53 protein-coding genes (2 of these 53 only partly in view) are annotated in these 57312 nt (G+C 72.7%); 16 read left to right on the top strand and 37 right to left on the bottom strand.

What is annotated here, in order from left to right:
* Positions 1-1118 carry the 3' portion of a type IV secretory system conjugative DNA transfer family protein gene (locus C1I92_RS03775; protein ID WP_111253335.1) on the top strand. The gene continues 484 nt to the left of window position 1, outside the view, so the window shows 1118 of its 1602 coding nt (coding positions 485-1602); its start codon lies off the left edge, out of view; it ends in the stop codon at positions 1116-1118.
* A 902-nt stretch (positions 1119-2020) separates the two neighbouring features.
* Complete coding sequence (locus C1I92_RS03780) at positions 2021-3085, top strand: 3-deoxy-7-phosphoheptulonate synthase (protein WP_111253336.1); 1065 nt, start codon at positions 2021-2023, stop codon at positions 3083-3085.
* Here C1I92_RS03780 and C1I92_RS03785 read toward each other — a convergent pair.
* The 3 genes from C1I92_RS03785 to C1I92_RS03795 are packed head-to-tail and all read right to left on the bottom strand — an operon-like array spanning position 3042 to position 5736.
* A complete protein-coding gene (locus tag C1I92_RS03785; protein WP_111253337.1) occupies positions 3042-3650 on the bottom strand; it encodes a DUF624 domain-containing protein in 609 nt (202 codons plus the stop codon). The two genes, C1I92_RS03780 and C1I92_RS03785, sit on opposite strands and share 44 nt — an antisense overlap.
* A gap of 14 nt (positions 3651-3664) precedes the next feature.
* On the bottom strand, positions 3665-4570 hold the full coding sequence (locus tag C1I92_RS03790; protein WP_111253338.1) for a dihydrodipicolinate synthase family protein: 906 nt from the start codon (positions 4568-4570) through the stop codon (positions 3665-3667).
* Positions 4567-5736: a mandelate racemase/muconate lactonizing enzyme family protein gene (locus C1I92_RS03795; RefSeq protein WP_199520927.1), complete on the bottom strand. Its 1170-nt coding sequence runs from the start codon at positions 5734-5736 to the stop codon at positions 4567-4569. Before C1I92_RS03795 ends, C1I92_RS03790 begins: the two co-directional genes overlap by 4 nt.
* Positions 5737-5822: 86 nt before the next feature.
* Between C1I92_RS03795 and C1I92_RS03800 the strand changes: the two genes are divergently transcribed.
* The 6 genes from C1I92_RS03800 to C1I92_RS03825 are packed head-to-tail and all read left to right on the top strand — an operon-like array spanning position 5823 to position 15946.
* A complete protein-coding gene (locus C1I92_RS03800; protein ID WP_111253340.1) occupies positions 5823-6614 on the top strand; it encodes an IclR family transcriptional regulator in 792 nt (263 codons plus the stop codon).
* A 37-nt stretch (positions 6615-6651) separates the two neighbouring features.
* Positions 6652-8109: an ABC transporter substrate-binding protein gene (locus tag C1I92_RS03805; RefSeq protein WP_111253341.1), complete on the top strand. Its 1458-nt coding sequence runs from the start codon at positions 6652-6654 to the stop codon at positions 8107-8109.
* 3 nt (positions 8110-8112) lie between these two features.
* A complete protein-coding gene (locus C1I92_RS03810) occupies positions 8113-9069 on the top strand; it encodes a carbohydrate ABC transporter permease (RefSeq protein WP_111253342.1) in 957 nt (318 codons plus the stop codon).
* Entirely contained in the window at positions 9066-9962 is an 897-nt protein-coding gene (locus C1I92_RS03815) for a carbohydrate ABC transporter permease (protein ID WP_111253343.1), read from the top strand. Before C1I92_RS03810 ends, C1I92_RS03815 begins: the two co-directional genes overlap by 4 nt.
* A 25-nt stretch (positions 9963-9987) precedes the next feature.
* Positions 9988-14793, top strand: coding sequence for a golvesin C-terminal-like domain-containing protein (locus C1I92_RS03820; protein ID WP_111253344.1), 4806 nt, complete (start codon positions 9988-9990; stop codon positions 14791-14793).
* A gap of 22 nt (positions 14794-14815) precedes the next feature.
* Positions 14816-15946 carry a mandelate racemase/muconate lactonizing enzyme family protein gene (locus C1I92_RS03825; RefSeq protein ID WP_111253345.1) on the top strand — a complete coding sequence of 377 codons (1131 nt, stop codon included), beginning with the start codon at positions 14816-14818 and terminating at the stop codon, positions 15944-15946.
* Positions 15947-16014: 68 nt separating this feature from the next.
* On the opposite strand, the gene map is transcribed toward C1I92_RS03825, so the two are convergent.
* Positions 16015-16782, bottom strand: a complete 768-nt coding sequence (gene map, locus C1I92_RS03830; RefSeq protein WP_111253346.1) for a type I methionyl aminopeptidase — start codon at positions 16780-16782, stop codon at positions 16015-16017.
* Between the two features lie 19 nt (positions 16783-16801).
* A complete protein-coding gene (locus tag C1I92_RS03835) occupies positions 16802-17539 on the bottom strand; it encodes an SDR family NAD(P)-dependent oxidoreductase (RefSeq protein ID WP_199520929.1) in 738 nt (245 codons plus the stop codon).
* Between the two features lie 69 nt (positions 17540-17608).
* Here C1I92_RS03835 and C1I92_RS03840 point away from each other — a divergent pair, with 69 nt between their 5' ends.
* A complete protein-coding gene (locus C1I92_RS03840) occupies positions 17609-18745 on the top strand; it encodes a mandelate racemase/muconate lactonizing enzyme family protein (protein WP_158563962.1) in 1137 nt (378 codons plus the stop codon).
* 7 nt (positions 18746-18752) lie between these two features.
* Positions 18753-19535 (top strand): NAD-dependent epimerase/dehydratase family protein, encoded by a 783-nt coding sequence (locus C1I92_RS03845; protein ID WP_111253349.1) that lies wholly within the window; start codon positions 18753-18755, stop codon positions 19533-19535.
* A gap of 7 nt (positions 19536-19542) precedes the next feature.
* On the opposite strand, the gene C1I92_RS03850 is transcribed toward C1I92_RS03845, so the two are convergent.
* From C1I92_RS03850 to C1I92_RS33635, 4 genes are all read right to left on the bottom strand, one after another.
* Positions 19543-19971: a type II toxin-antitoxin system VapC family toxin gene (locus C1I92_RS03850; protein ID WP_158563964.1), complete on the bottom strand. Its 429-nt coding sequence runs from the start codon at positions 19969-19971 to the stop codon at positions 19543-19545.
* Entirely contained in the window at positions 19968-20201 is a 234-nt protein-coding gene (locus C1I92_RS03855) for a ribbon-helix-helix domain-containing protein (protein ID WP_111253351.1), read from the bottom strand. Before C1I92_RS03855 ends, C1I92_RS03850 begins: the two co-directional genes overlap by 4 nt.
* Before the next feature lie 66 nt (positions 20202-20267).
* Positions 20268-23327 carry a helix-turn-helix transcriptional regulator gene (locus C1I92_RS35545; protein ID WP_158563966.1) on the bottom strand — a complete coding sequence of 1020 codons (3060 nt, stop codon included), beginning with the start codon at positions 23325-23327 and terminating at the stop codon, positions 20268-20270.
* An 86-nt stretch (positions 23328-23413) separates the two neighbouring features.
* Positions 23414-23581, bottom strand: a complete 168-nt coding sequence (locus C1I92_RS33635) for a hypothetical protein (protein ID WP_158563968.1) — start codon at positions 23579-23581, stop codon at positions 23414-23416.
* 219 nt (positions 23582-23800) lie between these two features.
* On the opposite strand from C1I92_RS33635, the gene C1I92_RS03865 reads away from it, so the two are divergent.
* Genes C1I92_RS03865 through C1I92_RS03875 form a run of 3 tightly spaced genes read left to right on the top strand, consistent with a single transcriptional unit; the run spans position 23801 to position 26726 of the window.
* Positions 23801-24670, top strand: coding sequence for an ABC transporter ATP-binding protein (locus C1I92_RS03865; protein ID WP_146605012.1), 870 nt, complete (start codon positions 23801-23803; stop codon positions 24668-24670).
* Complete coding sequence (locus tag C1I92_RS03870) at positions 24667-25491, top strand: ABC transporter permease (protein WP_199520930.1); 825 nt, start codon at positions 24667-24669, stop codon at positions 25489-25491. Before C1I92_RS03865 ends, C1I92_RS03870 begins: the two co-directional genes overlap by 4 nt.
* Entirely contained in the window at positions 25467-26726 is a 1260-nt protein-coding gene (locus C1I92_RS03875) for a sensor histidine kinase (RefSeq protein WP_158563970.1), read from the top strand. The genes C1I92_RS03870 and C1I92_RS03875 overlap by 25 nt, the downstream gene beginning before the upstream one ends.
* Here C1I92_RS03875 and C1I92_RS03880 read toward each other — a convergent pair.
* Positions 26717-27367 carry an alpha/beta hydrolase gene (locus tag C1I92_RS03880; protein ID WP_111253355.1) on the bottom strand — a complete coding sequence of 217 codons (651 nt, stop codon included), beginning with the start codon at positions 27365-27367 and terminating at the stop codon, positions 26717-26719. The genes C1I92_RS03875 and C1I92_RS03880 overlap by 10 nt on opposite strands.
* 21 nt (positions 27368-27388) lie before the next feature.
* Here C1I92_RS03880 and C1I92_RS03885 point away from each other — a divergent pair, with 21 nt between their 5' ends.
* Together C1I92_RS03885 and C1I92_RS03890 are read left to right on the top strand one after the other, a co-directional pair.
* The gene (locus tag C1I92_RS03885; RefSeq protein WP_233506842.1) at positions 27389-28039 is read left to right on the top strand and encodes a response regulator; all 651 of its coding nucleotides are present in this window, start codon (positions 27389-27391) and stop codon (positions 28037-28039) included.
* Positions 28040-28062: 23 nt separating this feature from the next.
* Positions 28063-29211, top strand: a complete 1149-nt coding sequence (locus C1I92_RS03890; protein WP_111253356.1) for an ROK family glucokinase — start codon at positions 28063-28065, stop codon at positions 29209-29211.
* A 455-nt stretch (positions 29212-29666) separates the two neighbouring features.
* On the opposite strand, the gene C1I92_RS03895 is transcribed toward C1I92_RS03890, so the two are convergent.
* The 23 genes from C1I92_RS03895 to C1I92_RS04010 all read right to left on the bottom strand — a co-directional run bounded on the left by C1I92_RS03895 (position 29667) and on the right by C1I92_RS04010 (position 52422).
* Complete coding sequence (locus C1I92_RS03895) at positions 29667-30515, bottom strand: 3-hydroxyacyl-CoA dehydrogenase family protein (protein ID WP_111253357.1); 849 nt, start codon at positions 30513-30515, stop codon at positions 29667-29669.
* 3 nt (positions 30516-30518) lie between these two features.
* Positions 30519-31550 carry a phosphatase PAP2 family protein gene (locus C1I92_RS03900; protein ID WP_111253358.1) on the bottom strand — a complete coding sequence of 344 codons (1032 nt, stop codon included), beginning with the start codon at positions 31548-31550 and terminating at the stop codon, positions 30519-30521.
* The gene (murA, locus tag C1I92_RS03905) at positions 31543-32817 is read right to left on the bottom strand and encodes a UDP-N-acetylglucosamine 1-carboxyvinyltransferase (protein ID WP_111253359.1); all 1275 of its coding nucleotides are present in this window, start codon (positions 32815-32817) and stop codon (positions 31543-31545) included. Before murA ends, C1I92_RS03900 begins: the two co-directional genes overlap by 8 nt.
* Before the next feature lie 49 nt (positions 32818-32866).
* On the bottom strand, positions 32867-33307 hold the full coding sequence (locus C1I92_RS03910) for a DUF2550 domain-containing protein (protein WP_199520932.1): 441 nt from the start codon (positions 33305-33307) through the stop codon (positions 32867-32869).
* A 39-nt stretch (positions 33308-33346) separates the two neighbouring features.
* Positions 33347-33718 carry a F0F1 ATP synthase subunit epsilon gene (locus C1I92_RS03915; protein WP_111253360.1) on the bottom strand — a complete coding sequence of 124 codons (372 nt, stop codon included), beginning with the start codon at positions 33716-33718 and terminating at the stop codon, positions 33347-33349.
* Between the two features lie 86 nt (positions 33719-33804).
* Complete coding sequence (atpD, locus tag C1I92_RS03920; protein ID WP_111253361.1) at positions 33805-35247, bottom strand: F0F1 ATP synthase subunit beta; 1443 nt, start codon at positions 35245-35247, stop codon at positions 33805-33807.
* Positions 35248-35249: 2 nt separating this feature from the next.
* Positions 35250-36221 carry a F0F1 ATP synthase subunit gamma gene (locus C1I92_RS03925; protein WP_111253362.1) on the bottom strand — a complete coding sequence of 324 codons (972 nt, stop codon included), beginning with the start codon at positions 36219-36221 and terminating at the stop codon, positions 35250-35252.
* Positions 36222-36268: 47 nt separating this feature from the next.
* On the bottom strand, positions 36269-37948 hold the full coding sequence (gene atpA / locus C1I92_RS03930) for a F0F1 ATP synthase subunit alpha (protein WP_111253363.1): 1680 nt from the start codon (positions 37946-37948) through the stop codon (positions 36269-36271).
* A 55-nt stretch (positions 37949-38003) separates the two neighbouring features.
* Positions 38004-38810: a F0F1 ATP synthase subunit delta gene (locus C1I92_RS03935; protein ID WP_111253364.1), complete on the bottom strand. Its 807-nt coding sequence runs from the start codon at positions 38808-38810 to the stop codon at positions 38004-38006.
* A gap of 2 nt (positions 38811-38812) precedes the next feature.
* Entirely contained in the window at positions 38813-39376 is a 564-nt protein-coding gene (locus tag C1I92_RS03940; RefSeq protein ID WP_111253396.1) for a F0F1 ATP synthase subunit B, read from the bottom strand.
* Positions 39377-39390: 14 nt separating this feature from the next.
* A complete protein-coding gene (atpE, locus tag C1I92_RS03945) occupies positions 39391-39594 on the bottom strand; it encodes an ATP synthase F0 subunit C (protein ID WP_046771352.1) in 204 nt (67 codons plus the stop codon).
* A gap of 27 nt (positions 39595-39621) precedes the next feature.
* Entirely contained in the window at positions 39622-40407 is a 786-nt protein-coding gene (gene atpB, locus C1I92_RS03950; RefSeq protein ID WP_111253365.1) for a F0F1 ATP synthase subunit A, read from the bottom strand.
* A gap of 345 nt (positions 40408-40752) precedes the next feature.
* Complete coding sequence (locus C1I92_RS03960; protein WP_111253367.1) at positions 40753-41202, bottom strand: hypothetical protein; 450 nt, start codon at positions 41200-41202, stop codon at positions 40753-40755.
* Between the two features lie 40 nt (positions 41203-41242).
* Positions 41243-42364, bottom strand: a complete 1122-nt coding sequence (locus C1I92_RS03965) for a glycosyltransferase family 4 protein (protein ID WP_111253368.1) — start codon at positions 42362-42364, stop codon at positions 41243-41245.
* Positions 42365-42379: 15 nt separating this feature from the next.
* The gene (locus C1I92_RS03970; protein WP_111253369.1) at positions 42380-43027 is read right to left on the bottom strand and encodes an L-threonylcarbamoyladenylate synthase; all 648 of its coding nucleotides are present in this window, start codon (positions 43025-43027) and stop codon (positions 42380-42382) included.
* A 7-nt stretch (positions 43028-43034) separates the two neighbouring features.
* A complete protein-coding gene (gene prmC / locus C1I92_RS03975; protein WP_111253370.1) occupies positions 43035-43895 on the bottom strand; it encodes a peptide chain release factor N(5)-glutamine methyltransferase in 861 nt (286 codons plus the stop codon).
* Positions 43892-44980 (bottom strand): peptide chain release factor 1, encoded by a 1089-nt coding sequence (gene prfA, locus C1I92_RS03980; RefSeq protein WP_111253371.1) that lies wholly within the window; start codon positions 44978-44980, stop codon positions 43892-43894. The genes prmC and prfA overlap by 4 nt, the downstream gene beginning before the upstream one ends.
* A gap of 78 nt (positions 44981-45058) precedes the next feature.
* On the bottom strand, positions 45059-45280 hold the full coding sequence (gene rpmE, locus C1I92_RS03985) for a 50S ribosomal protein L31 (protein WP_046771345.1): 222 nt from the start codon (positions 45278-45280) through the stop codon (positions 45059-45061).
* A 953-nt stretch (positions 45281-46233) separates the two neighbouring features.
* Positions 46234-48372: a transcription termination factor Rho gene (gene rho, locus C1I92_RS03990; RefSeq protein ID WP_111253372.1), complete on the bottom strand. Its 2139-nt coding sequence runs from the start codon at positions 48370-48372 to the stop codon at positions 46234-46236.
* A 260-nt stretch (positions 48373-48632) separates the two neighbouring features.
* Positions 48633-49544: a homoserine kinase gene (thrB, locus tag C1I92_RS03995; protein WP_111253373.1), complete on the bottom strand. Its 912-nt coding sequence runs from the start codon at positions 49542-49544 to the stop codon at positions 48633-48635.
* Positions 49541-50611: a threonine synthase gene (gene thrC, locus C1I92_RS04000; RefSeq protein ID WP_233506843.1), complete on the bottom strand. Its 1071-nt coding sequence runs from the start codon at positions 50609-50611 to the stop codon at positions 49541-49543. Before thrC ends, thrB begins: the two co-directional genes overlap by 4 nt.
* An 11-nt stretch (positions 50612-50622) precedes the next feature.
* A complete protein-coding gene (locus C1I92_RS04005; RefSeq protein ID WP_111253375.1) occupies positions 50623-51915 on the bottom strand; it encodes a homoserine dehydrogenase in 1293 nt (430 codons plus the stop codon).
* A gap of 132 nt (positions 51916-52047) precedes the next feature.
* Positions 52048-52422 carry a VOC family protein gene (locus C1I92_RS04010; protein WP_111253397.1) on the bottom strand — a complete coding sequence of 125 codons (375 nt, stop codon included), beginning with the start codon at positions 52420-52422 and terminating at the stop codon, positions 52048-52050.
* A 35-nt stretch (positions 52423-52457) separates the two neighbouring features.
* Here C1I92_RS04010 and C1I92_RS04015 point away from each other — a divergent pair, with 35 nt between their 5' ends.
* Positions 52458-54725, top strand: a complete 2268-nt coding sequence (locus C1I92_RS04015; RefSeq protein WP_158563972.1) for an ATP-binding cassette domain-containing protein — start codon at positions 52458-52460, stop codon at positions 54723-54725.
* Positions 54726-54730: 5 nt separating this feature from the next.
* Here C1I92_RS04015 and C1I92_RS04020 read toward each other — a convergent pair whose 3' ends face one another.
* The 4 genes in view from C1I92_RS04020 to C1I92_RS04035 are tightly spaced (at most 23 nt apart) and all read right to left on the bottom strand, a layout consistent with a single transcriptional unit that may run on beyond the window.
* Entirely contained in the window at positions 54731-55336 is a 606-nt protein-coding gene (locus tag C1I92_RS04020) for a response regulator transcription factor (protein ID WP_111253377.1), read from the bottom strand.
* The gene (locus C1I92_RS04025) at positions 55333-56460 is read right to left on the bottom strand and encodes a sensor histidine kinase (protein WP_158563974.1); all 1128 of its coding nucleotides are present in this window, start codon (positions 56458-56460) and stop codon (positions 55333-55335) included. Before C1I92_RS04025 ends, C1I92_RS04020 begins: the two co-directional genes overlap by 4 nt.
* 23 nt (positions 56461-56483) lie before the next feature.
* Entirely contained in the window at positions 56484-57197 is a 714-nt protein-coding gene (locus C1I92_RS04030; RefSeq protein WP_111253379.1) for an ABC transporter permease, read from the bottom strand.
* Positions 57194-57312, bottom strand: partial view of an ABC transporter ATP-binding protein gene (locus tag C1I92_RS04035; RefSeq protein ID WP_111253380.1) — the 3' portion only. It continues 781 nt past the right edge of the window; the window shows 119 of its 900 coding nt (coding positions 782-900); its start codon lies off the right edge, out of view; the stop codon is at positions 57194-57196. The genes C1I92_RS04030 and C1I92_RS04035 overlap by 4 nt, the downstream gene beginning before the upstream one ends.

Genomic DNA, 57312 nt, shown 5'->3' on the forward strand with positions numbered 1-57312 from the left:
TCGTCGACCCCAAGGGCAACGACTTCGCGCACGAGGGCTGGTTCGACGTCACCATCGACCCGCTGAACCCGACCACCGGGTTCGACCTCTACGGCGGCACCCAGCACCCCGACACCGCCGCCGACCGGCTGGCCAGCGCGATGCTGCCGCCGTACGTCACCGACGACATGGCCTACTTCATGGACGGCTCGCGCAACGCGCTGTACGCGTGCCTGGCGCCGTTCCACCTGGCCTTCGGCCGGTGGCCGAAGATCCGCGAGATGCTGGCGCTGCTGCGCTCCGAGCAGGGCATGACCGACCAGGTGAAGGGCAACCTACGCGGGCCGGAGGGCAAGGAGGCCAAGGCGCTGCTCGACAGCCGCCGCGACCAGCTGGCCCGCAACGCCGACCCGGCCGCGTCGCTGGTCGAACGGTTCCAGCTGCTGGCCCGGCCGCGGCTGATGGACCTGTTCGACCGCGACAACACGTTCCGCATGCACGACATCAACCGGCCGACGCGGGTGCGGGTGTCGCTGCCCGAGGCGGAGTTCCCCGACGCGACGCGCATCCTGGCCCGGCTGGTGGTGTCGCAGTTCGTGCAGGTCACGTCCGCCCCGGACACCAACCGCGGCATCTTCAAGGCGCTGGCCATCGACGAGGCCGGCCGCTTCGTCGACGACTACGTGGCCCGCGGCGTGCAGAAGCTGCGCTCCAACAACGCCGGGCTGATCCTGCTGGCGCAGACCATCAGCGACTTCCCGCTGCAGGTCCGGGCCACGGTGTTCGGCTCGGTCGGCTGCAAGGCGGTGTTCGGCGGCATCGACCCGGTCGACGCGAAGGTGTTCTCCGAGTGGTTCGGAGACCACTGGGTGTCCGAGATCAGCTACAGCCAGGGCGAGGCCACCGGGCTGGCCCGCACCACCGGCAGCTCCCGCGACAACCGCGGCGGCTGGAACCGGACCGAGGGCGAGACCCGCAACTGGGGCGTCAACAAGGGCACCAACCTGCGTCGGGTCGAGCGGCCGCGGTGGACGGTGTCCGACATCGTCACCCGCATCCCGGCCGGCCACTGCGTCGTCGCGCTGTCCCGCTCCGACGGCACCCGCACCGGCCCGACGCTGGTCAACCTGCGCGCCTGAGCGACGCCACGGCCCTGCGCCGCTCGGGCGGAGTGGCACTCCGGCACGGCACGGCCCGCGGCCCATCGCGCACGCGGCGGACCGCCGGACACCCGCGGAACCGGCGAATGCCCGGGGTTCCGGCCGAGACCCGCGGTTCCGGCGGACACCCGGGGTTCCGGCGAACACCCGCGGAACCGACGCATGCCCGGGGCTCCGGCGAACACCCGCGGAACCGACGCATGCCCGGGGTTCCCGCGGACACCCGCGGAACCGGCGGATACCCGGGGATCCGGCGGACACCAGCTCTGGCGTCCCGGCATTCGCCGGTCTCGCGGGCATCCGCCGATCTCGCGGGCATCCGCCCGCCTCGGGGGCATCCGGGGCCCCGGGGGCATCCGCCGCCCTCGCGGGTATCCGCCGGCCTCGGGGGCATCCGGGGCCCCGGGGGCATCCGCCGCCCTCGGGGGCATCCGCCGGCCTCGCGGGCATCCGCCGGCCTCGCGGGCATCCGCCGGCCTCGCGGGCATCCGCCGATCTCGCGGGCATCCGCCGGCCTCCCAGGCATCCGCCGGCCTCCCAGGCATCCGCCGATCTCGCGGGCATCCGCCGGCCTCCCAGGCATCCGCCGGCCTCGCGGGCATCCGCCGGTCTCGCGGTTGGGCGGGTAGCGCGGGCAGCCGTCGCGGGCGGCGCCAAGGGGCGGGCGGCGGTCGGCTATAGTTCGATCCGTGATCGCGGTCCGTCGGTATCGGTATTTTGCGCAGGCTCCGGGTGGAGCCGGGCGCTCGATGCGCTGACCGACGAACCACCCGGAGCCAGCTGGGCAGAGACGTCTCGTCTCTGCCCTTCGTCATGAGACGGGCCGGCTCGCTGGCGATCCGACGGGACGTCCCGCTCGTTGCAGAGGAGACGTAGCACCCATGTCCGAGCCCCAGTCCCCCACCGGCGACCTGCGCGTCACCGGGTTCCAGCCGCTCATCCCGCCGGCGCGGATGCTGGCCGAGCTGCCGATGGACGAGGAGCACGCCGCGCTGGTCCGCGACAGCCGGGCCGACGTCCGCCGCATCATGGCCGGCGAGGACGACCGCCTGCTGGTCGTCGTCGGACCGTGCTCGGTGCACGACCCGGTGGCGGCGCTCGACTACGCCCGGCGCCTGAAGCCGGTCGCCGACGAGCTGCGCGACGACCTCGCCATCGTCATGCGGGTGTACTTCGAGAAGCCGCGGACGACGGTCGGCTGGAAGGGCCTGATCAACGACCCCGGGCTGGACGGGACGTTCGACGTGCAGCGGGGGCTGCGGATCGCCCGCGAGCTGCTGTTCGAGGTGCTCGGCGCCGGGCTGCCGGTCGGCTGCGAGTTCCTCGAGCCGATCAGCCCGCAGTACATCGCCGACACGGTGTCGTGGGGCGCCATCGGGGCGCGCACGCCGGAGAGCCAGGTGCACCGTCAGCTGGCCTCCGGCCTGTCGATGCCGGTCGGCTTCAAGAACGCCACCAGCGGCGACGTCCAGGCGGCCATCGACGGCTGCACGGCGGCCGCGCACGGGCACGTGTTCTTCGGCGTCGACCACGACGGCCGCGCGGCCGCCGTCAGCACCGCCGGCAACCCCGACTGCCACGTCATCCTGCGCGGCGGCAGCGCCGGCCCGAACTACGGCCCGGACCACGTCGGCGACGCACTCGCGCTGCTGCACAAGGCGCAGCTGCCCGAGCGGCTGGTCATCGACGCCAGCCACGGCAACAGCGGCAAGGACCACGAGCGGCAGGCCGTCGTCACCCGCGAGATCGCGGCGCAGATCGCGGCCGGTCAGCGCGGCATCGCCGGCGTCATGCTGGAGAGCTTCCTGGTCGCCGGCCGGCAGGACATCGGCGCGACGCCGCTGGTCTACGGCCAGAGCGTCACCGACGCCTGCATGAGCTGGGACACGACGGCAGACCTGCTCAGCGAGCTGGCGGCGGCGGTTCGAGCGCGCGCTGGACGGTGATCGTCGCCAGCAGCGCGGGCAGGGCGGGAAAGAAGAGCGGGACGGCGGCCGGCGTCGTGAGCCAGCCGCCCACCGCCAACCCCATCACCAGGGCCGCGACGGCGACCGTCACCAGCGGCCGCCGCCACGCCACCTCGGCCGTGACCTGCCACGACCGCAGCACCGGCAGGTCCACGTGCGCCACGACGGCGGGCAGCTGCAGCAGCGTCGCCAGGTACCCCGCGGCCAGCACCGCCATCCCGGCCACGAACGGCGTCGACCGGGCCAGCAGCAGGTAGAAGACCACGACCCACACGGTGAGGATCGGCACGCCGAGCACGACCTGCGACGACCGCAGCGACGAACGCCAGGCGGCCCAGAAGTCGCGCCACAGCCGCGGCGACCGGTCCAGCAGGTACGCCCGCAGGACGCTGTACAGCGCGGCCGTGGCCGGCGCCAGCCCGAACAGCACCAGCCCGGCCAGCACGCCGAGCAGCCACAGCAGGTTGAGGGCGGCCAGCCGCACGGGCCAGTCGAGATACCCGTACAGCCGGCCGAACCGCCCGCCGACCTCGATGTCCGCCATGGTCCTCCCGAGCGTCACAGGTCCAACGCGGCCAGGATGTCATCCAGCAGCGCCCGGCCGCCCGCGTCCAGCGGTTTGGCCGGCAGCCGGACGGTCGCGTGCTCGATGATGCCGCGGCGCACCAGCACCTCCTTGTGCACCGCCCACGCGATGCCCTGCTGCAGCCCGTGCACGATCAGCGGCAACAGCCGGGTGAACGCCGCCCGCGCACCCACCCGGTCGCCGCCCTGCCACGCCGCCAGGACCGGCGCGAGCAGGTCGGGGAACTCGCAGGCAGGCATCGTGCCGATCGACCCGCGGGCGTACTCGTCCAGCACGAACTGCGCGTTCGCCCCGCCCAGCACGGCGAACCGGTCGCCCTCGTCGGCGACGGCGTCCGCGACGGCGCCGACCTTGGGCACCGTCGGCGCCGCCTCGACCTTGACCGACGTGACGCCGTCGAGCTTGCTCAGCTCGACGATCAGCGCCGGCGACATCGCGACTCCGGTGACGCCGGGCGCGTCCTGCACCATCACCTCGGTGCCGGCGTCGACAGCGAACTCGCCGATCAGGCCGTAGAACTCGACCAGCTGGTCCGGTCCCGGCTTCACCATGAACGGCGGCAGCACCATGAGCGCGTCGGCGCCGCCGGTCGCCGCCTCGCGGGCCTGCTCCAGCGCCGTCACCGACGACGTCCCGTTCACGCCGGCGACGACCGGCACGGCGCCGGCGACGACCGCGCGCACGTCGGCGAGGATCTGCTGCCGCTCGTCCGACGTCAGCGCGAACCCCTCGCTGGCCATCCCGAACACGGCGACGCCGTCGACGCCGGAGCCGAGCTGGAACTCGGCCAGCCGCCGCAGTCCCGGCCGGTCCAGCGCGCCGTCTGTGCGGAAGGGGGTGGCCAGGATCGGGACCAGGCCGTGGACGGTGTGGGTCATACGGTTCGACTCTCCTCGGCGATCGTGCGGACGGCGTCCTCGTCGACGTCGACCCCGAGACCGGGGCCGGCGGGCAGCGCGATGCGGGCCGGGCCGGCGGCCAGCGGCGTGCGCAGGATCCGCTGCCCGACGTCGGTGGACAGCGGCTGGTACTCGAACACCTCCAGCAGTTCGACGGCGGCGGCGACGTGCAGCCCGGCGGCCAGCGCGACCGCCAGGCCGGTGGAGTGATGCGGCGCGACGGGCACGTGCCGGGCCGCGGCCAGCTCGGCGATCACCATCGCCTCGGTGATGCCGGTGCGCCCGACGTCGGGCTGGGCGATGGCCAGTGCGCCGGCCTCGAGCCACTGCCGGAACTCGTAGCGATGCCGCAGCGCCTCACCGGCCGCGATCGGCACCGGTGACCGGCCGGCCAGCTCGGCGTGACCACCGAGATCCTCCGGCGCGAGCGGTGCCTCCAGGAACCAGCCGGACCGCCGCGCCAGCCCGTCGGCCAGCCGCAACGCCTCGGTGAGCGAGTAGGCCCAGTGCGCGTCGACGGCCACCCGCAGCGCCGGCGCGGCACTGCGGACCGCGTCGACGGTGGCGAGGTCGGCGTCGACGCCGTACCCGAGGTGCAGCTTGACGGCGGTCGCGCCGCGGCCGGCGAGGTCGCGGGCCAGTTCGGCGCGGGCCGCGTCGGACGGCCGGGGCAGCCCGGACACGTAGGCCGGCACCTCGCTGCGGAACGCGCCGCCGAGCAGGTCGGCGACGGGGCGTCCGGCCAGCTTGCCGGCGAGGTCCCACAGCGCGATGTCGACGGCGGCCAGCGCGTCGGCCTGGTGCCCGGCGAGGTGGCCACGCTCGCGCATGAGGTCGCGCAGCCGGGACCACGCCGGCCGCGGCCGGGTCGCGTCCATGCCGCGCAGCGCCGGCGCGAGCAGCAGGTCGACGATGGAGCCGGGCACCTCGGGAGCCACCGGCGCCAGCGCCTCGCCCCAGCCGGCGGCGCCGTCGTCGGCGGTCACCTTGACCAGCAGCGTCTCGAACCGCCCGGAGTACAGGCTGCGCCACGGCTCGCGCACGGTGTAGCCGGGGCCGATCGTGCTGCCGTCGCGCAGCACCCCCAGATAGGCGTCGTCAGCGGCGACCTTCAGGATGAAGGTCTCCACATCACGAATCACCATCAGGTATCCGGGGAGGGGTTGACGTCATGCAACATATGCGTAACTCTCCCACATAGTGCACGCAACCTTCAATATCAGGAGTGACGGTGGCAACGGAGCCGAGCACGAACCAGAGCGTCGAGAAGGCGGCGAGCGTTCTCGCGGCCTTCCTCGACGGGCGCGCGCTGCGGGTCTCCGACGTCGCGAAGCATGCCGGGCTGGGCCAGTCGACGGCGTCGCGGCTGCTCACCACGCTGGAGTCGCTGGAGTACGTCGAGCGGGACCCGGTCAGCGGCCTCTACCGGCTCGGCCCCGCGCTGCTGACGCTGGCCGGCGTCGCGATCAACCAGCACCCGGTGCACCGCGAGGCCCGGCCGGCCGCACAGATCCTGGCCGGGACGCTGGGCCTCGGCGTCAACGTCGCCGTCCGGCACGGCTCGTCGCTGTTCTACCTGTGCAACTTCGAGGGCCGGCTGGCGCCGAAGTCGTTCACGCTGATGGGCCAGCGCAACCCGCTGCACGCCACCGGCATCGGCAAGTGCCTGCTGCTCGCGCTCACCCCGGCACAACGCCGGGAGCTCGTTCCCGACCTGCACCGCTACACACCGCGCACGATCTGCGACCACGACGAGCTCGACTCCGTGCTCGACCTGGTCGCGCAGCGCGGCTACGCCACCGAGGTGGAGGAGCTGGCCCTGGGACGCTCGTGCGTCGCGGCGCCGATCCTCGGCCAGTCCCGCGACATCGTGGCCGCGCTGTCGATCTCCGGCCCGCTCTCCGCGCTGGGACTCGCCGACGGCGACCCCGAGCTGGCCAGCACCGTCATCGAGGTGGCCGACTCCATCAGCGTCGGCCTCGGCTACCTCGGCCCTCGGCACGCCCCGGCGACCCGGCCCTGACCCCCCACGTTCACCGACAAAGGAGTCCGCGAGAATCATGTCTCGAACCCGACGCACGCTGCGCTGGGCGGCCGCCGCAACGGCCGTCGCCCTGACGGCCACCGGCTGCAACCTCGTCGGCAGCGGCGAGGACGACAGCGGCAACGACGACGCCTCCGGCGAGAACGTCACCATCACCGTCGCGCTGGTGCCCGACCCGCCCGGCGCCAGCGAGTTCTACCGGGCCCAGTTCGACCAGTTCGAGGAGGACAACCCGGGCATCACCGTCGAGGTCCTCGAGAACCCCTCGGACCAGCAGCTCAACGCCGTCGAGCTGATGTTCCAGCAGGGCGACCCGCCGGACGTGTTCCGCGCGCAGGCCGACGGCTTCGACCGGATGTACGAGCGCGGCTGGGTGCACTCGCTGGAGGAGTTCGTCACCGACGAGTTCATCGACCGGTTCCCCGAGGGCACGATGAACCCGTCGACGTCCGGCCTGCACCGCGACGGTGAGCTGTACACGCTGCCCCTGGTCTCCGGGAAGTGGGACGTCCGCGTCCTCGTGTACAACGAGACGGTGCTGAGCGAGAACGGCTACGACGCCCCGCCGGAGACGTGGGGCGAGCTGGAGGAGATGGCCCGCACCATCACCGCGAACGGCGGCGGCTCGGTGTTCGGCTACGCGCCGACGTCCGGCAAGGCCGGCGCCGTCGAGATCCTCGCCCAGACCGCGACGCCGTACTCAGTGGTCCAGGACGGCATCGACTTCAGCACGGGGCAGCCGGCCACGGCGTCGCCGGGCATGGTCGAGGCGGTCGAGCTGCACCGCCGCATGCAGGCCGACGGCGTCATGGTGCCGGGCTGGGAGAGCTGGGACGGCGCCCGGGCGTTCACCGAGTTCGCCGCCGGGACCATGGCCATGTACCCGACCGCGCCCTGGCACATCGCCGAGATCCGCAAGCTCAACCCGGAGATCGAGATGGGCATCGCGCCGCTGCCGGTGCCCGACGACGGACGCGTCGCGTTCACTCCGACGAAGCAGTCCTTCCAGCCGATCTGGTCGATGTCGTCGGAGACCGAGCACCCGGAGGAGGCGTGGGCGGTCATGGACTTCCTCGCCTCCGAGGACTTCAACCGCGCCTACTACGAGCAGTTCGGCTCCTTCACCGCGATCGAGAGCGCGTGGGAGGACCAGGCGCGGGAGAACGAGGACCAGGCGGCGATCCTCTCGGCGGCCGAGGAGACCATGCGGGTGGTGCCGAACCCGATGCTGCTCAGTGAGGGCGGCGGCGAGCTCCTGCGGGCCCGCGCTCAGCGTCCGGAGCTCAAGCACACCGACGCCGCGGTCGACGCGATCATCAACAACAAGCCGTTCCTGCCGATCGCCCAGGCCCTGGACCAGCAGATCCAGGCGTTCCTCGACGAGACGCTGGCCGAGCTCAGCGGCACCGCGACGATCGAGGACATCACGTTCCCCGACTGGGATCCGCTCGAGAACTACACCCCGGAGCAGTAGTCCATGGCTTCGTTGCTCGCACCCGCCCGGCGGCCACGCGCCGCCGGGCGGCCCCGGGCCGCACGCTGGCGCCGGCACGCCTGGAGCTACGCGTTCCTGATCCCCGGGATCCTGCTGTTCGGCGGCTTCTCGCTGTGGCCGCTCATCGCCAGCTGGTGGTACGCGTTCTTCGACTGGGACGGTGTCGGCGCGCCCTCGAACTGGATCGGGTTCGACAACTTCCGCGAGGTGCTCGGCTCCGGTGCGTTCTGGGACGCCTTCTGGCACTCGTTCCTGTTCTCCTTCGCCGCGCTGGTGATCGAGCTGCCGCTGGCGCTGGTGCTGGCGATCCTGCTGAACAACGCCTGGCTGCGTGGCCGCAACGTGTACCGGCTGGCGCTGTTCCTGCCGGTGGTCACGACGACGGCGGTCATCGGCATCGTGTTCGCGATCCTGCTGGACCCGATCCGCGGCGTGGTGAACACGGCGCTGACCGACCTCGGGCTGGTCGGCTCGGCGGTGAACTTCCTCGGCGACACGACGACGGCGCTGCCGACGCTGATCGGCATCGACGTCTGGAAGGGCTTCGGCATCACGCTGATCTACTGGCTGGCGGCGTTGCAGACGATTCCGAAGGACATCCACGAGGCGGCCCTGATCGACGGCGCCAACTCGCGGCAGTCGCTGCGCTTCGTCGTGCTGCCCATGCTGGTGCCGCTGGCGATCGTCATCCTGCTGCTGGTGTTCCAGCGCAGCCTGAACACGTTCGACCTGGTACAGGCCACCACGCAGGGCGGGCCGAACTACGCGACCGACGTGGTGCCGACCTACATCTACCGGTTCGCGTTCGACCCGTTCCTGCAGGCGCCGCGGTACGGCTTCGCCTGCGCGGCCGGCGCCGTCTTCGGCCTGATGACCCTGCTGATCACGCTGCTGCAGGCGCCACTGCTGCGCGGCCGGTACAAGGCGGGAGCGACATGAGCACCACAGAACTCCTCCGCGAGACCCCGGCGCCGGTCACCCCGGCCGGTCCCGACCGGCGCAACCGCTGGTGGCGGCACCGGCGCAAGCTGTGGCACCTGTTCCTGATCCCGTTCTGCCTGCTGTGGGTCTACCCGTTCATCTGGATGATCTCGGCGGCGTTCAAGTCGCAGGGCGAGATGCTGCTCGGCGGCCTGTCGCTGATCCCGGACGAGTGGACGTTCGGCAACTTCGAGCGGGCCTGGACGACGGCCAAGTTCGGCGACTACACGATCAACACGATCACCTTCTCGGTCGCCGTGGTGCTGCTGGTGCTGATCGCGTCGTCGACGATGGGCTACGCGCTGTCCAAGCCGGACCTGCCGGGCAAGAAGGTGATCATCGGCGTCCTCGTCGTCACCATGTTCATCCCGCACAGCTACACGATCATCCCGGTGTTCCTGCTGATCAACGACCTGGGTCTGAACAACGGCCTGCTCGGCGCCGCGCTCGCCCAGGCCGGCCCCGGCCTGGTCGTGCCGATCCTGCTGTTCATGGGGTTCTTCGCCGGCATCCCCCGGGACCTGGAGGACGCCGCCCGGGTGGACGGCGCCGGGTACGTCCGGACCTTCGCCCGGGTGCTGCTGCCGCTGGCCCGGCCGGTGATCGGCACGGTCGCGCTGATGAACTTCGTCTTCGCCTGGAACGCGTTCTTCGTGCCGCTCGTGTTCACGCTCGGCGCGCCGGAGCTGCGCACGCTCGGCGTCGGCATGTTCAGCTTCTTCGGCCAGGAGGGCACCGACTGGACCGGGCTGGCGGCGGGCGCGTGCATCAGCACCATCCCGATCGTCATCGTCTTCCTGTTCCTGCAGCGCACGTTCGTCGAAGGCATCGCCGGCGCGGTCAAGAGCTGACTCCCTCACACGGAAGGTCTGGCCCATGCACGAGGTACCCCCGGCGGAAGCCTGCCCGAATCCGAGCCTGTCCCGCCGCACGGCGATCCGGCTGCTGCTCGGCGCGGCCGTCCTGCCACCGGTGGTGAACGCGTTCGGGCTGCCGTCCGCGGCCGCCACCAACCCGGCCGCGGACGGCCAGCCGCCACTGCCGGACGCGCTGCGCCGGCTGCCGATGCCGAACCTGACGACCGAGCCGGTGGCGACGATCGCCGGCGATCGGCACCGGGTGACGTTCCACCGGGCCAGCTGGGACGGCGGCCACACCTACGTCCGCGACCTCGAGGTCCGCACGTCCGGCGGCTGGCTGCCCGTCACCGACGCCGGCGCCCGGTTCGACGAGCAGTGGATCGTGCTGACCGGCGACGACGGGAATCCCACCGACTACTACACGTCGATGACGCCCCGTTGGGTGGCCTTCGACTCGCTCGCCCAGGTCGACGAGCGGACCGTCGAGCTGCGCAGCACCCCGCCGGGCGGCTACGACCTCACCGTCCGCTGGTCGCTGGCCGGCGCCAACCCGGAACTGCAGTGGACGCTGACCGCGGGCGAGGCCGGCCACTACGTCGTCGGCTACCAGTCGGTCGACGCGGTGACCCCGGACGAGGTCGACGAGGTGCTCTGCGGATCCTGGCAGCACGCCCGGGTGATCGGCGGGGCCCAGTCGCTGGGCGCGTGGGAGCTGTTCGCGCCGATGTCGCTGACGCAGCGCCGCGTCGGCGAGCATGACGTGACGCTGGGCGTCTACACCCCCGGTGAGGTGCTGCTGTTCGAGCACGAGCGCGAGCCCGGGCCGGACGGCCAGCCGTTCGGGATGAGCCTGCGCAACGACGACCGCGATGTGCAGCCGGTGGTGTTCGCGCCGCAGGCCGGCCGTCGCTCGCCGCTGGCCGCCGGCGAGAGCCGCGGGTACGCGTTCGGGCTCTACGCCGGCGCCGGCACCGTCTACCAGGCCTACACCGACCTCGTCCGCCATGAGTACGGCTACACCGACTACCGCCGCAACGTCTACGAGACGTCGCTGACCGACACCGTCCACAACCTCATCGACCTGGTGCTGGTCGAGCCGGACGGCGACGACGGCGAGTCGTTCGTGCTGTCGTTCAGCGGCTGGTGGAACCGCGCCAAGGGCTTCGTCGACATCGAGAACGACCAGGCGGTGCGCACGCCGATCGCCGGTGTCCTGCTGTCGGCGTACCACCTGACCGGCGCCGCCGGGCTGTACGAGCGGCGGGCCCGGCCGCTGGTGGAGTACCACCTGTCGCGCGCCGGCCACGGCAGCACGCCGGTGAAGGGCGCGCCGGTGTACGGCAACCCCGACCTCTACCGCATCGGCCGCATCCCCGGCGACGCGTCCACCCTGGTGCCGCTGTACGAGCAGACCCGTGGGCAGAACGCCGGCCTGCACGCGCTGGCCAGGCAGCTGATCCGGCAGCGGCCCGGCCGCGACGCCCGCACCCCGATGAGCACCCCGCTGCAGGCCTACGTCCTCACTGGCAACGAGGCCTACCTGGCCGAGGCCCGGGCCGAGGCGCGACGGCTCATCCGCGACCAGATCATGCGGCCGTACACGAAGAACGCCGCCGAGAACGAGTTCGGCTACCACTACGTCAAGGCGTGGACCGAGCTGCTGGTGCTGTTCGAGCTGACCGGCGAGCAGGAGTTCCTCGACGGCTCGTACCGCGAGGCGCAGCGCTACCTCGGCGTGATGAACGTGCGGCCGGTCCCGGACACCACGGTCACGGTGCCGAACCAGCCGTTCATCGACAACCAGATCGACTGGTGGAAGACCCCGCTGCTGCCCGACTACCCGCAGACGACGGTGCCGAGCGAGGAGGTGCCGGCGTGGATGGTGTCGTCGTCCGGCATCACGTTCGAGCAGCTGTCGACGTTCAAGACCTCCGCGGGCGCGGTGAACCCGGGCGGCGGCTTCACCTGGATCCCGGCATGGGCGCCGTTCTTCCTGCGCCTCGCCCACCACACCGGCGACGACCTGTTCCGCGACGTCGCGCACAACCTGGTGGTCGGCCGGTTCACCAACTACCCCGGCTACTACAACCGCCAGTTCAGCGTCGCCCACATGAAGCCGGACTTCCCGTACCAGGGCCCGCCCGGAGCCGGTGCCATCTACTTCCATCACATCCCGGCCCAGCTCGGCCTGGCCCTGGACTACCTGATCACCGAGCACCAGACCCGGTCCGGCGGTGAGATCGACTTCCCGCGCCAGTTCGAGACCAACTACGTGTTCTTCAAGTTCGCGACCTACGGACACGCGCCCGGCACCTTCCACGGCGAGGACGGCGTCTGGCCGTACTTCCCGAAGGGACTCGTGGTCCTCGACAACCCGCAGGTCAACTGGCTGACGGCGGTCGGGAACGGCAGTCTCTACGTCAGCCTGACGAACGAGAGCGAGACCGCCGAGCGGGTCACCGTCGACGTCGCCACGGCCGGCACCGGGCTGGCCCGCCGGGCCGGCAACCGGGTCGAGGTGCTCAGCGGCTCCGGGCGCGCCGTGTCGGCGCTGCGCCCGGAATCCCTGAGCGGTTCCGGGCGCACCGTGTCGGCGCTGCGCCCGGAATCCCTGAGCGGTTCCGGGCGCACCGTGTCGGCGCTGCGCGGCGGGCAGTTCACCACGACGGTGCCGGCCAAGGGGCACGCGGCGCTGGTGGTGCGTGACGTCGACATCGACGTGCCGTGGCACTGGAGCAGCGATGCGCGCGACCTCTCGCCGGACAGCCACCACGAGGAGTATCTCGACCCAGCCGCGAACGACGGCCTGGTGCGGGCGGTGCTGCTGGTCCGGCCGGACCGCTCCGGCTACGACGCCTACGTGCAGGCCGACGTCGAGGAGCCGGCCACCGCGCAGCTGACCTACGCGATCGGCGACGGGCCGGCGCAGCCGGCGCCGGCCAAGGTGTTCCCGTACGAGTGGACGATCCCGGTCGACGACCTGAGCACGCCGTTCACGTACCAGGTCGGCTCCGGGTCGCGGACGACGGCCGGGCACACGCTGCGGCTGCCGGTCGCCGTGACCGGCGTGCTGCCGGCCGGCGCCGCGGCCGCTGGTGAGCTGTCCGCGGCGCCGGACACCACGCCGGGCGACGTCGTGCCGGTCCGGGCCCGGGTGCGGGCCGGCTCGGCCGCCCTGGCCGGCGCCGCGGTGGCGCTGACGGTGCCGTCCGGGTGGACGGCTTCGGCCGTGGGCGACGTGCCGGCGACGGTGCCGGCCGGCGGCCACGCCGACTGGACGTTCGACGTCACCGCGCCGGCGTCCGCGAGCGGCACCGTCGCGCTGGCCGCGACCGCGACGTGGACCGGTGGCAGCGTCGCCCTGACGCCGGCCCCCGTCGAGGTGCTGACGCCGCTGAAACTGCCCGCGCTGACCGCCGTGCCGGCGGAGCTGGCCGCGCCCGGCGACGCCACCGAGCTGACCGTCGCCGTGCTGAACGTCGGGCCGCTGCCGCGGTCGGGCACGCTGCGGGTGACGGTGCCGGCCGGCTGGCACGCCTCGCCCGCGGAGGTCGGCTTCGACGTGCCAGGACGCGAGGAGCGCGAGTACACCGTCACGGTCACGTCGGCCGCGGGCGCCGCGCCCGGCACCGCGCACCGCGTCACCGTCGCCGCTGACGGGGCGGCGGACCAGGCGGTCACCGTCCGGGTCGCCGGTACGGAAATCATCGTCGACAACGCCGACGAGTGGCCGCGATACGTCGAGACCGGCTGGTGGCTGCCCAGCACGCTGGCCGGCTGGAACCGCACCGCGACCCGGTTCAGCGAGGAGGGGCGGCTCGGCGGCACCGCTACCTGGACCCCGGTGCTGCCCGCCGACGGCGCCTACGACGTCGCGGTCTGGTACCCGACGAACCCGGCCACCACGCAGGCGGCCGTCTACGTCGTCCACCATGCCGACGGCGAGGAGGAGATCGTCGTCGACCAGCAGCAGGACGCCAACGGCTGGCGGACGCTGGGCCGGTACCGGTTCACGGCCGGCACGAGCGGGTTCGTGCGCATCGAGGTCCGCAATCCCGGCTTCCACCGGGTCGACGCGGCTCGGTTCCAGCCCGTCGACGCGGCCGGACTGCTGCCGGTGCTGTCCGGCTTGACGGCTGCGGACGTCGCGGCGCCCGGCGGCGCCACGACGCTGACGGCGACGTTGCGCGCCCAGGACGGCACCCCGGCGCGCGGAGCCGCGCGGCTGGCCACCCCGGCCGGCTGGACCGTCACGCCGGCCGAGATCCCGGTCGACCTGGCCGGCGGCGCCACGATGACCCTGGAGTTCGCGCTGACCGCGCCGACCGGCGCCGTCGCCGGGACGCTGCACGAGCTCGCGCTGTCGGCGGCCGGGGCCTCGGCCGCCATCGCCGTCGCCGTCGGGACGCCCGACCCCGCTGCCGCCGTCGTCGTCGACGACGAGGACGCCGGGTACGCCGAGACCAGCGGCTGGAGCGCCAGCAGCCTGACCGGACACGACGGCAGCCGGTCGCGGTTCGCCGGCGGCACGTCGGGCGCCATCGCCACCTGGACCCCGGCGCCGGCGGCGGCCGGCCGGTACCGGGTCAGCGTCTGGTACCCGACCAATGCGACCACCACCCGGGCGGCCGTCTACACCGTCGTGACGGCTGGCGGCGAGCAGACCGTCGTCGTCGACCAGCAGGACAGTGGCGCCACCTGGCGGCCACTGGGCATCGTGGACCTGGACCCCGCGACCGCGGCGGTCCGGCTGACCGCGCAGAACAGCGGGCATCATCGTGCCGATGCGGCCCGGTTCGAGCCCGTCGTGCCCGCGCAGTGAGATCGGAGAGCATGTGAAGAGCATGGAGATCGCCGCGGTCGAGGCGTTGCCGCTCCGGCTGGGGCTGGACGGCACGCCCGACCGCGGCGGCCCGGACTACCGGACGCCGCACGACCGGCCGACCATCTACTCGCCCAGCCGCGAGACGGTGTTCGTCCGGATCGAGACGACGGACGGTCTGGTCGGCTGGGGCGAGGCGCTGGTGCCGGTCGGGCCGCGAGTGGCCGCGGCGATCGTCGAGGACCTGCTGACGCCGGCGCTGCTCGGCGCCGACGCGGCGGACGTGCGGCCGCTGCGGTTCCGGCTCGGCGAGCTGATGCGCGAGCGCGGCCACCTCGGCGGGCACCAGGCCGACGCGCTGGCCGCCGTCGACATCGCCCTGTGGGACCTGCTCGGTCAGGCCACCGGGCTGTCGGTGGCGGCGCTGCTCGGCGGGGCGTTCCGGCGGCGGATCCCCAGCTATCTCACGTCTGTGGGCACGGCGACGACGGCGGCGCTGTTCGAGCGGCACTGGTCGGAGGGGGTGCGGCGGTTCAAGCTGCACCTGGGGCCGGACGTCGACGAGGCGCTCGCCGTGTTCGACGCGGCCCGGGCGGTGCTGCCCGACGCCGCGTTCGCCGTCGACGTGCACTGCCGGCTCGACGGCGTGTCCGGGCTGCGGCTGGCCCGCGAACTGGCCACGCGTGGGGCCTGGTTCCTGGAGTCGGCGCTGCCGGCGGAGCACGCCCGCGGGTATGCCGCGCTGGCGGCCGCCGCGGACCTGCCGATCGCGGCCGGCGAGGCGCACCGGCATCGCCACGACGTGGCCGACTGGCTGGCGATCGACGCGCTGGACCTCTACCAGCCGGACATCGGCCGGACCGGGATCACCGAGGGCTCGGCGATCGCGACGCTGGTCAACGCGGCGTACCGGCCGATCCTGCCGCACCACTCGGCCGCGCTCGGCCTGGCACTGGCGGCCGGGCTGCACGTCGCGGCCGCCGCGGACAACGCGCCGTTCTTCGAGTACTCGCCCGAGACGGTGTCGTTGGCGAACGCGGTGCTGGCCGAGCCGATCGTCGCCGAGGCCGACGCCTACCTGCTGCCCGACGGGCCCGGGCTGGGCGTCGTCGTCGACGAGGAGAAGGTCCGGGCCGCCGTCGTCGCCCGCTGACCGCCCCCGCCCCCGGCCCCATGATCATCAATGATCCAACCACCCAGCAGGGGTTGGATCATTGATGATCATGGGGCGGTGAGGATCTGTGCTCCGTCCGGCGTGATCGCGATGGTGTGCTCGCTGTGCGCCGTCCGCGACCCGTCGGCGGAGCGGATCGTCCAGCCGTCCGGGTCGTAGACGATGCGGCTGGTGCCGGCGGCGAACCACGGCTCGACGGCGAACGTCAGGCCGGGGCGCAGTGGGAAGCCGCGGTGCGGGCGGCCGATGTTGGGCACCGACAGGCCGCCCTCGTGCATCGTCCGGCCGACGCTGTGGCCGCCGAACTCCGCGTTCGGGGTGTAGCCGTGGGCCCGGGCCACCTCGGCGATCGCGAACGAGACGTCGCCGAGCCGGTTCCCCGGCCGGGCCGCGGCGATGCCGGCGTCCAGCGCCTCCTCGGTGGCCTTGATCAGCCGCACGTCTTCGTCCCGCGGCGTGCCGGCGATGACGCTGATCGCGCTGTCGCCGACCCACCCGTCCAGCTCGACGGCGAGGTCCAGGCTGAGCAGGTCGCCGTCGCGCAGCTTGACGTCGTAGGGCAGGCCGTGCAGCACCGCGTCGTTGAGCGACAGGCAGATCACGTTGCGGAACGGGCCGTTGCCGAACGCCGGCGCGTAGTCCCAGTAGCAGGACACCCCGCCGCCGGCCGCGATCAGCTCGCGGGCGCGCTGCTCGATCTCGAGCAGGTTCGTCCCGGGGCGGACCATCGGTCGCAGCTCCCCCAGGATCCCCGCGACGAGACGCCCGGCCGCGCGCATCCTCGCGATCTCGGCCTCGGTCTTCAGTTCGATCATTCGCGCACCTCCGGTATTATCATACCGGAGGCAGGAACCTGGATCTCAGCTCGGGGCGGGCGAACGCCGCCGGACTGGCGATCGTGAGGCCGCCGTCGACCGGCAGCGCCACTCCAGTGACGAACGAGGCGCCGTCGCCGGCGAGGAAGTGCACCACCTCGGCGACCTCAGCCGGGCGGCCGGTCCGGTGCAGCGGGTAGCCCTCGGCCAGGCCCGGCCGGTCGTCCGCGTCGGTGGTGATCAGGCCGGGCACGACGGCGTTGACGCGGATGCCGCGCGGCCCGAGGTCCAGCGCCAGCTGTCGGACCAGACCCTCCAGCCCGGCCTTCGCCGCGGCATAGGCGGGCAGCCAGGGCGAGGCGACCCGTCCGTTGACCGACGAGACCGCGACGATCGCCGAGCGCCTCCCGAGGTGCGGCACGCCCTGCTTGCAGACCTGGAACGCGGTGGTCATGACGGCGTCGAGGGCGCCGTGCCACTGCGCGTCGGTGGTCTCAGTGAGGGGCGCGGTGGGCTGCAGCGCCGCCGCCGGCACGATCACGTCCAGCCGGCCGGCCAGCTCCACCGTCGCGTCGACGACCTGCCGGGCGCCGGCCGCGGTGGCACAGTCCGCCTCCAGATGCAGGGCGAGCGACGGGTGCTCCAGCGGCTGTCTGCTGACGCCGACGACAGTGTCGCCGCCGGCGGCGAACCGGTCGGCGATGGCGCGGCCGATCTCAGACGACGCACCGATGAGCAGCACCCCGCGTCCGGGCACCCCGGCCTCCTTCATTCTGCACAGCTAGTGCATCATCAGAATGACACTATCACCATATGGATGGGATCAATGAGGATCACCGAGGTGGAACCGCTGGTCATCGCCACCGGCACCGGGACGTACCTGCTGGTCGTCGTGCACACGGACGAGGGCCTGCACGGCCTCGGCGAGGTGGGGATGCGGTCGCGGCCGAATGCGGTGCTGGGCGCGCTCACCGACTTCGCCGCGCTCGCCGTCGGCGCTGAGGCCCACCGCATCGAGGAGTTGTCGCAGCTGTTCCTGCGCGGCGGCTTCTTCCCCGCCGTCGGCGACGTGGCGGCCGCCGCCGCGGCGATCGACCTGGCGCTGTGGGACCTGCGCGGCAAGACGCTCGGCGTCCCCGTGCACGAGTTGCTCGGCGGCGCCGTCCGCGAGCACGTCCCGGCCTATGTGCACGTGCGCGGCGCCGGCCTCGCGTCGTACGTCGAGCATGGGCGGGAGCTGGTCGAGCAGGGCTGGCGGCACCTGCGGATCGGGCTGCAGCCGGCCGCCGAGCCGGTGCTGGAGCCGCGGGCGACGCTGCGCGACAACATCGCCGTCTTCCACGGCCTGCGCGATGCCCTCGGCGACGACGTCGAGCTGCTGGTCGACGTGCACACGCGGCTGGACCCGGCCGAGGCGGCGGTGTTCTGCCGCGAGATCGAGCCGGCCCGCCCGTACTTCGTCGAGGATCCGCTGCGGGCGGAGAACCTGGACTCGTACCGGACGCTGCGCGCCCGGACCGGCGTGCCGCTGGCGGCCGGCGAGCAGCTGACGACGGTGTGGGAGTTCCGGCCACTGCTGGACGGCGAGCTGGTCGACCATGCGCGGATCGATCTGGCCAACACCGGGCTCACGCAGGGCCGCAAGATCGCCGCCATCGCCGAGGCGCACCACATCCAGGTGGCGACGCACAACCCGCTCGGCCCGGTCTGCACGGCGGCGTCGGCGCACCTCAACCTCGCGTTGCCGAACGTCAGCGTGCAGGAGCAGGGTCACCCGCACGGCTGGGACGGCGACCCCCTGGTGCAGGCCGGCCCGGTGGTCGCCGCCGGCGCCGTCCGGCCGGGCGACGGGCCCGGATTCGGGGTCGAGATCGACCTGGCGGCGGCGCGCCGGGCGGCCACCGGCGACCTGGGGCCGCCACCCCGCTACCGTCGTCCGGACGGATCGCTGACGAACTGGTGAGGTTTCCATGACCACTGTGCTCGTGACCGGCGCCGCCGGCAGGGTCGCCGGGATGCTGCGGCCCGGCCTGGACGGCCTCTCCCTCCGCGTCGTCGACACCCGGCCGGTCACCGGCTGGGACGGCGCGGACGTCGTGCTCGGCGACCTGGCCGACCCCGGCTTCGCGGCGGCCGCCCTCGACGGGATGGACGCGGTCGTGCACCTGGCCGCGAACCCGAACGCCGACGCGGCGTGGCCGCACCTGCGCGGCCCGAACGTCGACGCCGTCGTGACGTTGCTGGACGCGGCGCGCGCGGCCGGAGTGCCGAAGGTCGTGCTGGCCAGCTCGGTGCACGCGATGGGCGGCTACCCGGTCGACGGTCTGAGCGGGGATGGCGTGGGCGGCCTCGCCAACGGCGCGCTGATCGATCCGGACTGGCCGGCGCGCCCGTGCTGCACCTACGGCGCCACGAAGGCGTTCGCCGAGGCCTACGGCCGCACCGTCGCCGACGACGGCGGCCCGGCGGTGCTGTGCCTGCGCCTGGGCGCCGTCCTCCCGCACCCCACCGACACCGGCAATCTGCGCGTCTGGCTCTCCCCCGGCGACCTCCAACGGCTGATCCGGGCCGCGCTGGCGGCGGAGCTCCGCTACGGCTGCTACTTCGGCGTGTCGGCGAACACCCATGGCGTGTTCTCCTACGCCAACGCGATGGGCTACCGGCCCGAGTCGGACTCGGCGATCTACGCGGCCGATGTCCCGGTCGGCGACGGCGGCGTGTGCCGCTGGCGCGCCGCGCCCCTCGCCGTCTGACCGCCCATCAGGCGTCGAACGGCAGCAGCCGATAAGCGGTTGCGGGCCCGCCCAGCAGCGGGCGGACCGCACGGAAGTTGCGTTGGTCGGTCGTCAGGATGTCGTGCGTCTGATGCTCGAACGCCACGACCATCACGGACGCGTCAGTCAGCCCGAGCTGAAACTCGCCGTGCCGGGCGGCGACATCGGCTGCTGACACGAACATGGCATGGCTGAACGTCGCCACCACGGTGGTTTCAGCGAGTTCGGCCATGATGGCCGCCCGCGCGCGTTCGCCGAGCCGGACCAGTGCCAGGTGATCGAGCTCGGCGAGGACGAGCGGCGGCACGATCGGCTTGGCAGCGACGGTCCGGAGGTAGCTGACGACCGCATCATGATGCTGGTCGTCGCGGTCGAACGCCGCGTACAGCGCACCGGTGTCGGCGATCAACGTCACGATTCGCCGAAGCCAGACTCCGTCAGGACCTCGTCCGTGCGCGTCGAGGTGTCGCTGTGGCCACTGGCGAACATGCCGAACCGGAGATCCTTGATCGTCCGGCTGCTGCCATGCAGCGTCCGCGCCAGCGAGTCGCGGACGATATCGGCCTCACTGCGCCCCTCGAGTCGTGCCCTCGCCTCGAGCTCGCGTTTCAGCTCCTCGGGGAGGTAGATCGTCGTGCGCACCATGGCCCCAGTATGCCATACACGTATGGCAGAGCTCTGGCCCAGCGTGCGTGGCCGGCCAGGAAGCCGCTACGAGGCGGCAGTGTCGAGAAGGCCGTCGCGGTGGGCGATGGCGGCCGCCTCGCCGCGGCCGGACGCGCCGAGCTTGGCCAGGATGTTCGACACGTGCACGCTGGCGGTCTTGGCGCTGATGAACAGCTCCTCGCCGATCTCACGGTTGCTGCGGCCGGCGGCGACCAGGCGGAGCACCTCGTGCTCGCGCACGGTCAGCCCGGAGCCGTTCCCGGACCCGGACGCGGCCGACGGCACGCCCGACACCAGCGGCAGCTGCGCCCGCCGGGAGAACGCGTCGATCCAGCCGCGGAACAGCGCCGCACCCAGCGCGTCGGCCGCGGCGGCGCCCTGCCGGAGCGTGTCGAGGGCACGGTCGCGCTCGCCCGCCTCGACCAGCGCCTCGCCGAGTCGCAACGCGGCGTACGGCACCAGGTGCACCGGCCCTTCGGCCGCCCGCAGCGCGGCCAGCGCCCGATCCCATGCCGCGACGGTGCGGTCGGCTCCGGACGGCCCGTCCACGACGGCCATGGCCGGCCCGGGCCCGGCCGAGCCGGCAAGCCGCACGCCGGCCGCGTCCGTTCCCGGCACACCGACTCCGGCCAATTCGGCGCCGTCGGGACCCAGCATCGAGACGTCCACCAAGCCGGCGCCGGCCAGCTCGGCGTCGGCGAGCACGGTCCAGACGGTGACGGGCCAGCCGTGGGCGGCCCGCCGGACCAGGGCCCGCAGCCAGTCCCCGTCCGGGCCGAAGCCGGCCACACTTCCCGCCGCCCGGATCCGCGCACCCAGCGCCTGCGCCCCGGCGAAGGCCAGCGGCAGGTCGTAGCCCGGCACCGTCGCGCCCGAGTGGTTCCCGGCCTCCGCGACCACCGCCGCCCAGGCCCGCTCGACGTCGCCTTGGGCGAACGCGACATCCGCCTCGAGGCGGGCGACCAGGCGGCTGTCCTGCGGCAGCACCACCCGCCGGGTCATGCCGGTGCGCAACCGCTCGACCGCCGCGGCCGCCGCGTCGACGTCGCCGCGCCAGAGGGCGAGCCAGGCCTGCAGGCCGATCATGTGCCGCTCGTGGTTGGGCGGCGGCACCAGCTCCAGGCCGCGCTCGATCATCCGCTCGGCCCGCTCCCAGTCGCCCAGCGCCAGCATCGGCTCGGCCGCGTTGCCGGCGAGCACCACTCCGGACGTGCGCTTGCGGCCGAGCTTGCGGGCGTGCTCATAGCCCTCGGTGGCGACGTCGACGGACTCGCGGTGCCGGCCGAGCAGCGTGTACGCGTCGGACAGGTTGACGTAGTAGCGGTGCAGATGGTCGGGTTCGGCGACGGCGGCCGGGCCGGCCCGGCGCAGCTCGGTGAGGGCCCGCTCCGCGTCGCCCATGTGCATCCAGGCGCTGCCGCGGGTGATCTGCGCCGACGCGACGACGCGGTCCAGTCCGACGACGGTGGCGATGCGCTCGGCCTCGTCGGCGGCCTCGAGCGACTCGTCGAACCGCCAGTCGAGCATGAGCATGGTGGCCAGCCAGTCCAGCGCCTCGGCCCGCTGCACCGACGGCTCGGCCGGGATCAGCTCGCGCGCCTCCATCAGCGCCTCGATCGCCCCGGACCGGCCCAGCCGGTTCTTCACGATGCCCAAGTGCGCCAGCAGCCAGCCGGCCCGGGCCGGGTCGGTGGCCCGGTCGACCAGCCGTAGCCCCTCCTTGACCAGCGACAGCGTCCGTTCGAACTCGGCCGCCGCGTATGCCTCGGTGGCGGCCCGGATCAGCACGTCCAGGCGGTCGCGCCCGGCCACCCGCTCCGGCTCGGCCACCTGGTCCCACAGCTCCAGCGCCCGCTCCAGCAGCTGCTGCGCGGTGGCGTGCGCGTAGCTGCGGACCAGCTCGTCGGCCGCGGTGAGCGACCAGGCGAAGGCCCGCTCGACGTCGTGGGCGGAGTACCAGTGGTGCGCCACCTCGGCCGCCGTGGGGGTGTTCGGCATCAGCTCGGGGTGCTCCTCCAGCGCCCGCGCGTAGCGCGCGTGCATGCGGGCGTGCTCGCCGGGGAGCATGTCCTCGTGCAGGGCCTCGCGCAGCAGCGCGTGCCGGAACGCGTACCCGTCGCCGTCGACGACGATGACGCCGGCCGAGACCGCCTCGCGCAGCGGCGTCTCCAGCGGGCCGGTCCACTCCTGGGCGACGAGCTCGAGCACGGCGTGCTCGACCCGGTTGCCGGCCGCCGACATGAGCCGCAGCAGCCGCTGGGTCTCCTCCGACAGCGGCTCGACCCGGACGAGCAGCAGATCGCGCAGCGACCCGGGCAGGTCGCCGCAGTCGTCGGCGTGGGCCAGCTCCTCGACGAAGAACGGGATGCCCTCGCTGCGCCGCACGATGCGATCGACGTGGGACCGCTCGGGCGGCTGGCCCAGCAGCTCGCGCAGCTGCAGAACCACCTCGTCGGCGTCGAGCCGGGGCAGGTCGATGCGCCGCACCTGGCGCAGCCGGTCCAGCTCGGCCAGCACCGGCCGGAGCGGATGGCCGCGGTGCAGCTCGTCGGTGCGGTAGGTGGCCAGGATCATCAGCTGCGCGTCGCGGACCCCGCGCACGACGAAGCGCAGCAGGTCGCGGGTGGGGCTGTCGGCCCACTGCAGGTCCTCGAGCAGCACCACCAGCGGCCGGTCGGCGGCGACCCGCTCGAACAGCGACGTGACCACCTCGTACAGCCGGCCGCGGCTCTCCGGCCCGGCCGCCGGGGCGACGCCGAGCTCGGGCACCAGCCCGGCCAGCACGTCGCCGCCGGGGCCGGCCAGCTCCAGCAGCCGATCGGCGCCGAACTCGGCCTGCAGCCCGCGCAACGCGCCGACGAGCGGCGCGAACGCCGGGCCCTCGCCGTCGAGCGGCACGGACTGGCCGACCACGGCACGCGCGCCGTCGCTGGCCACCTCGGCCGCGAACTCCTCGGTCAACCGGGTCTTCCCGATACCCGCCTCGCCCCCGACGAGGACGGTGACCGGCTCGCCGGCCCGCGCGATGGCATAGGCCTCCCGCAGGTCGGCGAGCTGCCGCTCCCTGCCGATGAGGCCCGCGCTGCGGGTGACGTGAACGACCACGTCATTCATCCTGCCACCCGCCACCGACAGCCCCATCTGACTTTTTCCTCCCAGCAGAGTTGTCCTCCAGCAGATCCCGGCCCCGCTCAGGCCGGCCGGGCCCGGTGCGCCCGCGCGCGGGCCTTCTCGGTGGTCCGGCTCTTCGCCGCGGTCAGCGCCAGCCGGATCAGGCTGTCCCTGCGCGCCTCGGCCTGCAGCTCCCGCGACCTCTGGTCGTGCACGATCGATGCCGCGTAGTCCCCGTGAATGCTCATGGTGCTCGGCTCCTCGCCTACTCGTTCTCTCTGTCATCGAGCATGGTGCTGAGGCGCCGTGTGACACATCGGGAGACTGCCGCATTGTGGCCGGTCGGCAGCGTCTAAGGCGGCCTGGGACGGCGTCTAAGGTGCCCCTGAGGGTCCACCGGACGGTGGACACCGTGTCCCACCGGGCGGTGCTCGTCACCAGGGCGGACGGCGCGGCATCGTGGAGCCATGACCGCATCCACCGCCATCCGCGTCCGCGGACTGCGCAGGGCCTACGCCGGCGTCCCCGCCGTCGACGGCCTCGACCTCGACGTCGAGCAGGGTGAGGTGTTCGCTCTCCTCGGCCCGAACGGCGCCGGCAAGACCACCACCGTCGAGATCCTCGAGGGCTTCCGCCGACGCGACGCCGGCGAGGTCAGCGTCCTCGGCGTCGACCCGGCTCGCCCGGGCGCCGGCTGGCGGGCCCGCATCGGCATCGTGCTGCAGAGCTCTGGCGGCCACGACGAGCTGACCGTCCAGGAGCTCGTCCACCACTTCGCCGGCTACTACCCCGACGCCCGCGACCCCGACGAGGTGATCGCGGCCGTCGGGCTGGACGAGAAGCGCGCCACCCGCGCGCGGCACCTCTCCGGCGGCCAGCGCCGCCGGCTCGACGTCGCGCTGGGCATCCTCGGCAACCCGGCGCTGCTCTTCCTCGACGAGCCGACCACCGGGTTCGACCCGGAGGCGCGGCGCGAGTTCTGGGCGCTGATCAGGTCGCTGGCCGGCGGCGGCACCACGATCATCCTCACCACCCACTACCTCGACGAGGCCGAGCACCTGGCCGGCCGGGTCGGCGTCATCACCGGCGGCCGCATCGTCGCCCTCGGCAGCCCGGCCACGCTGGGCGGACGCGACCACGACCGGGCCATCGTGGGATGGACGGAGGACGGCCGGCAGCACACCGAGCGGACCGCGGAGCCGACCGCGTTCGTGACCGCGCTGGCGCACCGGCTGGGCGGCGAGGTGCCCGGCCTCACCGTCAGCCGGCCCACCCTGGAGGACGTCTACCTGCGGCTCATCGACGAGCCATCCCAAGCCGTGGAGGTCATGCCGTGAGCACCGTCGTGAGCCCGGCCCGGATCGCGCGCTCGCGTACCACGCTGGAGATCAAGAGCTACTTCCGCGAGCGCGACTCCGTCATCTTCTCGTTCCTCTTCCCGATCATCATGCTCGGCCTGTTCTCGGTGGTCTTCGGCGGCGATGACGACACGTTCAGCGACGCCCCGGGCGGCGGCATCGACTTCGCCCGCTACTTCCTCCCAGGAATGCTCGCCTCGGGAATCATGCTGGTCAGCTTTCAGACGCTGGCGATCGGCCTGGCCATCGAGCGGGAGGACGGAACGCTCAAGCGGCTGCGCGGCACGCCCATGCCACCGGTGGCGTACTTCCTCGGCAAGGTCGGCATGATCCTCGTCGTGGGCCTCGCCCAGATCGCGCTGCTGCTGGCGGTGGCCGCGCTCGCGTTCGGCGTCGAGCTGCCCACAGACCCCGCGAAGTGGCTCACGTTCGCCTGGTGCTATGTCCTCGGGACCGCCGGCGGCACGGTGCTCGGCATCGCGTACTCGTCGGTGCCGCGGTCGGCCAAGAGCGCGTCCGCGGTCGTCGTCGGGCCGCTGATCGTGCTGCAGTTCATCTCCGGCGTGTTCTTCGTCTTCAACGACCTGCCAAGCTGGCTGCAGAACATCGCATCCGTGTTCCCGCTGAAGTGGCTGGCGCAAGGCATGCGTTCGGTGTTCCTGCCCGACCGCTTCGAACAGGTGGAGGTGTCCGGATCATGGCAGCACGGCCAGACGGTGCTGATCCTGTCGCTGTGGCTGATCGTGGGCCTGGTGATCTGCGTACGGAGGTTCCGATGGCAGCGCCGGGACGACGGCTGAGCCCGGACGCCGTTCACCCGCGAAGCAGCCTGGACGACCTGGACGCCTTCTGGCAGCGCACCACGGTCGGCTGGCACACGGTCTACCTCGGGCTACTCGGCGTACTCGCGCTGATCATCGGCAGCTCGGACGACCGGACCGGCGGCGAACGGCTCGCCGGCCTGCTGGTCGTGGCGGCCATGGTGATCATCTATCTGCTGGTGGGCCGGCGGCTGCTGGGCCGCGACGACAACAGCCTGCCGGCGCTGGTTCAGCTGACCTCCAGCTGGGGGTGCTTGTACGCCCTGCTCGGCATGGGCATCGACGCGCACTTCCTGCTGTTCGCGCTGATCCCGCACATCTGGGTCTACCTGTCCACGCGCTGGGCGGTCGGCGCGACGTTCGTCTTCATCGCCGGCGTCGCCGTCGTCGAGGTCGGCCGGGCCGGCTGGTCCTCCGCCGCCGCCGTGGACGCGCTCCCCCAGTGGGCCGTCAACACCGGGCTCTCCCTGTTGCTGGGGCTGTTCATCACGGGCGTCTTCGTCCAGGCGGAGAAGCGGGCCGGACTGATCGACGAGCTGGAGCGCACGCGCACCGAGCTGGCCCAGCTGGAGCACTCCCGCGGCGTGCTGGCCGAGCGGGAGCGGCTCTCGCACGAGATCCACGACACGCTGGCACAGGGCTTCACCAGCATCCTCACGCTGGCGCAGGCGATCGAGGTGGTGCTCGACCGCGACCTCGACGCGGCCCGGGACCGGCTGGGGCTGCTGGAGCGGACCGCCCGCGACAACCTCGCCGAGGCGCGGGCGCTGGTCAGCTCGCTCGCGCCGGTCAGCCTGCAGGACGCGACGCTGCCGGAGGCGATCGAGCGGATCGCCGCCCGGTTCGCCGACGAGACCGGGCTGGAGGTCGACCTGCAGGTCGACGGCGCCGGCCCGTCGCTGCCGGCGAACGTCGAGGTGGTGCTGCTGCGCACCGTCCAGGAGGCGTTGACGAACGTCCGCAAGCACGCCGGCGCCCATCGGGTCGTCGTCGCGCTGCGGTACCGGGGCGGACCGGCCGGCGGCGCCACCGTCGCCGTCGTCGACGACGGCCGCGGCTTCCACCCGGGCGCCGCGACGCTGGACGGCTACGGGCTGCGCGGCATGCGGGCGCGCGTGGAGCAGGTCGGCGGGCTGCTGGAGATCGTCAGCGCGCCGGGCGCAGGCACCACCGTCCGCGCGACCGTCGGGGCGGCGGCACTCCCTCAGCGCTGAAACGCCCAGGTCACCATCAGCGGGAACTCGGCCTGCCAGAACGGGTCGCCGTGGTCGCCGGCCCGCTCGGCCAGGACGACGTCGGCGCCGGCCTCGCGCAGCGCGTCCGCCCATCGGGTCGCGTTCTCCAGGAACCACGGCTCCTGCGTCCCGGCGACGAGATACGTGCGCGGCGGCGGGCTCGGCAGCACGGCGGGCGGGCGGAAGCCGCCGCCCGGCGACGCGCAGAGGACCGCACCGTAGACGTCCGGGTGGCGAAGGCCCATGGCGAGGGCGAGCTCGGCACCGGCGGACACGCCGCACACCGCGGTGCGGCCGGCCGGCAGGGCGACACCGAAACGGGACCGCACCCAGCCGCGGACCTCCTCGACGAAGAACCGCTCGTGTGCCGCGAAGCGTTCCTCGTCGAAGGACGGCGAGTACTCGCCGATCCGGACCATCTCGTCCGGGTCGTCCGTCCGGTGAGCGCCGACGATCATGGTGGGCGGCACGCCGGCCGCCTCCAGATGCCGGCCCCACGGTGAGATCAGCTGACCGTCGCCGGCGAACACGACCGCTTCCGGCGGGTCCGGCGGCACATATACGGTGACCTGCCGCCCGCCGTCGTAGTCGAAGGTCTCGGTGACCAGTTCGCCCACCACGTCAGGGTAGCGTGGGCGGCCGTGACGACGTTGCGGCTGCTGCTGGTCGACGACCACCCGGTCGTGCGGACCGGGCTGGCCGGCATGCTCGGCGCCGAGGACGACCTCGAGGTCGTCGGGGAGGCCGGCGACGGCGAGGAGGCGCTGGTGCTGGCCCGCCGGCTGCGCCCGGACGTCATCCTGATGGACCTGCGGATGCCGCGGCTGGACGGGGCGGAGGCGACGGCGCGCATCCTGGCCGAGCTGCCCGGCGTCCGGATCCTGGTGCTCACGACGTACGACACCGACTCCGACATCGTCCGCGCGGTCGAGGCCGGCGCCACCGGCTACCTGCTGAAGGACACGCCGCGGGTGGAGCTGGCGGCGGCCGTGCGGGCGGCGCACCGCGGCGAGACGATCCTCGCGCCGCCGGTGGCCGCGCGGCTGGTGCACCGCATGCGGACGCCGTCGGTGCCGCCGCTGACGCCGCGGGAGCGCGAGGTGCTGGCCGCCGTCGCGACCGGGCGGTCGAACGCCGAGATCGGGCGCGTGCTGCACATCGGCGAGGCGACGGTGAAGACGCATCTGCTGCGGGTCTTCGCCAAGCTCGGCGTCGACGACCGGACGGCCGCGGTGACGACGGCGTACGCGCTGGGCATCCTCGCGCCGCCGGGGCGGTCCCCGGCCGAGTGAGCCGTCCCGGCCATACTGTGGGCATGCCTGCAACTCGGACGCGGGTGTCCCGGCTGGCGCTGCGGCCCACGATCGGCATCGACATCGGCGGCACCAAGGTGGCCGCCGGCGTCGTCGACGTCGAGGGCGCCATCATCGAGCGCACGCGCCGCGAGACGCCGAGCAAGAGCAAGAGCCCGCGCGACGTCGAGGACACCATCGCCGACGTCGTCGCCGAGCTGACCGCGCGCCACCACGTGCTGGCGGTCGGCATCGGCGCCGCCGGCTTCGTCGACGGCACGCAGTCGTCGGTGCTGTTCGCGCCGCACCTGGCCTGGCGCAACGAACCGCTGCGCGACGCCGTCCAGCGGCGCATCGGGCTGCCGGTGGTCGTCGACAACGACGCCAACGCCGCGCTGTGGGCGGAGTGCCGGTTCGGCGCCGCGCGGGGCGAGTCACACGTCGTCTGCGTGAACCTCGGCACCGGCATCGGCGGCGGCGTCGTCCTCGACGGTGTGCTGCACCGCGGCCGGTTCGGCGTCGCCGGCGAGTTCGGGCACATGATCGTCGTGCCGGGCGGGCACCGGTGCGAGTGCGGCAACCGCGGCTGCTGGGAGCAGTACGCCAGCGGCAACGTGCTGGTCCGCGAGGCGCGCGAGCTGGTGCTGAACGGCTCGCCGGTCGCCTACCGGATCGCCGAGACCTGCGAGGGCGACCCGGCCCGCATCACCGGCCCGATGATCAGCGCGCTGGCCGCGCAGGGCGACCCCGCGGCGCTGGAGCTGCTGGAGGACATCGGCCACTGGCTCGGCGTCGGACTGGCCAACCTGGCCGCGGCGTTCGACCCCGGCCTGTTCGTCATCGGCGGCGGCGTCTCCGACGTCGGCGACCTGCTGCTGGATCCGGCCCGGACGACGTTCCGGCGCACGCTGACCGGTCGCGGCTTCCGCCCCGAGGCCAAGGTCGTGCGGGCGTCGCTGGGCAACGACGCCGGCCTCATCGGCGCCGCCGACCTGGCCCGGCGCGAGCGCGGCCGCCGCCGCGACCGCGCCAAGCTGGTGACGACGCGGCTGCTGCTGCCGCGACTGCGCGAGGCGACCGGCAACGGCACGCCGGTCCAGCGCCGCACGCGTCGTGCGGGCGGCACCGGCACCGCCATCGACCCGGTGATCGGCCTGCGGCGGCGTCAGTAGGCGCCTGCTGTCGTTGGTTGACAGGGCTGCGGCCGACGTCCGCCGCCTCCCGGCCCACGCGTGCCCGTTCTGCGACGTTTGCCGGGCTGTGGATGCCCATGATCATCAACCTTTTGGTCTCCCCCTAGGCGTTCTCCCGCTCTACCACCCATGCATGCCTAGGGGTGTGGGAGTACGCCTGGTGGGCGGCCCGGGACAGGCCAGCGAACCCCGATGAAGCGCGAACACAGCGCCGGAGCCCTCAACGGGCGTCGCCACACTCCCCCCGTCCCCTGATAGCTGCCCGTTCTTGGCCGCGGGACCGCGGGTCAAGTACGCGGCCCCCAACCACAACGCAACAGCCACCAGCCAGCCGCCGCGGACTTGAGGCGCGGTTGCGCGGCCAAGAGAATCGGGCAGCAGGGGGACGGCCAACGGTCGCAGCCCTCTCGGGCCAACTGCAGCAACCCCCGGCGTCAGTAGGTGTAGAAGCCGCGCCCGGTCTTGCGGCCGTGCTCGCCGGCGTCGACCATGCGGCGCAGCAGCTCCGGCGGGAAGAACTTCGGGTCGGCGGTCTCGTCCCAGATGTTCGACGTGGCGTGGTGCAGGACGTCGACGCCGGTGAGGTCGGTGGTGGCCAGCGGTCCCATCGCGTGACCGAAGCCGAGCTTGCAGGCGGTGTCGATGTCATCGGCCGACGCGACGCCGGACTCGTACAGCTTCACCGCCTCGACGACGAGCGCGCTGATCAGCCGGGTGGTGACGAACCCGGCCACGTCGCGGTTGACGACGATGCAGGTCTTGCCGGCGGACTCGGCGAACTCACGGGCGGCCGCCAGCGTCGCGTCGGACGTGTGCAGGCCGCGGACCAGCTCGCACAGCGCCATCATCGGCACCGGCGAGAAGAAGTGGGTGCCGACGACCGACTCCGGCCGCTGGGTGGCCGCGGCGATCTTGGTGATCGGGATCGCGCTGGTGTTGGTGGCGAGGACGGCGCCATCGCGGCAGATGCGGTCCAGCTGCGTGAACAGCTCCCGCTTCACGTCGACGTTCTCGAAGACGGCCTCCACGACGATGTCGGCGGTCGCGACGGCGTCGAGGTCGGTCGTCGTGGTGAGGCGGGCCAGCGCGGCGTCGCGCTCGTCCTCGGTGAGCCTGCCCTTCTCGACGAACTTGGCCGTGCTGGCCTCGATGGCGGCCCGCCCGCGCGCGACGGCGTCGTCGGACAGGTCGCGCAGCACGACGTCCCAGCCGCCGGACGCCGCCACCTGGGCGATCCCCGCTCCCATCAGGCCGGCTCCGACGACGGCCACACTGCGTCCCATGCTCTACCTTCCCGCGGGTTCGTTCGGTTCGCTCTCGGTGCGCAGCGCCGGCTCGATCGGCGCCGGCGTCTCCGCCGACAGCGCGGCGGCGACCAAGTGCTCCCGGCCGCCCCGCCACTGCTCCCACAGGTGCGCGCCGATCATGACGCCGGCCACGTACAGCCAGCCGAGCAGCACGTCGACGACGTAGTGCTCACCGCCGTAGACCAGCGTGAACGCCATCGACAGCGGATAGGCGACGATGACGGCGCGCAGCCACCAGCGCCGCGTCAGCCCCCACAGCGTGACGGCGACCAGCATCGAGAACCCGGCGTGCAGCGACGGCAGCGCGGCCACCTCGTTGGCGCCGCCCTGAGCCTCGGACAGCCAGGCGTTGGCGCTGCGCAGCCCGAGCTCGTTCCAGCCGCGGCCGACCAGCCGGTAGACGGGGTCGTCGATGTCGCCGGTGCGGGCCGAGGCGTACCACGGCGGCGCGGCCGGCAGCAGGACGTACGTGGCCAGGCCGGCGTAGGTGAGCAGCAGCACCCGCCGGATGTAGGACACCCAGTGCGGACGCGACCACAGGTAGAACGCCGCGGCCAGCGCCCACGGCACCACGAAGTGGCTGAAGTACACCAGCGCGGCGCCGACGTCCCACCAGCGCACCGTCGACTCGAACAACTGCTCCTGCAGCCAGACCGTCGGCACGGTGCCGCCGAACAGCCAGCGCTCGAGGTCGACCACGCCGCTGACCTGCAGCGGCATGCCCAGCGTGTCGGCGATGCCGCGGGTGTGGTCGTAGATGATCAGCGCGATCAGCAGCGGCAGCCAGTCGAGGAACGTGCGCACGTGCTCGCGCCACGGCCGGCCGATCTTGATCGCGATCATCCCGGCGATGATCCAGCCGGTCTGCCCGATGCGGTCCATCGGAATGCCCTCGGTGGCCGAGTAGACCAGCAGCACGACCAGGAAGAGCGCGAAGCAGGCCCGTCCCGGCGTCACCCACCCCCGCAGCCGATCCCCCGGCGTGAGGGCTGCCTCCGCCGGTTCAGTCATCGAAGTGGTCCGGATCGGGCTCGCGGACCACGTCGGCGCCCAGGGACTGCAGCTGGCCGACGAAGTCGGGGTAGCCGCGGTCGATGTGGTGGACGGCGGACACCGTCGTCTCGCCCTCGGCCAGCAGCCCGGCCAGCACGAGACCGGCCCCGGCCCGGATGTCAGTGGCGACGACGGGCGCGCCGGAGAGCACCGGCCGGCCGCGGACGACGGCGTGGTGGCCGTCGATGCGCACCTCGGCGCCGAGCCGGACCAACTCGTTGACGAACATGAACCGCGCCTCGTACACGTTCTCGGTGATCATCGCGGTGCCCTCGGCGACCGCGTCGAGCGCGACGATCATCGGCTGCAGGTCGGTCGGGAAGCCCGGGTACGGGAGCGTGACGACGTCGATGGCGCGCGGCCGCCCGGACATCGCCACCCGCAGCCCGGACGGACCGGACTCGACGGTGGCGCCGGCGGCGGCCAGCTTGTCGAGCACGATCTCGAGGTGCTCGGCGCGGCCGTTGGGGATGGTGATGTCGCCGCGGGTCATGACGGCCGCCACACCCCAGCTGCCGGTGACGATGCGGTCCGGGATGGTGGTGTGCTCGGTCGGGTTCATCGAGTCCACGCCCTCGACCCGCAGCGTCGACGTGCCGGCGCCGTCGATCTTGGCGCCCATGTCGCTGAGCATCCGGCAGATGTCGACGATCTCCGGCTCGCGCGCGACGTTGTCGATGACGGTGGTGCCCTTGGCCAGCACCGCGGCCATGAGGATGTTCTCGGTGGCGCCGACGCTGGGGAAGTCGAGCCAGATGCTGGTGCCGCGCAGCCCCTGCGGCGCCCGGGCCACGACGAAGCCGTGCTCGATCTCGACCTGCGCGCCGAGCTTCGCCAGCCCGGTCATGTGCATGTCCAGCCCGCGCGAGCCGATCGCGTCGCCGCCGGGCAGCGCCACGTTCGCGGCGCCGCAGCGGGCCACCAGCGGGCCGAGCACGCAGATCGACGCGCGCAGCCGGCGCACCAGGTGGTAGGGCGCCTCGTGGTCGATCTTCGCCGGCACGTCGATGGCGACGGTGCCGCCCTCGCGGTGCACGTCGGCGCCGAGCTGACGCAGCAGCTCGCCCATGTAGTCGACGTCGGTGATGGCGGGGACGTCGTGCAGGACGGTGCGGCCTTCGGCCAGCAGCGCCGCCGCCATCAACTTCAGTGCGCTGTTCTTCGCGCCGCTGACCCGGACCTCGCCCCGCAGGGAGCTCCCCCCGGTGACCCGAAATCTCTCCACGCCCGCTGAACCCTTTCGCCGTTCCGATGAACGGTACGCCCCGAAGGCGTCACCCGGCGAACTGCCCCCCGGGGGGCGCCGCCTCCAGCCAGGTGACGAACGCGGTGGCGGCGGCCTCGGTCATCGAGACCTCGACATCGGCCCCGCCGGACTTGCAGACGAGCACGACGTGCCCGGCCGGGAGCTCGTAACTCTCCTCGGCGTCGGGCTGGCGGCGCCCGTCGACGACCAGCTCGCCGCGCCGGAACGTCCGCCTGGGCCACGTCGTGAAGCTGAACGTGCGGAACCACTCCAGCGTGTCCTCGCGGTAGCGCCCGATGCCGAACGCCCAGCCGCCGGACCAGCCCTCGTGGCTGTCGCCGCGCACGCACATGTCGAAGCCACCGTCACGCTGCAGAATGCCCCGGCGGACGTACAGGGCAAGGAGGACCAGCACAGCGGCGAGCGCGAGCGCACCCAGCACCAGCAGGGTCCACGACACCAGCGCCACCGATCACCTCCCCCGAGTGTGATACCGATGTTCTCAGATCTATCGGCTCGCCGCGACGTCGAGCCTCGCCTGCGCCCATCGCGCCGCGCCGTCGCCGTCCTCGCCGAGCGCGTCCAGGTCGGCCTGAGCAGCGGCGACGTCGATCTCGTCGGCCAGCTCGGCCTGTTCGGCCAGGATCGCGATCTGGTTCTCCGACACCGACAGGAACCCGCCGGACACGGCCACGACCACGGTCTCGCCGCCGGTTCCGCGCACGGTCACGGCACCGGCCACCAGCAGGCCCAGCACCGGCTCGTGACCGGGCATGATGCCGATCTCGCCCTCCGGCGTGCGCGCGATGACGATCGAGGCCTCGCCCGACCACACCTTGCGGTCGGCGGCGACCACCTCGACGTTCAGATCTTCGGCCACGATCTCTCCTTCTCTCCCCGTGACCGACGCGGGAGCCGCATCCCCGAGGGGAACGGCTCCCGGTCGATCACCGCGGTGTGCCGGCCTCAGGAGGCGAGCTCGCGCGCCTTCTTCTCGGCGTCCTCGATGTTGCCGACGTAGCTGAACGCCTGCTCGGGCAGGTGGTCGTACTCGCCCTTGGTGATGGCGTCGAACGACTCCAGCGACTCCGACAGCGGGACGAACACGCCCGGCTGGCCGGTGAACGACTCGGCCACGAACATGTTCTGCGACAGGAACCGCTGCAGCCGGCGGGCCCGGTTGACCGTGACCCGGTCCTCCTCGGACAGCTCGTCGACACCGAGGATGGCGATGATGTCCTGCAGCTCCTTGTACTTCTGCAGGATCTCCTTCACCCGGGTCGCGATGCGGTAGTGGTCCTCGCCGAGGTACGCGGCGTCGAGGATCCGGCTGGACGAGTCCAGCGGGTCCACGGCCGGGTAGATGCCCAGCTGCGAGATGGGCCGCGACAGAACCGTCCGGGCGTCGAGGTGCGCGAACGCGGTGTGCGGCGCCGGGTCGGTGATGTCGTCGGCCGGGACGTAGATGGCCTGCATCGACGTGATGGAGTGACCACGCGTCGAGGTGATGCGCTCCTGCAGCTCGCCCATCTCGTCGGCCAGCGTCGGCTGGTAACCGACGGCCGACGGCATCCGGCCCAGCAGCGTGGAGACCTCGGAGCCGGCCTGGGTGAACCGGAAGATGTTGTCGATGAACAGCAGCACGTCCTGCTTCTGGACGTCGCGGAAGTACTCGGCCATCGTCAGCGCCGACAGCGCGACCCGCATACGGGTGCCCGGCGGCTCGTCCATCTGGCCGAACACCAGCGCGGTGTCCTTGAGGACGTTGGCCTCGCCCATCTCGACCCAGAGGTCGTTGCCCTCACGGGTGCGCTCGCCGACGCCGGCGAACACCGAGGTGCCACCGAAGTTCCGCGCGACTCGGGTGATCATCTCCTGGATGAGCACCGTCTTGCCGACACCGGCGCCACCGAAGAGGCCGATCTTCCCACCCTGGATGTACGGGGTGAGGAGGTCGAGCACCTTGATGCCGGTCTCCAGCATCGTGGTGCTGCCCTCGAGGTCGGCGAACGGCGGCGGGTCGCGGTGGATCTCCCAGCGCTCGCTGACCTCGATGTTGGACTCGTCGGTGTCCAGCGGCTTGCCGAGGGCGTTGAACACGTGGCCCTTGACGCCGTCGCCGACCGGCACCGAGATGCCCTTGCCGGTGTCGCGGACGACGGCGCCGCGGGTGAGGCCGTCGGTCGGCTGCATCGAGATGGCCTTCACCAGGCCGTCGCCGATGTGCTGCTCGACCTCGAGCGTCAGCGTGCGGTCGCCGCCGGCCTCGGCGGCCAGCTTCACGTCGACCTCGAGCGCGTTGTAGATGCCGGGCATGTGGCCGCCGCCGAACTCGACGTCGACGACCGGTCCGATGACCCGGACCACCCGGCCGGTGGCGACGGCGGTCTCTTCAACCGTGGCAGTCATGATTACTCGCTCCCTGCGGCCGCCAGCGCGTCCGCGCCGCCGACGATCTCGCTGATTTCCTGGGTGATCTCGGCCTGGCGTGCCGAGTTGGACTGGCGGGTGAGCGTCTCCTGCAGCTCACCGGCGTTGTCCGTGGCGTTCTTCATGGCCCGGCGCCGGGCCGCCCACTCCGACGCGGCCGCGTCGAGCAGCGCCGTGTAGACGAGGTTGCCGGCGTACTGCGGCAGCAGCGCGTCCAGGACCTCGTCGGCCGACGGCTCGAACTCGTAGAGCGGCAGCACGTCGGTGCGCGCCGCGGCGGCGGAGCCGCCGGACGAGCCGCCGTTGCCGGACCGGACGGCGCCGGCCTCGGCGCGGTGGACCTCTTCGGGCACGTCCTCGACCATGATCGGGAACAGCCGCCGGGCCCGGACCTCCTGCGTGACCATGTTGCGGAAGTGCGTCGACACGATGTGGATCTCGTCGACGCCGCCCTCCTCGGCCGGGGTGTTGATCGCGTCGAGCAGGTCGTCGGCGATCTTGCGTGCGTCGGCGTAGGACGGCTTGCCGGTGAAGTCCACGTAGCTGCCGCCGAACTCGCGGCCGCGGAACGTGAACCAGCTGACGCCCTTCTTGCCGACGACGTACGGCACGACCTCCTGGCCCTGCTCACGCAGCAGGCCGGCCAGCGCCTCGCTCTGCCGGATGACGTTGGCGGAGTAGGCGCCGGCGAAGCCGCCGTCGCTGGTGACGACCAGGATGGCCGACCGGCGCGGCTCCTCGACGCCCTCCAGCAGCGGGTTGTCCAGCCGGGCCCGCTCGGCCGCGGCCTCCATGGCCCGCACCAGCGCCTGGCTGTAGGGCCGCGCCGCCTCGGCGAACTGCTGCGCCCTGGCGATCCGCGAGGTCGCGATCAGCTCCTGGGCGCGGGTGATCTTCTTGATCGAGTCGACGGAGCGGATGCGCTGCCTCAGCTCGCGAAGTTGTGCTCCCATGCGGGCGACCTCCCTTCAGTGCCTCGGTTCGACGTGACGGTCACGGGTCACTCGCCCGCGTCGGGACGAGCGGCCTCCTGGATGGCCTCACGGTCGCGCTTGCGCCGCCGCAGCACCGTCAGGTCCTCCTCGCCCTCGCCCAGAGCGGAGACGGGCTCGTCCTTGACCAGCGGCTGGCCGGAGACGGTGACGTAGCTCTGCTTGAAGTCGTCGATCGCCTGCTCGAGCGTCTTGATGTCGTCGTCGGACAGCTTGCCGCTGGACTCGATGCTCTCCAGGACGGCGGACTGCTCGCGGGTGACGGTGTCGAGGAACTCGCCCTCGAACCGGCGGATGTCCTCGACCGGGACGTCGTCGAGCTTGCCGGTGGTGCCCGACCAGATCGAGACGACCTCGCGGCCGACCGACAGCGGCGCCGACTGCGGCTGCTTGAGCAGCTCGGTGAGCCGCACGCCGCGCTCCAGCTGCGCCTTGCTGGCCGGGTCGAGGTCGGAGGCGAACGCGGCGAAGGCCTTCAGCTCGTTGTACTGCGCGAGGTCGAGGCGCAGCGTGCCGGCGACGGACTTCATCGCCTTGATCTGCGCGTCGCCACCGACGCGGGACACCGAGATGCCGACGTTGATGGCCGGGCGCACACCGGAGTGGAACAGGTCCGACTCGAGGAAGCACTGGCCGTCGGTGATGGAGATGACGTTGGTCGGGATGAACGCCGAGACGTCGTTGGCCTTGGTCTCGATGATCGGCAGGCCGGTCATCGAGCCGCCGCCGAGGTCGTCGGAGAGCTTCGCGCAGCGCTCGAGCAGCCGCGAGTGCAGATAGAAGACGTCACCGGGGTACGCCTCGCGGCCCGGCGGGCGGCGCAGCAGCAGCGACACCGCGCGGTAGGCCTCCGCCTGCTTGGACAGGTCGTCGAAGACGATGAGGACGTGGTAGCCCTGGTACATCCAGTGCTGGCCGATGGCCGAGCCGGTGTAGGGCGACAGGTACTTGAAGCCCGCGGCGTCGGACGCGGGGGCCGCGACGATGGTCGTGTACTCCAGCGCGCCGGCCTCGTCCAGCTGCTGCCGGATGCCCGCGATCGTGGAGCCCTTCTGGCCGGTGGCGACGTAGATGCAGCGGACCTGCTTGTTCTTGTCGCCGCTCTTCCAGTTGTCCAGCTGGTTGAGGATGGTGTCGACGGCGACCGTGGTCTTGCCGGTCTGCCGGTCACCGATGATCAGCTGGCGCTGGCCGCGGCCGATCGGGGTCATGGCGTCGATGGCCTTGATGCCGGTCTGCAGCGGCTCGGCGACCTTCTGCCGCTGAACGACCGACGGCGCCTGCAGCTCCAGCGCGCGACGGGTCTCGGCCTTGATCTCGCCGAGGCCGTCGAGCGGGGCGCCCAGCGGGTCGACGACCCGGCCGAGGAACGCGTCGCCGACGGGCACCGACAGCACCTCGCCGGTGCGGCGGACCGTCTGGCCCTCCTCGATGCCGGCGTAGTCGCCCAGGACGACGACACCGATCTCTCGCACGTCGAGGTTCAGCGCCAGGCCGAGGGTCCCGTCCTCGAACTCCAGCAGCTCGTTGGCCATGGCCGAGGGCAGGCCCTCGACCCGGGCGATCCCGTCGCCGGCGATGGTGACGTGGCCGACCTCTTCGCGGACGGCGGCCGCCGGCTGGTAGGACTCGACGAAGGCGTCGAGCGCCTCGCGAATCTCCTCGGGACGGATAGTCAGCTCCGCCATCGTTGCTCCTGCTCTCTATCGTTCTCGAACGGTGGTCTCAAGACTGTGGGTGCCGTCAGCCCGCGACGAGTTGCCGGCGGGCGGCGTCCAGGCGGCTGGTGACGGTGCCGTCCACGACCTCGTCGCCGAGCTCGACCCTGATGCCGCCGACGACGTCAGGCTCGACGACGATGTTCAGCAGGACCGCGCCGCCGGCTCGGACCGCCAGCGCCCGCTCCAGCCGGTCGCGGTGCTCGGCGGCCAGCGGTGCGGCGACGTGGACGACGGCCACCCGGCGCTCGCGCAGCCGGGCGGCGAAGTCGGCCACCCGGGCCAGCTCCGCTTCCAGGCTACGTGCCCGGCGGTCGAGGACCGCGTGCTCGACCAGCGCCACGGTCTCCGGCGCGGCCTTGTCCTGCAGCAGCGTACGGACCAGCTGCCGCCGTGCGTCGGCGGGAGCGGCCCGATCGATCAGCGCCGAGCGCAGGTCGCGGTTGGCGCGCACGACCAGCCCGAACCGGAAGATCTCCGCCTCGACGGTATCGAGGTTGCCGGCCGACCGGGCGGCGAGGAGCACCGCCTGGATGCCGAACTCCTCGGCCGCTGAGGTGAGGTCGCGCGGGTTGGCCCAGCGCTCCCGGACGGCCGCCGCGAGGACGTCCGCCGCGGCCGGCTCGAGGCGGCCGTCGGCCAGCCGGCGCAGCAGCGCCTCGCGGTCGTCGGGCGTCCGCCCCGTGTCGGTGAGCGCGCGGCGCACCGACGGACGGGAGTCGAGCAGGTTCGCGAACGCGAACAGGGCGTCGCCCACCGCCGACGCGCGGCCGGCGGCGTTGTCGACGATGCCCTCGAACCGCGAGCGCAGCTCGGTGCTGGTCTCGGCCATGCTCACGCGTCCCTCGGACCCGCGGCGTCGGAGGCCTGGGCGGTCTCGAGGTCGGCCAGGAACCGCTCGACGACACGGCGGGACCGGTCGTCGTCCTGCAGCGACTCGCCGACCACCTTGCCGGCCAGCGTGGTCGCCAGCGAGCCGACCTCGCCGCGCAGCTCGCGCAGGACCTGCTCGCGCTCGGCCTGCAGCTGCGCCTCGGCCCGGGCCGCGACCCGCTTGGCCTCGGCCTCGGCCTCCTCGCGCGCCTGCGCGACGATGGCCGCACCCTGCTGCTTGGCGTCCTCGCGGATGCGAGCCGCCTCGCTGCGGGCGTCGGCCAGCTGAGCGCGGTACTCCTCGAGCAGCTGGTTGGCCTCGGCCTGCGCCTGCTCGGCCTTCTCGGCACCGCCCTGGATGGCGGCGGCCCGCTCCGCGTAGGTCCGCTCGAAGATCGGGTAGACCTTGGCGCGGAGGAAGAAGAACAGCAGCGCGAAGGCAACCAGACCGACGATCAGCTCGGAGGTGTGCGGCAGCAACGGATCGGGGCCGTCCTCCGCCGCGATCACTGCGATCGGTGCCATCGAGAGAGCCATGATCAGATGGCGAACGCGAGGCCGATGGCGATGATGAACAGCGCCTCGGCGAGCGCGAAGCCGAGGATCGCGATGCCCTGGAGGACGCTGCGCGCCTCCGGCTGGCGGGCCACGCCGTTGATGTAGGCGGCAAAGATCAGACCGATGCCGACGCCCGGGCCGATGGCCGCGAGGCCGAGACCGACCATGTTGAGCGAGCCTTCCATCTTTCTTCCTCTCCTTATTTGTGAAGCTCAGTGCTCGTGGGACAGAGCGCCGCCGATGTAAATGGCGGAGAGCAGGACGAAAACGTAAGCCTGGAGGATCTGGACGAATGCCTCGAAGAAAGTCAGCACGATGCTGAACAGAATCGAGACGCTACCGGCGGCGACGCCGACCAGTCCCTGGTATTCGAAGATCAGGTACTCGCCGCCGAGAATCGTCAACAACAGCACCAGGTGACCGGCGAACATGTTGAACGTGAGACGGAGAGTGAGCGTGAAGGGCCGCACGATGAAGGTGGAGAAGAACTCCAGCGGAGCCAGCAGCGGGTAGATCGCCTTCGGCACACCGGGCGGGAACATCATGTTCTTGAAGTAGCCGCCGAAGCCCTGCCGCTTGATGCCGACGTAGTTGTAGATCACCCACGAGATCAGCGCGAGGAACAGCGGGATCGCGATCTTCGAGGTGGCCGGCAGCTGAAGCACCGGGATGATGCCCGAGATGTTCAGCACGGCGATGAAGGCGAACAGCGTCACGAGATAGGGCACGTACTTGATGCCCTCGCGGCCGATGGCGTCGCGCGCGATTCCGTCGCGGACGAATCCGTAGACGGACTCGCCGGCGAACTGCAGCTTGCCGGGAACGAGCGTGCTACGCCGGGCGGCGAAGTAGAAGAAGGCGCCGACGGCGATGGTGCCGAGCACGATGACAAGCATCGGCTTGGTGAAGAACGTACCCTCGCCGAAGAGCGGCGGGAATTCGAAGTCGGCCGGCCCGGGACTGTGGAATCCCGACTCGGCCACGATCCGAGTGCTCACGTGGTCCTTTCTTCAGCGCGCTCGCGACACGCCCGACGAGGAGGGCCAGGTCAGGGCTTACCGTATCTGACCCATACCAGGTACAGAGCGGCGCCCATCCCTACCAGGAGCCCCAGTACGAGGAACACGCGGCTGTTGAGCCACTCGGAGACGAGCCAGCCGACGCCACCCCATACTGCTACTCCGGACACGACCAGTGCGAAGGCATCCCACGCACCGTTCTGATCCTGCCGACGTACGTCTTGGGGATCGTCCGGACTCATGGCGCCTCGAATACTACTGGGTGCCCTTGCGGGTAACGAAATCGGGTCCCACTAAGCGCCGGGGACGCTGTCGAGACGAAGGTCATTCCGGGCCGCCGGCCGGCACCGCGGGCCGGTCGCCGCGGCTGTTCTCGCGGAACATCGTCACCGCGTAGGTGAGCGTGTAGACCAGCGCGCAGGCCATCAGCGACAGCCCCAGCCAGCGCTCGTTCAGGCCGTCGATGCCGGTCAGCACGCCGAGCGCGATGAAGATCAGCGCCAGCCGCAGCGAGTACGTCACGATCAGCACGCCGGCGCCGGCCAGGCCGCTGGCCGGCAACAACCTGGTCAGCAGGACGGGCAGCGCGCCGGTGGCGAAGAACGCCACGACCAGCACGGCGGCGACGACGGCCGACCACAGCGCGGCGCTGCCGGCGGCGAGCGCGGCGGCCACGGCGCAGCCGGCTCCGACGGCGAGCGTGGCCAGCAGCGCGGGGCGTGCGGCGGCGGCCGGACTGCGCCGGCGCGGGAGCGGGGAAACGGGTGCGTTCATGGCGCCATCAGCCTACCTGCCTGGCCCGACGTGCCATTTCTCACACCGCGGAGGGCTGCTGCTGCCCGCGCCGGAACAGCCGGCGCGGGTGGCCGGTGGTGAACGCGATCATCACGACGACGGCGAGCGCCAGCAGCACGTAGGTGGTCCAGCCGCCGACCAGCGCGACGACGACCAGACCACCGGAGACCAGTGCCGCCCACACCCACATGATCGCGACCGCCCGCCACTGCGAGTGGCCGATCTCCAGCAGCCGGTGGTGCAGGTGCATCTTGTCCGGCGCGAACGGCGACTTGCCGGCCCGGGTGCGTCTGACCACGGCCAGCATCATGTCGAGGAACGGCAGCAGGATCACCGCCAGCGGCAGCACCAGCGGCAGCAGCGTGAGCAGGAAGCTGGAGGTGTCGACGTCCTGGCTGGGCAGCCGGCCGGTGAGGCTGATGGACCCGGCGGCCAGCAGCAGGCCGATCAGCATCGCGCCGGAGTCGCCCATGAAGATCTTCGCCGGGTGCGCGTTGTGCGGCAGCAGGCCGGCGCAGATGCCGACCACGACCACCGAGACCAGCGCCGACGTCGTCATGTAGGAGCTGTTGTTGTTCTCCACCGACAGCAGGTAGGCGTAGGCGAAGAAGGCCGCGGCGCCGATGCCGACGACGCCGGCGGCCAGCCCGTCCAGCCCGTCGACGAAGTTGACCGCGTTGGACGCGCCGACCACCAGCACGACCGTCATGATCGCGCCCTGGGTCTGGTCGAGCACGAACGTGCCGCCGGGCAGCGGCAGGTAGAGCAGCTGCACACCCAGCGCCACCAGCAGCCCGGCCGCCACGACCTGGCCGGCGAACTTGGCCAGCGCGGAGAGGTCCCAGATGTCGTCGGCGACGCCGATGAGGCAGATGACGACCGCGGCGAGGATCAGCGCCCACGCGTCGCTGGACTCGGTGAACACGTCGCGCATGCGGGGCAGGTAGCTGGCCACCAGCATCGCGACCAGCATGCCGGTGAGCATGGCGATGCCCCCCAGCCGCGGCACCGGCTCGCGGTGGACGTCACGGTCGCGCGTCGGCGGGACCGCGCCGACCCAGTACGCGAACCGGCCGGCCAGCCCCACCACCAGGTACGTGACCGAAGCCGCGATGAAGAAGGTCAGGAGATACTCGCGCACCGGCGGTTCGCTTCCTTACGCTTCCGGGCCCTGCAGCTCTGGGACGACGGATTGCAGGTCGGCCAGGCCGAGGGCGCCCTGCCGGAGGACCCGCGGGACCGGGCCGGAGACGTCGACGATCGTCGACGGCGTGTCGCTACCGGTGTCGCCGGCCTCCAGGTAGACGGCGACGGAGTCGCCGAGCTGGTCGCGGGCGTCGTGCGCGGACCGGGCCGGCGGCCGGCCGGTGACGTTGGCGCTGCTGACCGCCAGCGGACCGGTCGTCTTCAGCACCTCGACGGCGACCTCGTGGTCCGGCATCCGGACCGCGACGGTGCCGCCGGTGTCGCCGAGGTCCCAGCGCAGCGACGGCTGCTGCCGGCAGACCACCGTCAGCCCGCCCGGCCAGAACGCCTCGACCAGCGCGTCGATGGTCTTGTCGGTGACGGCGACGCCGGCCAGCGTGGCGGGCGAGCCGACCAGCACCGGCACCGGCATGTCCCGGCCGCGTCCCTTGGCCTGCAGCAACGCCGCCACAGCCTCGGGTGTGAACGCGTCGGCGCCGATGCCGTAGACGGTGTCGGTGGGCAGCACGATGAGCTTGCCGTTGCGGATGGCGCGGGCCGCGGCGGCGACGCCGCGTTGCCGCTTGGTCTCGTCGGAACAGTCGTACAGCGGGCTCACGCGGACATCATCCCGCACGACGGGCGGTGACGTACCGCGGGCGGCCGGCCAGATCGAGATGATCCGCGACCTCCGTCCACGAACCGTGCCGCCGGAACACCTCCGGGGCGGCCTCGCCCTGAACGTCGGCGTGCTCGGCGACCAGCAGGCCACCGGGCCGCAGCAGCGCCGCGCCGACGCCGGCGAGCACTCGCATCGCGTCCAGGCCGTCGGCGCCGGACCACAGCGCGGCCGGCGGGTCGTACTCGGCCACCTCGGGGTCGCGGATGGTGGCGTCGGCCGGGATGTACGGCGGGTTCGCCGCGACGATGTCGACCTGCCCGAGCAGCATCGACAGGCTCCGCTGCGTCACCTGGGCGACGTCGTCGCGGTGCACGATGACGGAGTTGCCGGCGGCGTTGCGGCGCAGCCAGGCGACGGCGTCGTCCTCGCGCTCGACGGCGTGCACCATGACCGGGCGCACCTCGGTGGCGACGGAGATCGCGATCGCGCCGGAGCCGGCGAACAGGTCGACGACGACCGGCACCCGGCCCGCGGCGACCACGGCCTTGGCCTCGTCGACGGCGGCGCCGGCGGTCAGCTCGGTCTCCGGCCGCGGGATGAACACCCCCGGCCCCACCTGCAGCGTCAGGTGCCGGAACGGGGCCCGGCCGGTGAGGTGCTGCAGCGGCTCGCGGCCGGCCCGGCGGCGGACCAGCTCCTCGAACCGCGTCGCGAACGTGCCGTCCGGCTCCGGCTGGGCCAGCAGCGCGCCCCGCTCCACCCCGAGCACGTGCGCGGCCAGCGCCTCCGCGTCGTGCCGCGGCGACGGCACCTCGGCGGCGGCCAGCCGTCCGGTGGCTTCGCGCAGCTGCTCACGCAGCGTCATGGTCCGTCGCCCTCCGCGGTGGCCGCGAGCGCCGCCTCGGCGTCCGCGTCGACCAGCGACTGGACGACGGGGCCGAGATCGCCGTCGATGACGTCGTTCAGGTTGTAGGCCTTGTAGCCCGTGCGGTGGTCGGAGATGCGGTTCTCGGGGAAGTTGTAGGTGCGGACCCGCTCGGACCGGTCGACGGTGCGCACCTGGCTGCGGCGCGCGTCCGACGCCTCCCGCTCGGCCTCCTCCTGCGCCGCCGCGAGCAGCCGGGCGCGCAGGATGCGCATGGCCTGCTCCTTGTTCTGCAGCTGGCTCTTCTCGTTCTGGCAGGAGACGACGATGCCGGTCGGCAGGTGCGTGATACGCACCGCGGAGTCGGTCGTGTTGACGCTCTGCCCGCCCGGCCCAGAGGAGCGGAACACGTCGATGCGCAGGTCGTTCGGGTTGATCTCGACCTCGGCCTCGTCCTCGGCCTCCGGCAGCACCAGCACGCCGGCGGCCGACGTGTGAATGCGGCCCTGGCTCTCCGTGACGGGGACCCGCTGCACACGGTGCACGCCGCCCTCGTACTTGAGCCGGGCGTACGGGGCCATGCCCGGCTCGGGCGTGCCGCGCGCCTTCACCGCGACGGAGACGTCCTTGTAGCCGCCCAGGTCGGACTCCTCGGCGTCGAGCACCTGGGTGCTCCAGCCGGACTGCTCGGCGAAGCGCAGGTACATGCGCAGCAGGTCGCCGGCGAACAGCGCGGACTCCGCGCCGCCCTCTCCCGCCTTGATCTCCAGGATCACGTCGCGGTCGTCGTTGGGATCGCGAGGCAGCAGCATCATCCGCAGCCGGTCCATCAGCGCGGCCTGCCGGGCCTCCAGCTCGGCCGCCTCGGCGGCGAACGCCGGGTCGTCGGCGGCCAGCTCCAGCGCGGCGGCGCGGTCGTCGCCGGTCTGCCGCCAGTCGGCGTACGCCTTGACGATCGCGGACAGCTCGGCGTAGCGCCGGCCCAGCCGCTTGGCCAGCCCCGGGTCGCTGTGCACGGACGGGTCGGCCAGCCGCTGCTCCAGCTCGGCGTGCTCGGACACCAGCGCCTCGACGCCTTCGAACATGCTGACCCCCTCTCCCCCGACGACACACAAAGGGAGCGGGGCGCGCGAGAACCTCTCGCACGCCCCGCCCCGGAAGAACTACTTCGCGTCGGCCTTCTTCTTGCCGTACCGCGACTCGAACCGCGCGACCCGGCCGCCCGTGTCGAGGATCTTCTGCTTGCCCGTGTAGAACGGGTGGCAGGCCGAGCAGACGTCGGCGTGGATGACGCCGTTGGACGCCGTGCTCCGGGTGGTGAACGTGTTGCCACAGGTGCAGGTGACCGTGGTCTCCACGTAGGCCGGGTGGATGTCGGACTTCATGTGCGTGCACTCCTGGTGTTCGAGGACCGCCGGGTCGGCGCGACGGGTGTCGGGCCGTGAACCGGAGCCAGCAGATCAGTATTCCAGGTGCGGCCCGCTCCGGCCAAACCCGCTTCTGCTTCTCGTCGGTGTGAGGGGCTGCGAACGTTGGCCGTCCCCCTGCTGCCCATTCTCTTGGCCGCGGAACCGCGCCTCAAGTCCGCGGCCTCTGGCTGCCTGCGGTGGCCTGTGGCTGGGGGCCGCGTACTTGACCCGCGGCCCCGCGGCCTAAGAACGGGCAGCTATCAGGGGGACGGGAGGAGTGTGGCGACGCCCGTCGGGGCACGGCGACGTCCGTTGGGGTCCGGCGCCGGGTTCGCGGGTGGTTCGGGTCCTCTGGCCTCTCCCGGCGGCCGGTGGGCCGGATCGATGTGACGTTGGTGTCGCTGGGCGTCCACGTGGTGGGATTTCGCGGCGTTTTCCGGGCCGCCCACCAGGCGTACTCCCGCTCTGCCAGGCATGCATGGGTGGTAGAGCGGGAGAACGCCTAGCGACGCCCCGGATCATTGATGATCATCGCTGTCCACAGCCCAGCAAACGTCGCGAAACGGACACGCGCTGGCGAGTGAGGCGCGAACGTCGGCCGGAACGGCCGCGAACGCGAACCGTAGAAGGCCCGAACGTGGACCAGGCGCCGGCGAACGTGGGCCGCCGCCGTTGCGGCGTGCCCACACTCCCCCCGTCCCCCTGATAGCTGCCCGTTCTTGGCCCCGGTCGCGCGGGTCAAGTACGCGGCCCGGAACCACAGACCACACCAGCCACAGAGGCCGCGGACTTGAGGCGCGCGAGCGGGGCCAAGAGAATGGGCAGGAGGGGACGGCCAACGGTCGCACCCCCTCAAGCCAACTGCACCAGACGGCGAACGCCCCGACCGCTCGGAGCGAGCGATCGGGGCGTCCAGGTAGCAGCAGACGTCAGTCGGCGTCCTTGGAGCCGTTCCCGCCGCCGGCGGGGGTCGTCTTCTGGACCGTGAGCATGAACTCGGCGTTGCTCTTGGTCTTCTTGAGCCGGTCCAGCAGCAGCTCGATGGCCTGCTGCGGGTCGAGCGCGGACAGCACGCGGCGCAGCTGCCACATGATGGCCAGCTCCTCGCGCGACACCAGGATCTCCTCGCGCCGGGTGCTCGACGCGTCGACGTCGATGGCGGGGAAGAGACGCTTGTCGGCGAGGTCGCGACGCAGCCGCAGCTCCATGTTGCCGGTGCCCTTGAACTCCTCGAAGATGACCTCGTCCATCTTGGACCCGGTCTCCACCAGCGCGGTGGCGAGGATGGTCAGCGAGCCGCCGTTCTCGATGTTGCGCGCGGCGCCGAAGAACCGCTTCGGCGGGTAGAGCGCGCTGGAGTCGACGCCACCGGACAGGATACGGCCGCTGGCCGGCGCGGCCAGGTTGTAGGCGCGGCCCAGGCGGGTGATGCCGTCGAGCAGGATGACGACGTCGTGGCCCAGCTCGACCAGCCGCTTGGCCCGCTCGATCGCGAGCTCGGCGACCATCGTGTGGTCGACCGGCGGACGGTCGAACGTCGACGCGATGACCTCGCCCTTGACGGTGCGCTGGAAGTCGGTGACCTCCTCGGGCCGCTCGTCGACCAGCACCACCATGAGGTGCGTCTCGGGGTTGTTCTGCGTGATCGCGTGCGCCAGCGCCTGCATGATCAGCGTCTTGCCGGCCTTCGGCGGCGACACGATCAGACCGCGCTGGCCCTTGCCGATCGGCGCGATCAGGTCGATGATCCGGGTCGCCATGTTGGTGGCGTCGGTCTCCAGGCGCAGCCGGTCCTGCGGGTACAGCGGGGTCAGCCGGGAGAACTCCGGGCGCTGCCTGGCCGCCTCGGGGTCGGCGCCGTTGATGGTGTCGACCCGGACCAGCGCGTTGAACTTCTGCTGCTTCTCGCCCTCGCGCGGCTGCCGGACGGCGCCGGTGACGGCGTCGCCCTTGCGCAGGCCGTAGCGGCGGACCATGGCCAGCGAGACGTACACGTCGTTCGGGCCGGGCAGGTAGCCCGACGTGCGCACGAACGCGTAGTTGTCGAGGATGTCGAGGATGCCGGCGACCGGGATGAGGACGTCGTCCTCGGAGACGGTCGGCTCCTCGATCCGCTCGCGGCCACCGCCGCTGCGGCGGTCGCGGTCGCGGTCGTTCCGGTCGCCGCGCTCGTTGCGGTCGTTGCGGTCGTTGCGGTCGCGATTGCTGCCGCGACGGTCGCGCCGGCGCCGGCGGGACCGGCGGTCGTCGTCATCGTCCTGGGCGTCGTCGCGGCCACCGCCCTGCCGGCCGCCGTCCGCGTCCTGGCGAGACTGGTCCTGACGGGCGTCGTCGCGGCGACGGCCACCGTCGCGGTCGCCCTGACGGTCCTGCCGGTCGCCGTCGGCGTCCTGGCGGGACTGGTCCTGGCGAGCGTCGTCGCGGCGACGGCCACCGTCGCGGTCGCCCTGACGGTCCTGCCGCTCGCCGTCGCGGTCGTCCTGACGGTCTTGCCGCTCACCGTCGCGGCCGCCCTGGCGGTCGTTCCGGCGGTCGCCGTCGCGGCCGCTCTGCCGGCTGCGGCGGTTGTCGGTCCGCTCGCGGCGCTCGCCCTGCTCGTCGTCGGCGGCGGGCACCGCCTGCTCCGCGGGCGCCTCGACGGGCGCGGCGGCGGCCGGCGCCTCGACGACGGGGGCCTCGGCGGCCGGCGTCTCGGCGGAGATCACGACCTCGTCGGGACGGGCCTCGGCGGCGGCCTGCGGGCGCTCGACGCGGCGGCGGCCGCGCCCACCCGTGGCGGCCGGGGCGGCGACGGCCTGCGGCGCGGTCTCGACCGGAAGTGTGTCAGCGGCGGGAGCCGGCGCCGAGCCGCCGGACTGAGCCGCCTTGATGGCCTCGACCAGCTCGCCCTTGCGCATGCGGCCGGTGCCCTTCAGCCCGAGGCCGCCGGCGAGCTGCTGCAGCTCAGCCAGGACCATGCCCTCGAGGCCGGCAGCGCGGCGGCGCGCGGGGCGCTTCGCCGCGGTGGCGTCGGACGACGCCGGAGCGTCCGGCGTCCCAGTGACGCCGGGGATCTCGGTATTAGTCACTCAGGGTCCTTCCCTGGACCGGCATCGGATCAGACAAGCCGATGCATCGAACACCTCGGGTGGCTCCCGAGGAAAGGCACGACGCGAACTGGATGGGCCGCCCCTCCGGCGGGAGCCGCGTGAGCGAAACCCGGGGAAGTGGCGAAGACCATGACCTTTGGTGACGAACGTCACCGCCATGGGATACCGACCAGCAGAACGTCGGTGCACAGCGAGAGTAGCACGCCGTCAGCCGTTTGACCCACCCCCATCCGCACCGGTCACACCGTGGCGTAGTCCACAACGACGCCCCGCGTGTCCACTTGCAACGGGCGGACGTCCCACCCCTGTGCAAGCTCGCGGATCCGGGCGGTTCCGGCGCCGGCGCCAAGCACCAGCACGGTCGGCCCGGCGCCCGACACGACGGCCGCCATCCCCTCCGCTCGCAGCGCTGTGACCAGCTCGAACGTCGCAGGCATGGCGGGCTCGCGGTAGTGCTGGTGCAGGCGGTCGGCGGTCGCGTCGAGCAGCAGGTCCGGGCGATGGCCGAGCGCGTGCACGAGCAGCGCGGCACGGCCGGCGTTCGCGGCGGCGTCGGCGTGCGGGACGGTGTCAGGGAGCAGGCCGCGGGCCTTCTCGGTCGACACCTCGAACGACGGGATGCAGACGACCGGCGCGACGTCGGGGTGGACGTCGACGCGGGTCGCGCGCGCCGCGCCGGCGTCGTCGCGCCAGGCCACCGTGAGCCCGCCGAGCAGGCAGGCGGCGACGTTGTCCGGGTGGCCCTCGATCCGGTCGGCCGTCGCGAGCGCGTCGTCGTGCGTCGTCAGGCCGGTCAGCGCGCGGGCGGCGACGACGCCGGCCACGATCGCGGCGGCCGACGAGCCCAGCCCGCGGCCGTGCGGCAGCGCGTTGCGGCAGCGCAGCGTGAGCGCCGACGGCTGCTCGCCGCCCAGCTCCGCGAACGTCGCCCGCAGCGAGCGCACCACGAGGTGCCGCTCGTCGCGAGGCACCGTCGCGGCGCCCTCGCCCTCGACCGTCACCTCGACCGGCGTCGACCGCCCGCCGAACCGCGCCGTCACCTCGACCTCGTCGTGCAGGTCCAGCGCGAGGCCGAGCGCGTCGAACCCGGGACCGAGGTTGGCGCTGGTCGCGGGCGTGCGGACCCGGACGGACGCCGCCGACGCCGTCACGCCAGGCCCAGGGCCTTCGCGGCGGCGCCGGCCTCGGCCGGCACGACGTAGGGGCGGATCTCGCCGTAGTAGGCGCTGGCGGTGTCGACGTCCTTCAGCCCGTGCCCGGTGACGGTGACGACGATGCGCTGGCCGGGATCGAGGCGCCCGGTGCGGCTGTAGTGCAGGAGACCCGCCACCCCGGCCGCCGACGCCGGCTCGACGAACAGCCCCTCGCGGCCGGACAGCTCCTGCTGCGCGGCGAGGATCTGCTCGTCGGTGACGGCGTCGATCAGGCCGCCGGAGTCGTCGCGGGCGGCGATGGCGAAGTCCCACGACGCCGGGTTGCCGATGCGGATCGCGCTGGCCACCGTCTCCGGCGCGGACACCGGGCCGCCGTGCACGAACGGCGCGGCGCCGGCGGCCTGGAAGCCCCACATGCGCGGGCGCTGCCGGGCCGGGCCGTCGGCGGCGTACTCCTGGTAGCCCAGCCAGTAGGCGGAGATGTTGCCGGCGTTGCCGACCGGCAGCACGTGCAGGTCCGGCGCGTCGCCGAGGTCGTCGACCACCTCGAACGCGGCCGTCTTCTGCCCGGCCAGCCGGTACGGGTTCACCGAGTTGACCAGCGCGACCGGGTAGGTCTCGGCCAGCTCGCGGGCCAGCCGGAGGCAGTCGTCGAAGTTGCCCTGCACCGACGCGATGACGCCGCCGTGCACGACCGCCTGGGCCAGCTTCGGGCCGCTGATCTTGCCGTCGGGCAGCAGCACGACCGGGCGCATGCCGGCCCGGACGGCGTACGCGGCGGCGGACGCGCTGGTGTTGCCGGTGGACGCGCAGACGACCGCCTCGGCGCCCTCCTCTGCGGCCTTGGAGATGGCCACCGTCATGCCGCGGTCCTTGAACGAGCCGGTCGGGTTGACGCCCTCGACCTTGAGGTACACCTCGCACGACGTCTGCTCGGACAGCCAGGGCGCCGGCACCAGCGGCGTGCCGCCCTCGCGCAGCGTCACCACCGGCGTGGCCGCGCTGACCGGCAATCGGTCGCGGTACTCCTCGATCACACCACGCCACAGCCGAGACTTCGTCACGACAGCCATGGTCACTCGCCTTCCACCCGCATCACCGACAGGACAGCACGAACGGTATCGAGTCGCGTCAGCCCGTCGACCGTCGCGGCCAGCGCGTCGTCGGTCGCGTGGTGCGTGACGATCACCAGCTCGGCGTCGTCGGGGCCCTCGGCGCGCTGCCGGACGGTCTCGATGGACACGTCATGCTCGGCGAACACCGCGGCGACCGATGCCAGCACGCCCGGCCGGTCGTCGACGTCGAGGCTGATGTGGTACCGCGTGACCGTCTCGCCCATCGGACGGACCGGCCGGTCGGCGTACCAGGAGCCGCGCGGCCCGACGGCGTCGCCGAGCCGGTTGCGGGCCGCCGTCACCAGGTCGCCGAGGACGGCGCTCGCGGTCGGGACGCCGCCGGCGCCGGGGCCGTAGAACATCAGCCGGCCGGCCGCCTCGGCTTCGACGAACACGGCGTTGTAGGCGCCGCGGACGCTGGCCAGCGGATGCGTGCGCGGCAGCATCGCCGGGTGGACGCGCACGCCGACGCCCGCGCCGTCCGCCGACAGCTCGCAGATCGCCAGCAGCTTGACCACGGCGTTCATCGCCTTCGCCGACGCGACGTCGGCCGAGGTGACGTCGGCGATGCCCTCGCGGTGCACGTCGGCGGCGACGACCGGCGAGTGGAACGCGATGGCGGCGAGGATCGCGGCCTTCGCGGCGGCGTCGAAGCCCTCGATGTCGGCGGTCGGGTCGGCCTCGGCGTACCCGAGCGACTGGGCCTCCTCCAGCGCCTCGGCGAAGCTGCTGCCCTCGCTGTCCATGCGGTCGAGGATGTAGTTGGTGGTGCCGTTGACGATGCCGAGCACACGCTTGATGCGGTCGCCGGCCAGCGACTCACGCAGCGGCCGCAGCAGCGGGATCGCGCCGGCGACGGCGGCCTCGTAGTAGAGGTCGACGCCGTGCTTCTCGGCGGCGGTGTGCAGCGTGACGCCGTCCTCGGCGAGCAGCGCCTTGTTCGCCGTCACGACGGAGGCGCCGCGCTCCATGGCGGCCAGCAGCAGCCCGCGGGCCGGCTCGATGCCGCCGATCACCTCGACGACCAGGTCGACATCGTCGCGCTCGACCAGCGCGCGGGCGTCGGTCGTGAACAGCGCGGGGTCGACGCCGGTGATGGACCGGTCGCGGCCGATGCGGCGCACGGCGATGCCGGCCAGCTCCAGCCGGGCGCCGGCCCGGGCCGCGAGGTCGTCGGCGTGCTCGTGCAGGAGGCGGGCGACCTCCGTGCCGACCACACCGCATCCGAGCAGTGCCACGCGCAGGCTGGCCATCAGTCCCCCTCCTTCTTCACCCCGGTACGTACGAGCACCAGTCTCCGGGAGGTCCGGACGATCTCGCGCCGTCTATCCATGATGCGAGACATCCGTCTCACCATTCGCGGGTCCACCGCAAGACCTGCGCCGTCAGTCGAGGCAGAACTCGTTGCCCTCGATGTCCTGCATCACGAGGCACGACTCGTTCTCCTCATCGGCCAGCAGCAACTGGTAGCGGGTGGCGCCGAGCGGGATCAGCCGCGCGCACTCGGCCTCGAGCGCGGCGAGGCGCTCCTCGCCGACCAGCCCCGTGCCGACACGGACGTCGAGGTGCACCCGGTTCTTGACGACCTTGCCCTCGGGAACGCGCTGGAAGTACAGGCGCGGGCCGACCCCGTCGGGGTCGACGGCGGCGTTCTTGTCGTCCGGCGGCGTGACGTAGCCCAGCACCTCGCACCAGAAGGCGGCCACGCGCTCGGGCTCCGCGCAGTCGAAGGTGACCTGGAACTGCTTCACCGATGTCATCGGTCCACCTTAGGACGCCCCGTATCATTCGGCGCGTGAGCGTGCTGCGGGTCACCACCGGCGGGGTGACGCAGCACTTCCCGCCGTCGGCCGGCGAGGTCCGGATTGGGCGGGCGGCCGGCGCGAACGTCGTCGTGCCGGAGTCCAGGGTCTCGCGGCGGCATCTGGTCGTGTCGTACGACGGCGGCTGGGTCGCGCGCGACGAGGGCAGCGCGGGCGGCACCTGGCGCGACGGCGCACAGGTCGGCGAGGTGGTGGTCGACGGCGACGTGGAGCTGACCCTGGGCGGTCCGTCCGGGCCGGCGGTGACGCTGGCCGCGTCGGGAGCGCCTGGCGCCGAGCCGCCACCTCCGGCGTCGACGATCCGGGTGGGCCGCGCGCCGGACAACGACATCGTCATCGACGACCTGCTGACCGCCCGCTACCACGCGCGGCTCACCCCGAACGACGGCGGCTGGTTCCTGGAGGACCTGGACAAGCACCACCAGACGTTCGTCCGCGGCGCCGACGTCGAGACCGCGCAGCTGCGCGAGGGCGACGTCGTCACGTTCGGCAAGGTCCGCTACGTCGTGACCGCCGACGGCGTGCTGCCGGTGCCGGACTCGCCGTCCAGCGGCGGGCTGGACGTGACCGACGTGCACTACGCGCTGCCCGGCGGCAAGGTGCTGACGGCGGGCGTCTCGCTGGACGTCGCGGGGCCGCGGCTGGTCGCGCTGATCGGGCCGTCGGGCTCGGGGAAGTCGACGCTGCTGCGGCTGATCAGCGGCGAGCTGGAGCCGTCGCAGGGCACCGTGCGCTACCAGGGCATCGACCCGCACCGCCAGCAGGAGGAGGTGCACGGCCGGATCGGCGTCGTGCCGCAGCACACCATCGCGCACGCCCAACTGACCGCGCGCAAGGCGCTGCAGTACGCCGCCGAGCTGCGGCTCTCGCAGGACACGACGGCGGCCGAGCGCCGGCAGCGGATCGACGACGTGCTGCGCGAGCTGTCGCTGACCGACCACGCCGGCACCCAGGTGCGGCGGCTCTCCGGCGGGCAGCAACGCCGGCTGGCGATCGCGTTCGAGCTGCTCACGCGGCCGTCGCTGCTGATCCTGGACGAGCCCACCGCCGGGCTGGACCCGGCGCTGGTGCGGCAGATCATGACCGGGCTGCGCGAGCTGGCCGACGGCGGCCGGCAGGTCATCGTCACCACGCACGACCTCGCCCACCTCGACCGCTGTGACGACGTCCTGATCATGCTGCCCGGAGGGCGGGTCGAGTACTTCGGCCCGCCGGACGGGGTCGCGGCGCACTTCGGCACGGCCGACTGGGCCGACATCTTCGAGCGCCTGAACGCGGCCGAGCCGCCGCCTCCCCCGCCGTCGCCGTCCGTCTCGTCCGCCGACGTGCGCGCCTGGCTGGACCGGCTGAACCCGCTGACCCTGCTCGACCGCATGAGCGGCTTCGGCCGCCCGCCGACGGCCCCGGCGATCGTCGGCCCGCAGGCCATCGACCAGCGCCGGCGGCGAGAGCAGGCCTGGGTGCTGGCCCGCCGTCAGCTCCGGCTGATCTGGGCCGACCGCGGTTATGCCGGGTTCCTGCTGGCGCTGCCGATGGTGCTGGCGCTGCTGACGTTCGCGATCCCGGACGAGACCGGGCTGGGCGCCCCGATCAGCCCGCGCAGCACCGAGGCCATGCGGCTGCTGGTCGTCCTCGTCGTCGGCGCGGCGTTCATGGGCATGGCGGCGACCGTCCGCGACCTCGTCGCCGAGCGGCTCATCTACCGGCACGAACGCGCCGCCGGCCTGATGCCCGACGCCTACCTGGCGGCGAAGGTCGCGGTCTTCTCCGCCGTCGTGCTGGTGCAGACGCTGATCCTGCTGCGGCTGGTGTTCTGGTTCCGGGCCGGCCCGGAGGACGGCGTGCTGTTCGGCACCGGGAAGGTCGAGGTCGGCATCGCCCTGGCCGCGACGGCGATCGTGTCGGCGCTGCTCGGGCTGCTGATCTCGGCCCTGGTGGCGACGCCGGAGCAGACCATGCCGCCGCTGGTCGTCGCGATCATGGCGCAGCTGGTGCTGTGCGGCGGGCTGATCGAGGTGACCGGCCAGGCGGTTGTGTCGCAGCTGTCGTGGCTGGTGCCCGCCCGCTGGGGCTACGCCGCCGCGGCCTCGACGGTGGACGTCACCGACCTGGTCCCGAACGCCCCCGACGACGTGCTGTGGAGCCACAACCCGGCCGCCTGGCTGGGCGCGCTGCTGGCGCTGGCGGCGCTGGGGACGGCGTACGCCTGGCTGGCCCGCCGCCGGCTCCGCGCCACCTGAGAGCGTCAGAGCCAGCCGTTGCCCTCGGCCACCCGCACCGCCTCGACGCGGTTGCGGGTGCCGGTCTTGCCGATCGCGCTGGACAGGTAGTTCCGCACCGTCCCCTCGGACAGGTACAGCCGGGCGGCGACGTCGGCGACGCTGGAGCCGTCGCGGGACGCGCGCAGCACGTCGGCCTCACGTGGGGTGAGCGGCGACGGGCCGGCGGCCAGCGACTCGACCGCCAGCGCCGGGTCGACGACGCGCAGGCCGGCGTGGACGCGGCGGATCGCGTCGGCCAGCTGCTCGGCCGGGCTGTCCTTGACGACGAAGCCGGCGGCGCCCGCCTCGATGGCCCGGCGCAGGTAGCCGGGCCGGCCGAACGTCGTCACGACCAGCACCCGGCAGGCCGGCAGCTGCTCGCGCAGGACGGCCGTCGCGGCGATGCCGTCCAGGCCGGGCATCTCGACGTCGAGCAGCGCGACGTCCGGACGGTGCGCCAGCGCGGCGGCGACCACCTCGTCGCCGCGGGCCACCTCCGCGACCACCTCGAGATCGGTTTCCAGCGACAGCAGCGCCGCCAGCGCACCGCGGACCAGAGCCTGGTCGTCGGCGAGCAGCAACCGGATCACGACACCATTCTCGCGGTCACCGTCCACCCGCCGCCGGACGGCCCGGCCCGCAGCGTCCCGCCGGCCGCCTCGACCCGCTCCCGCAGCCCGACCAGCCCTGACGACGCCGGCCCGGGACGGGTGCCGTCGGCGCCGTCGTTCCACACCTCGATGAAGTCCGGGCCGACGGCGACCCGCGCGTGCGTGGCCCGGCTGTGCCGGACGACGTTGGTGACGGCCTCGCGCAGCACCCAGCCGAACAGCTCGCGCCGTCCGGCCGGCACGTCGTCGACGGCGCCGGGCAGCTCGGCCGTGACGCCGGCCGCCTCGAGCACCGTCGCCGCCCGGACCAGCTCCGAGGTCAGCGTGACGTCGCGGTAGCCGGCGACGGTGCCGCGGACGTCCTTCAGCGCGTCGCGCAGCAGGCCCTCGACCTCGCGCAGCTCGGACCGGGCGCGGTCGTCGTCGGCGCCGACCATCCGGCGGGCCAGCTGCGCCTTGACGGTCGCGGCGGTGAGGCTGTGGCCGACGACGTCGTGCAGGTCGCGGGCGAAGCGCAGCCGCTCCTGCTCCACCGCCATCGACGCGATCTGCTCCTGCGCCCGGGTCAGCTCGCGGTTGGTGGTGCGCAGCCGGAAGATCGAGTCGGTCGCCCAGGCCGACCCGAGGATCGCCACCAGGAACCAGACGTTCACCTCCCAGTCCAGCCCCAGCGACCACGGGACGGCCAGGACGGCGACGCAGATGCTGCCGATGGTGGCCCACGCCTCGCGGCGCGGCATGACCACGAGCGCGATCTGGCTCAGCGCGAACCAGACGACCACGCCGTTCTGGCCCGCGAACCCGACGACCAGGGCGCCCAGCACACACAGCGCCGCGAAGCCGAACCGCCCGACCGCGCACGGGGGCAGCTCGCCGCGCCGCCGGGCCATGGCGGCCCGGGTGAAGACGTAGTAGAACGCCGCGAGGAACCCGGCCAGCACGGCGTAGCCGAGGATCTCCCAGCCCAGCGAGTCCTGCCGCTGATGGACACCGAAGGCGGTCGGGGTCAGGATGACCGTCCACACCAGGGCGACGACCAGCGGCATCCGCCGCTCGCCGTCGCGGGCGACGGGCGTCGCCGTCGGGACCGTCGATTCGGGCATCGTCGCCAAGGTAGCGCCCATCGTCATCGCTCCGCCCGGCCGTAGCGCCAGCGGACCAGCGCCGCGAGCCCGAGCGTCCACGCCGCCAGCGTCAGTACCGCCCGCAGGACGTCGACGGACTCGCCGAACGGCGCCTGCGCGAGCGCGTCGATCCAGTACGACGGGTACCACTGCGCGACCGCCTCCATGCCGCTGGGCAGCTGGTCGATCGGCACGAACACCCCACCGAGGAACGCGCTGCCCAAAAGCACGACCATCCCCCGCGGCTGCGCCGAGCCGGCCGAGCCGACCTGGCCGAGCAGCACCCCGGCCAGCGCGAACGGGATGCTGCCCAGCCACAGCAACGCGAGCGACTCGCCCATCGCCGGCAGGTCCGCGCCGCCGCCCTGCATCGCGAGCCCGACGGCGAACACCAGCGTCACGGCCAGCATGCCGAGCACCAGCGCGACCGTGCTCTTGGTCAGCGCGTACGACAGCGGCCGCAACGGCGACAGCCGCAGCTGCCGGGTCCAGCCGGAGTGCCGCTCGAGCGAGACCCGGCCACCGGCGGAGATCGTCGCGGCCAGCCCGGCGAACACGCCCATCATCACCATCAGCTCCGTCGTGGCGCCGGTGTCGTCGCCCCACATCGCGTTGTACAGCACGAACAGACCGGTCGGCAGGCCGGCGGTGAGCACCAGCGCGGCGCGGTCGCGCAGCAGCCGGCGGATCTCCAGCACCGTGTACGTGGCGTTCATCGCGCCGTCCCCTCCGTGATCGACAGGAACGCCTCTTCCAGGCCGGCGCCGGTCACCTCGATGTCGCGTGCCCGCGGCGAGTGCTCGAGCAGCGTGCGCAGGACGGTGTCGGCGT

Origin of the sequence: Jiangella anatolica (assembly GCF_003236295.1) — a bacterium.
Lineage (GTDB): Bacteria > Actinomycetota > Actinomycetes > Jiangellales > Jiangellaceae > Jiangella > Jiangella anatolica.

Excerpts from the sequence above, each read along its gene's own strand:
- C1I92_RS03780 (WP_111253336.1), top strand. The coding sequence starts at position 2,021 with ATGTCCGAGCCCCAGTCCCCCACCGGCGACCTGCGCGTCACCGGGTTC.
- C1I92_RS03785 (WP_111253337.1), bottom strand. The coding sequence starts at position 3,650 with ATGGCGGACATCGAGGTCGGCGGGCGGTTCGGCCGGCTGTACGGGTAT.
- C1I92_RS03790 (WP_111253338.1), bottom strand. The coding sequence starts at position 4,570 with ATGACCCACACCGTCCACGGCCTGGTCCCGATCCTGGCCACCCCCTTC.
- C1I92_RS03795 (WP_199520927.1), bottom strand. The coding sequence starts at position 5,736 with ATGGTGATTCGTGATGTGGAGACCTTCATCCTGAAGGTCGCCGCTGAC.
- C1I92_RS03805 (WP_111253341.1), top strand. The coding sequence starts at position 6,652 with ATGTCTCGAACCCGACGCACGCTGCGCTGGGCGGCCGCCGCAACGGCC.
- C1I92_RS03810 (WP_111253342.1), top strand. The coding sequence starts at position 8,113 with ATGGCTTCGTTGCTCGCACCCGCCCGGCGGCCACGCGCCGCCGGGCGG.
- C1I92_RS03815 (WP_111253343.1), top strand. The coding sequence starts at position 9,066 with ATGAGCACCACAGAACTCCTCCGCGAGACCCCGGCGCCGGTCACCCCG.
- C1I92_RS03820 (WP_111253344.1), top strand. The coding sequence starts at position 9,988 with ATGCACGAGGTACCCCCGGCGGAAGCCTGCCCGAATCCGAGCCTGTCC.
- C1I92_RS03825 (WP_111253345.1), top strand. The coding sequence starts at position 14,816 with ATGGAGATCGCCGCGGTCGAGGCGTTGCCGCTCCGGCTGGGGCTGGAC.
- map (WP_111253346.1), bottom strand. The coding sequence starts at position 16,782 with ATGATCGAACTGAAGACCGAGGCCGAGATCGCGAGGATGCGCGCGGCC.
- C1I92_RS03840 (WP_158563962.1), top strand. The coding sequence starts at position 17,609 with ATGAGGATCACCGAGGTGGAACCGCTGGTCATCGCCACCGGCACCGGG.
- C1I92_RS03845 (WP_111253349.1), top strand. The coding sequence starts at position 18,753 with ATGACCACTGTGCTCGTGACCGGCGCCGCCGGCAGGGTCGCCGGGATG.
- C1I92_RS03855 (WP_111253351.1), bottom strand. The coding sequence starts at position 20,201 with ATGGTGCGCACGACGATCTACCTCCCCGAGGAGCTGAAACGCGAGCTC.
- C1I92_RS33635 (WP_158563968.1), bottom strand. The coding sequence starts at position 23,581 with ATGAGCATTCACGGGGACTACGCGGCATCGATCGTGCACGACCAGAGG.
- C1I92_RS03865 (WP_146605012.1), top strand. The coding sequence starts at position 23,801 with ATGACCGCATCCACCGCCATCCGCGTCCGCGGACTGCGCAGGGCCTAC.
- C1I92_RS03875 (WP_158563970.1), top strand. The coding sequence starts at position 25,467 with ATGGCAGCGCCGGGACGACGGCTGAGCCCGGACGCCGTTCACCCGCGA.
- C1I92_RS03890 (WP_111253356.1), top strand. The coding sequence starts at position 28,063 with ATGCCTGCAACTCGGACGCGGGTGTCCCGGCTGGCGCTGCGGCCCACG.
- C1I92_RS03895 (WP_111253357.1), bottom strand. The coding sequence starts at position 30,515 with ATGGGACGCAGTGTGGCCGTCGTCGGAGCCGGCCTGATGGGAGCGGGG.
- C1I92_RS03900 (WP_111253358.1), bottom strand. The coding sequence starts at position 31,550 with ATGACTGAACCGGCGGAGGCAGCCCTCACGCCGGGGGATCGGCTGCGG.
- atpD (WP_111253361.1), bottom strand. The coding sequence starts at position 35,247 with ATGACTGCCACGGTTGAAGAGACCGCCGTCGCCACCGGCCGGGTGGTC.
- C1I92_RS03925 (WP_111253362.1), bottom strand. The coding sequence starts at position 36,221 with ATGGGAGCACAACTTCGCGAGCTGAGGCAGCGCATCCGCTCCGTCGAC.
- atpA (WP_111253363.1), bottom strand. The coding sequence starts at position 37,948 with ATGGCGGAGCTGACTATCCGTCCCGAGGAGATTCGCGAGGCGCTCGAC.
- C1I92_RS03935 (WP_111253364.1), bottom strand. The coding sequence starts at position 38,810 with ATGGCCGAGACCAGCACCGAGCTGCGCTCGCGGTTCGAGGGCATCGTC.
- C1I92_RS03940 (WP_111253396.1), bottom strand. The coding sequence starts at position 39,376 with ATGGCACCGATCGCAGTGATCGCGGCGGAGGACGGCCCCGATCCGTTG.
- atpE (WP_046771352.1), bottom strand. The coding sequence starts at position 39,594 with ATGGAAGGCTCGCTCAACATGGTCGGTCTCGGCCTCGCGGCCATCGGC.
- C1I92_RS03960 (WP_111253367.1), bottom strand. The coding sequence starts at position 41,202 with ATGAACGCACCCGTTTCCCCGCTCCCGCGCCGGCGCAGTCCGGCCGCC.
- prmC (WP_111253370.1), bottom strand. The coding sequence starts at position 43,895 with ATGACGCTGCGTGAGCAGCTGCGCGAAGCCACCGGACGGCTGGCCGCC.
- prfA (WP_111253371.1), bottom strand. The coding sequence starts at position 44,980 with ATGTTCGAAGGCGTCGAGGCGCTGGTGTCCGAGCACGCCGAGCTGGAG.
- rpmE (WP_046771345.1), bottom strand. The coding sequence starts at position 45,280 with ATGAAGTCCGACATCCACCCGGCCTACGTGGAGACCACGGTCACCTGC.
- C1I92_RS04005 (WP_111253375.1), bottom strand. The coding sequence starts at position 51,915 with ATGGCCAGCCTGCGCGTGGCACTGCTCGGATGCGGTGTGGTCGGCACG.
- C1I92_RS04010 (WP_111253397.1), bottom strand. The coding sequence starts at position 52,422 with ATGACATCGGTGAAGCAGTTCCAGGTCACCTTCGACTGCGCGGAGCCC.
- C1I92_RS04025 (WP_158563974.1), bottom strand. The coding sequence starts at position 56,460 with ATGCCCGAATCGACGGTCCCGACGGCGACGCCCGTCGCCCGCGACGGC.
- C1I92_RS04030 (WP_111253379.1), bottom strand. The coding sequence starts at position 57,197 with ATGAACGCCACGTACACGGTGCTGGAGATCCGCCGGCTGCTGCGCGAC.